The following is a 55,747-nucleotide window of genomic DNA, read 5'->3' on the forward strand; positions in this document are numbered from 1 at the left end:
GAGGCGTTCTTGTTCGGCTCCGTCGGGCAGCCCAACTACGCCGCGGCCAAGGCGGGCATCGCGGCGCTGACCATCGCCACAGCGCGGGGCCTCGGCCGCTACGGCGTCCGCGCCAACGCGATCTGCCCCCGCGCCCGGACCGCCATGACGGAGGGCGTCTTCGGTGACGCCCCCGACGGTGCCGTCGACCCGCTGTCCGTCGACCACGTCGCGCGCTTCGTGCGCTTCCTCGCCGGGCCGGAGGCCGCGAAGGTCAACGGGCAGGTCTTCGTCGTGCACGGCGGCATGGTCGCGCTGATGGCACCGCCGAGCCTGGAGGCCCGGTTCGACGCCGAGGGCGGCCAATGGGACGACGCCGGACTCGCCGCCGCCGTCGGCGACTACTTCGCGGACCGCGACGACCGCATGTTCGTCGCAGCACAGCTGGAGGGCTGATCATGACGAGCACGACCGGAAGACTCAGTGGGAAGCGGGCGCTCGTCACGGGCGCCGCGCGCGGACAGGGCGCCGCCGTCGCGCGACGGTTCGTCGCGGAGGGCGCGCAGGTGCTGCTCGGCGACGTGCTGGACGAGCAGGGCGAGGCGCTCGCGGCCGAACTCGGAGACGCCGCGGTGTACCGGCACCTCGACGTGACCAGCGAGGACGATTGGGCCGCCGCGGTCGCCGAGGTGCAGGAGCGCTTCGGCGGGCTCGACGTGCTGGTCAACAACGCTGGCGTGCTCTTCTTCTCGGCGCTCGAGCAGACCTCCCTCGCCGATTACGAGCGCGTGATCCGGATCAACCAGTTCGGCTGCTTCCTCGGCATGCGCGCCGCCGTCGAGCCGATGAAGGCCGCGGGCGGCGGGTCGATCGTCAACACCTCGTCGGTCGAGGGCCTGGGCGGGATGCCCTACCTGACCGCGTACACCGCCAGCAAGTTCGCGATCCGCGGCATGACCAAGTCCGCCGCGATGGAGCTGGGGCAGTACGGCATCCGCGTCAATTCGGTGCACCCGGGCATGATCGACACCGCGATGGTGGCGGACGCGCTGGGCGGCAACGAGCCGCCCACGGACTGGCTCAAGCAGCGCCTGCCGATCGGGCGGCAGGGCAGCGCCGACGAGATCGCCGCGATGGTGCTCTTCGTCGCCTCCGACGAGGCGAGCTACAGCACCGGCGCCGAGTTCGTCGCCGACGGCGGCGCCACCGCGACGCACGCGCTGAAGCTGTAGATGCCCGGCACGGAAGCGATCCGGCGGGTGGTGGAGGCGTCCCCCGCCGCGGTCGCCGCGCACGACAAGGACGCCTGGATCGCGCTGTTCGCACCCGGCGGCGCCGTCCACGACCCGGTGGGTCCGCCGCCGCAGACGAACCCGGCCGCGATCGCGCGGTTCTACGACATGTTCATCGCGCCCAACCGGATCGTCTTCGACGTCGAGCACGACCTGATATTCCCGGGTGAGGGGACAGGCCTCATGATCCGCGACCTGACCGTGCACACGACGATGAGCACGGGCGTCACGCTGCACATCCCGATGCACTTGCGCTACAACGTGACCGACGGTCCCGGCGGCGCCGCCATCACCGGGCTGTACGCGCACTGGGAGCTGCGAGGCATGATCGCGGCGCTCCTGCTCTCCGGCCCCCGCGGGCTCGCAGCGGGCGCGCTCCTCGGGCCCCGGCTCTTCCGCACCCTCGGTGCCCGCGCCGCGCTCGGCTTCCTCGGCGGGGTCCGCGGCGTCGGCGGCACGGGCCGGCGCCGGGCCGCGGACCTCCTGCACCTGCGCGGGCTGCAGGTGGGCAAGGTCCTCGCCTCGGGCCGGACCGTCACCGCCACGGTGTACGACGGTGACCGCCGCGGCCTCGCCGTCGTCGACTTCGCCGGTCCGGAGCCGGCGGTGACCGCCTTGTTCGGGTGATCGAGAATTCAGATCTCCACGGTTTCAGCGAACTCGCTGAAGGTTTCAGCGTTCCCGCGTCTTGTGGACTTTACGATGTTCCTGAACGTGGAGATGTATTCAGTGACTGTGTCGCGTCGTCGGATGCCGCCTTCATTGAATATGGGATCCAAGATAGATGAAGCGATCGGAAGAAGAGAATCCACGAGTGGTGCCCAGTTCTCCACTGCCTTGAGAGGGGTTGTCCGTTTTCCAAAACTAGCAGCGAACGAATCGGGCACGGCCTTATCTAGGTAGATCTCGAGACCGTTTGCAATCGCCGCGACAAGTAGGTAGATCGATCCGCGCTTGCGAAGAAAATCGAGCGCCTCTCTGTCGTCCTGGGTTAGGTCGGCTTCATCCTTGGAGGTGAGATTGGCTTTCGCTTGAGTAGCTGCTCTTAGGAGTGAATAGCAGAACACGATGTGGCTGGCGCTAGTGTGATCTGAGAAGAATTGATCGTATATGTCATTCTTTTCCCAGATGTCGCTCAGAGCGTGGTACGCCACGGTGGGATTCTGGTGAAACGCTGCTAGTGATTGAGCGGCAGTGTCGGATGGGATCAAGTTGGACGGCCGCCGCGCACGATCTCCTTCTCCTCCTCGACGTGCACCGAAGTAGGTAACGTCGGGGATATGTTGAAATTCTTCTCGAAGTCTCTTCTGCGTGCGATCGCCGCTCCGAAAGTCTGAAGGTTTGATCTGATTCTGACTGTTGTTGTAGCGAATAATATGCTCAATGAGATCGTTGTCCGACGCCTGGACGAATCGTATCATTACCCGCGCGTTGGCTAGTTCGTCACGTGGGACGCGGCCGAGAGAGCCTGTGGTCTGGGCGCCATTGACGATGGCTATTCCCGACAGACGCACCTTTTTTGAACGCTTTTTTGCATCGAAGCGATGTACAAGCGCCGTAACCCCGTTGTTGAATGCCCAGAATCGACCCGGCTCCGCGCGGGCAGTGCTTTCAATCCCGTAGTTGATGTTCTGAGAGGACTTACGGCGAGGCATGTAGCCTCGAACGTTCGCAGAGAAGAGTCTATCGCCGTATGTCTCGTACATTTCATGAAGCCAGCTTGCGGGAACCGATGTGCACAAAGCCGACCAGTCTTCGCCGGATTCTTCGAACCAACTTGGTGTAGGAACTTCGATCTCATCAGTCACAAGTATCGGAGTTCTTGTGCTGGAGTACCACTCGTCGAGTGTCGCTCTCCCGATCTCTACAGATCGAATGTCGATCGCACGATTCGACGCCACCAGGGCCTTTGCTGTCGCTGTCGCTCGTTCGAGCTCATCCTGGGCATTCTTTGATTCAGTCAAATTGTGGCAGTACCAGAGCTCGATTGAATCTACTTCCTCTTCGAGGATGGCCGAATGCAATTCCTCCGCTGCGGCACGAAGGCTGGTTCCAAGGTCGTCAGGACGCTCATTTCCCAGAATCCAGGAGGCTGCCGAGTTGAGGTCCGCAGCCTTGTTGGAGGGTGGGTATTGTTTTTGCGTATTCGAAGCAATATATGATTGTCCGATTATTGCCGTGCGGGATGCTGAGTCCACATAGACTACGTCGCACTTGCGGTCCTTGCTCCCGTCTGTAATGGAGGTGGCTGCGACAGCGACGATATCCTGAATCTGGAATCGCAGCTCGAGTGCGAACAAGATTAGGTGGTTGGGTGTGAATTGCGCTAGGTCGTCGCGAGTGTCCAATACCTGAAGTGCATCGGAATCCATGTTGTTTCCCCCTCTGTCTCAATGCGGAGAAAAAGATACTCTATCGGCGGCCGGGGGTAGACTGTTTCGACGGAATTTGACGGTTCAAACTATGTTCGCTGTGGGGGTGAGGAGAGTCGACGGATCTTGCGGAGGTGGTGGAGACTCGGGAGAGGATGAGGGCGGCGGCGCGGACGGCGGGACCGACGCGCTCCGGGCGCATGCGATTGCTCCAGCCCGCCACGGAGATCGCGGCGACGGGGGCACCGTCGGAGTCGAGGATGGGGCAGGCCACGCAGACGGTGCCGTTGCCGGACTCCTCCCGCTCGTAGGCCACGCCCTCGTCGCGCACCCGCTGCAGTTGGCGGCGCAGGATCGCGGGGGAGGTGATGGTGCGGGTGCTCAGCCGTGGCAGGCCCGTGGCGATGACGCCGTCGACGACGGCATCGTCGGAGAACGCGAGGATGGCCTTGCCCACGCCGGTGGCGTGCGCCGGCATCCGGCCTCCGACTCGAGACGGCAGGTCCGGCGCATCCGGGCCGGGCAGGACCTCGAAGTAGACCACCTCGGTGCCCTCGAGTCGCGCGAGGTGGACGGTGTTGCGGGTGGCGGACCGCAGGTCGGCGAGCACCGGCCGCGCCGCGTCGACGAGATCGCGGTGCCCCGTGGCGAGCTGGCCGATCTCGAACAGCCGCAACCCCAGTCGCAGGTCGGTCCCGGACCGCTCGAGCAGGCCGGCGGCCACGAGATGTCCGGCGAGGCGGTGCACCGTCGATTTGGGGAGCGCGGTGCGCCGCGCCAGCTCGGACACGCCGAGCCCGCCGTCCCCGGGCCGGTAGGCCGAGAGCAGCGCGGAGATCCGGTCGACGGTGGCGCCGTCGTTCCGCTCAGCGGGACACATGCGCCCAGTGTGCCAGCCCGGCTCCGCGGCCGGGAGGGCTATCCGCGATCGACGATCGGCCCGACGAACCGGACGAGGAGCTCGTGCTCGTACGCGGCGCTGGCGCCGGGGTGCGCGAGGAGGCCGACGATGACGCGGACGACCCAGTCGAAGACCTGCGGGTCGGCGAGCTCGGGGAGGTCCGTGGCGACGCGCGAGCGCGCCGCCGCCGCGGCGAGCGCCCCGGCGTTCTCGGCGAGGACCGGGCCCACCGCGAAGTCCTCCGAGGCGAACCAGGCGAGCAGCTCGGGACGGTCCCGCACGTAGGCCACCGCCGACTCGATCACGGCGACGAGGCGCTCCGGGGCGGATCCTCGCGGCGACTCCGTCGAAGCGAGGTGGTCGAGGGCCCTGGACATCTCGCGCAGCACGTACGCGGACCGCAGCAGCTCGCGGTTCGCGAAGTACCGGTAGAGCGTGGCGCGGGAGCAGCCCGCGGCCCGCGCGATGTCATCCATGCCCACCGCGGCGACACCGTGCTCGGCGAACAGGCCGGCCGCCGCGTCGAGGATGCGCTCCGCCGCGCCGGACCGGGCGGCCGCGGCCCAGCTGTTCGGCGTGGCGGAGGTCATGGCGGTCATCCTACGGAGATCGGCACCGTCGTCGGGCGGCGCACGTAGGCGCCGGGCGCCCAGCGGACCCCGTCGAGGTCGACCGCGAACTCCGGGATGCGGGTCAGCAGCTCCTCGAGGGCGACCCGTGACTGCATGCGCGCGGCCGCGGCCCCCAGACAGTGGTGCGGACCCTGCGCGAAGGTGAGGATGTTGCGCGGATTCCGCCGGACGTCGAGTTCGTCGGCGTTCTCGCCGAAGACCCGCTCGTCGCGGTTGGCGGCGCCGTAGAGCAGCAGCACCCGCCGGTCGGCGGGGATCGTCGTGCCGTCGACGTCCACCGGCCGGGTGGTCGTGCGACCGAGCCCCTGCACCGGCGAGGTGAGCCGCAGGAACTCCTCGACCGCGGCGGGGATCAGCGCGGGATCCCCCGCCAGGAGGCGCCGCTGATCCGGATTGCGCTGCAAGAGCTGGACGGCTCCGCCGAGCAGGCCCGTGGTGGTGTCGTTGCCGCCGGCCACCATCGTGAAGGTGAAGCCGAGGATCGAGACCACGCCCGCCGGGTCGCCGTCGGCGCCGACGCCGGCCGCGACCAGGTGCGAGACGACGTCGTCCTCGGGCTCGGTGCGCCGCCGCTCGATGAGCGCCGCGAAGTAGGCCATCAGCTCGCCGACCGCGTCGGCGGCGGAGGAGACGGCCGAGGCGAGGTCGCCACCTCCGGAGTTCGCGGCGACGATGCTCTCGGTCCAGCCGTCGAAGCGCCCGCGGTCCGCGGCGGGGACACCGAGGTAGTGCGCGACGACCATGGACGGGAGCGGCTTGAACAGCTCGTGCACGACGTCGCCGCCGCCCTGCGCCCGCAGGCGCTCGATCCGATCCACGACGAAGGCGCGGACGTCAGGCTCGATCGCGGCGACCTGCCGCGGCGTGAAACCGCGCGCGACGAGGCGTCGGAACGCGGTGTGCACCGGCGGATCCTGCATCACCATCGGCGGGTTCTCCTGCAGGCCGATCTTCTCGAGCTCGCCGTAGTGCAACGTCAGGCCCTGTGCCGACGAGAAATCGCCGGGCTCGCGGAGTGCGCGCCACACGTCGGCGTGCCGGGGCAGGACGTAGTACTCGAGATCCTCCCCGTCGAGCGGGTCGGCCCGGTGCACCGCACCCGTGGCGCGCAGGTCGCGGTACAGGGGGAACGGGTCCGCCCAGGTGTCGGCGGAGCGGGGAGCGAAGGCGGCTGCGGGCATGGGATGCTCCTGAACGAGACAAAATAGATCGAACGTCTCGAATGTAAGACTATTGGATCCAAACGTCAATGGGGCCGGCCGTCGAAGGTGGTGTCCCGCTCAGCGGAACGCGAGCGTGGACGGGGCCACACAGCGCGGCCGACGATGGCGGCATGACGGAGAAAGTAACCGCGGCCATCGTCGGCCCTGGGAACATCGGTACGGACCTGCTGGCCAAACTGCGACGGAGCGAGCACGTCGACGTGCGCTACATGGTGGGCGTCGACCCGGAATCGGACGGCCTCAAGCGGGCCGCCGAGCTCGGGCTGGAGACCTCGGCCGAGGGGGTGGACTGGCTGCTCGCGCGACCGGAGCCGCCGCAGCTGGTCTTCGAGGCGACCGCGGCGAAGGCGCACCGCGCCAACGCGCCCCGGTACGCGGAGGCGGGCATCGTCGCCGTCGACCTGACGCCCGCGGCCGTCGGGCCGCTGGCCTGCCCGGTCGTGAACCTCGAGGCCCAACTGGACGCGCCCAACGTCAACATGATCACGTGCGGCGGGCAGGCGACGATCCCGATCGTGCACGCCGTCAGCCGTGTCACCCCGGTGAGCTACGCGGAGATCGTGGCATCGGTGTCGTCGCGCTCCGCGGGTCCCGGCACGCGCGCCAACATCGACGAGTTCACCGAGACCACCGCCCGCGCCATCGAGGAGGTCGGCGGCGCGTCCAAGGGCAAGGCGATCATCATCATCAATCCGGTCGAGCCGCCGATGATCATGCGCGACACCGTGTTCTGCGCCATCGACCCCGATGCCGACCGTGAGGCCATCACCGCCTCGATCGAGAAGATGGTGGCCGACGTGCAGGTCTACGTGCCGGGCTACACGCTCAAGGCGCCGCCGCAGTACGACGAGCCCCGGCCCGGGTGGGAGGGCAAGGCGCGCGTCGCGGTCTTCCTCGAGGTCGCGGGCAACGGCGACTACCTGCCCACGTACGCGGGCAATCTCGACATCATGACCGCCGCCGCCGCGCGCGCGGGCGAGCTGCTCGCGCAGCGGATCCTGACAGGAGCGAACGCATGACCGGCATCAACGGCGACCTCTGGAGCGACCCGAACCGGGACGTGCGCATCGTCGACACGTCGCTGCGCGACGGCAGCCACGCCATGGCCCACCAGTTCGCCGAGCAGAACGTGCGCGACACGGTGCGCGCGCTCGACGACGCGGGCGTCTCGCTCATCGAGGTGACCCACGGCGACGGCCTCGGTGGCAGCACCTTCAACTACGGCTTCTCCCTGGTCGACGAGCGCAAGCTCATCGCCGCAGCGGTCGACGAGGCGCAGCAGGCGAAGATCGCCGTGCTCATGCTCCCCGGCCTCGGCACCGTCGAGGACATCCGCGTCGCGGCCGACCTCGGCGCGGGTGCGCTGCGCATCGCGACCCACTGCACCGAGGCCGACGTCTCCATCCAGCACTTCGGTGCCGCACGGGATCTGGGCCTGGAGACCGTCGGCTTCCTGATGCTCTCGCACATGTCCACGCCCGAGGCGCTGGCGAAGCAGGCGCGGATCATGGCCGATGCCGGCTGCCAGTGCGTCTACGTCGTCGATTCGGCCGGCGCCCTCATCCTCGAGGACGCGGGCGATCGCGTCGCCGCGCTCGTCGCAGAGCTCGGCGAGGACGCGCAGGTGGGCTACCACGGCCACCAGAACCTGAGCTTCGGCGTGGCGAACTCGGTGCTCGCCTACCGTGCCGGGGCGAAGCAGATCGACGGTTCCCTGCTCGCGCTCGGTGCGGGCGCGGGCAATTCGCCGACGGAGATCCTCTCCGCCACCTTCGAACGCCTCGGCATCCGCACGGGCACCGACAAGGACGCGCTGATGGCCGCCGCGGAGGACGTGGTGAAGCCGTACATCACCCGGCTGCCGGTGATGGATCGCAGCTCCATCGTGCAGGGCTACGCGGGCGTGTACTCCAGCTTCCTACTGCACGCGGAGCGCGCGGCCGAGCGCTACGGCGTCCCGGCGTACGAGATCCTCTATGAGTGCGGCCGCCGCGGCTACGTGGGCGGCCAGGAGGACATGATCATCGCCATCGCCGTGGAGATGTCCGCAGCGCAGAAGGTCTGACGGGCGGTCCGACGGTGCCCGGGCGGCACCGTCGGGCGTGGCGTCAGTTCTCGATGCGGATGGCCTGCGTGGGGCATTGGGACGCCGCGTACTCGATGTCCTCGCGGTCGGCGTCGGTGAGGCCCTCGTCGGTGGCCTCGGCGAAGCCCTCGTCGTTGACCTCGAAGACGTCGGGGCGGATGCCCTCGCAGACACCGAAGCCGGTGCAGGCGTCGCCGATGATGATCTTCATGGTGTTCTCCGTTCGGGGTCGGTCAGGGGGCGAGGACGGCCGTCACGGAGCCCAGGGGGCCCATGTCGGCGACGACGATGTCTCCGGCGCGCACCGGCTCGGCGCGCGTCATGGAGCCGGGCAGCACGACGTGGCCGGGCTCGAGCGTGGTGCCGAGCGGGCCGACGGTGTTCGCGAGCCAGACCAGCGCGTTGATCGGCGAGCCGAGCACCGCGCCGCCCGCGCCCGTGCCCACCTGTTCGCCGCTGATCCGGAAGGTGCAGCCGACGGTGCGCAGGTCGACGTCGGCGAGGCGGGTGGGCCGGCTGCCCAGGATCACCCCGCCCGACGAGGCGTTGTCGGCGACCGTGTCGACGATCGAGATGTTCCAGTCCTTGATCCGCGAGTCCACCACCTCCAGTGCGGGGACCACGAAGTCGACGGCGCGGATGGCATCGGCCACGGTGACGCCCGGGCCGCGGAGCTCGCGGCCGAGGACGAACGCGATCTCCGGTTCGATGCGCGGCTGCATCCAGGACGAGGTGTCGATCGGCATCTGCTCCAGATGGAACATGGACGCGGTGAGGTGCCCGAAATCGGGCTCGTAGACGTTCATCTGCCGCTGCATCGCGAGCGAGGCGAGCCCGACCTTGTGGCCCTTCACGGCGTCACCCGAGGCCTCCCAGCGGCGCACCTGCTCCTGCTGGATCCGGTAGGCGTCGGTGATCGTGGCGTCGGGGAACATGCCGATGATCGGGTCGATCGGCGCGCACGCGGCGTAAGCGCCGAGCAGCGCGTCGGCGGCGGCGGAGACAGCGGAATCGTCCATGCTCGAATACTAGAACAGGTTTCAGTCCTGCGGTAGGGAACGGCTCAGGACCGGGGGAGGCCGAGAAGCTGCTCCGCGGCGACGTTCCGCAGGATCTGCGAGGTCCCGCCCGCGATGGACAGGCACCGGGTGAGCAGGAACTCGTACCGCGCATCGGCCGGGTCCTCCGGGCCGGCGACGGCACCGTCGGGCCCGAGGCGCCGCAGGCACGCCTCCGCGACGGCCTGCCGGTGCTGCACGCCGACCAGCTTGCGCACGCTGGACGCCGCACCCGGGTCCTGCCCGCCGACACTCGCGATGACGGCGCGCAGGTCGAGGAGGGTGCAGGAGGCCGCCTCAGCGACGAGACCGCCGAGTTCCGCCAGATCGGGTTCCGGGCCGGGGTCGGCGAGCAGGGACTCCAGTCGCGCGCCGAGACCGGAGCCGCTCATCGCCACCCGCTCGTTGGCGAGGGTGGTGCGGGCCAAGCGCCAGCCGCCGTTCACCGCGCCCACGACGCAGTCGTCGGGGACGAAGACGTCCTCGAGGAAGACCTCGTTGAACCGGACGTCGCCGGTGATCTCGCGGAGCGGGCGCACGTCGATGCCGTCGGAGAGCATGTCGACGAGGAAGTACGTGATGCCCTTGTGCTTCGGCGCGTCCGCGTCGGTGCGCGCCAGGCAGATGGCCCAGTCCGCCTCGTGCGCGAGCGAGGTCCACACCTTCTGGCCGGTGAGCGACCATCCGCCCTCGACGCGCGTCGCCTTCGTACGCAGCGACGCGAGATCGGACCCGGCCTCGGGTTCGCTGAACAGCTGGCACCAGCGGATCTCGCCGAGCAGGGTGGGCCACACGAAGCGCTCGGCCTGCTCCGGCGTGCCGTGCTCCAGGATCGTGGGGGCGGCCCACGCGCCGATCACGAGCGTCGGCCGCTCGACTCCCGCGGCCTCCAGCGCACCGTCGAGCACCAGCTGCTCCGCGGGGCCCGCGCCCCGCCCGTACGGCGGATCCCAGTGCGGCACCAGGAGACCGGAGTCCGCGAGCGCCCGCCGCTGCTCGTCGGCCTGCATCCCGGCGATCCGCTCGGCCTCCGCGGCCGCGGCGCTGTGATCGCCCTCGACCTCGTAGTCCAGCCCACGACGCACCCCTGCCAGTGCGAGTTCAGCCGCGCGCGTGCGCCATCCGGGGGTGTCGCCGAGCAGCAGGCGCAGTGCCGTGGCGCGGCGCAGGTAGAGGTGCGCGTCGTGCTCGAAGGTGAAGCCGATGCCGCCCAGCACCTGGATCGCGTCCTTCGCGTTCGCCACGGCGGCGTCGAGCGCACCGGCCGCGGCGACGGCGGCCGCCAGGTGATGCTCCCCGCCGGCCCCGACGGACCGGGCCGCGTCCCAGGCCAGCGCCGCGGACTGCTCGGCGCGGCACAGCATGTCGGCGACGATCTGCTTGATCGCCTGGAAGGAGCCGATCGGCTTGCCGAACTGCACGCGCACCTTGGAGTACTCGGCGGCGGTGCGCAGGGTCCACGCGGCGACGCCGGCGGCCTCGGCCGCGGCGAAGGTCGCGAGCGCGGCACGGGCGTCGTCGCCGGTCAGCCCGGGGATCTCGGTCGCCGCGTCGAAGTCGGGGGTCTCCAGGTGGATCCGGGCGAGCGGCCGGGAGGTGTCGAGGCCGGGCAGCGGTTCGACGGTGACACCGGGATGCCCGGGCGGGAGCAGATGCCAGGCGCCCGACGGCGACTCGAGCAGCAGATGCGACTGCGGGGTGGCATCCGGGGCGAGCGCGCCGTCACCGTCGACGGCGATCGCTGCCCGCGCCTCGCCGGCGGCGAGATCCGCGCGTACGGCGGCGAGCCGGTCCGTTCCGCCCAGGTACCGCTCCAGGAGGACGCCCACGGCGACGGTGCCCGCCACGGGGCCGGGGGCGAGAACGGTGGTGGCGGCCTCGACGGCGGCCGCGGCGTCGTCGGCGGTGCCGCCGAACCCGCCGAGGTCCTCGCTCAGCGTGATGCCGAAGACGCCGATGTCCGCCAGTCCGCGCCAGGCCTTTTCGACCGCGCCGGCGTCGCCGGAGCGGACCGCGTCGACGGGGTGCGCGCGCTCGGCCCAGTCGCGGATCGACTCGGCGAGGGCGGTCTGGACATCGGTGATCGCGAGGGCCACGGTTCTCCTTCGGCCCGCGTCAGCGGGGCTGCGCGGGGGTGCTGGACGGTGCGGTGCTGCTGGACGGAGCCGTGGGCTTCGAGCTCGACGCCGCGCTGGAAGGCTTGGCGGAGGGCTTCGCCGACGACGGGCTCGCGGGGCGGGTGTCGGACGGCGCCAGACGCAGGGTGACGGCCCCGGAGCGGCCGCGGACCGAGGCCAGCGCGGTATCGAGCAGCTGCCCGCCGTTGATGGTGGACAGCGGGTCGGCGATCGCCCGGACGGACGGGAGCATCAGCTCGGACAGGTACTGCACGCTCGGCGCGGCACCGTCCTCGAAGCCCTGGATCACCTTGAACAGCTCCAGCATGCCGTCCTTGATGACGTTCGGATATTCGCCCTTGCTGATGTACGAGACGGAGTAGGGCGCCATCTCGCCGTAGCCCTTGCCGAAGGTGCGCAGCGGCTGGTCGAGGCTGAGCAGCAGCGCGCCGACGTCGCCGGCGCGGGGCGTGATCGAATTGAAGGACTGCAGGAGATCGCTGATGTCGGGCAGCTGGCGCAGGATCGACGTGGCGGTGAGCACCGCGCCGGCGTCGATGGTCGGCACCGTCTGCTCGCCGTCCGGCAGCGCGTCGTCTGCGCGGGCGAGGAGGCGCTGCACCGTCGCGGGATCGAGCTGCTTCATCAGGCGGGACAGGGAGCTCGACAGCGCGCCGACGGTGGAGTCGGCGGTGTCGACGACGCCCTCGAGGCGGGCGCCGTCGGGGACCGCGGCACCGTCGCCCTGGGCGATGGTCAGGTAGGTCTCGCCGAGACCTGAGAGGTTCTGCACGCGGACCTTGGCGCCCTGGGTGATCCGGGTGTCCTTGGCGTAACCGACCTCGACCTCGACCCGGTCGGCGTCGACGGTGAGCCCGCGCACCTTGCCGACCTCGACGCCGCGGTCGAGGACGCGTGAGCCCTCCTGCAGGCCGTTGGCGTCGGTGAGGCGGATGTACGCGACCCGCTCGTCGGACGGCGAGAACCATTGCACGCCCTGGTTGCCCAGGAGCAGCATGGACACCACGACCAGTGCGATGAGGCCGAGGGTGGAGGCGAGTCCGGAGCGGGTCATCGTGCCTGTCCGATCAGTCGCAGCACCTTGAGTGCGCCGGGGGAGACGTCCTGCCCGGCAGTGTTGGTCACCGAGTCGATCTTCACCACCGGCTTCTTCAGGAAGGGGGCGAGGTTCTTGTTCACCAGGATCGAGCCGCCGTGGATTGCCGAGCCCAGCGAGACCATGTCGGCGGTGAGCAGCTCGAAGAGGTCGGACGACGAGTTCATCAGCGGGATCAGCCAGGAACCCTGCTGCAGCATGCCGCCGACGGCCGGCAGCAGCACGCCGATGTTCGACATGAGCTTGCCCTGGTTCGACCAGTACTTGAGGTGGTACGGCGAGAGCGTGTCCTTGAAATTCTTCTCCTGCTTGGCGATCCGGTCGGCCATCTCGGTCGCGGAGTCGAGCAGGCGGTTCACCTCCGCCGTACTGGCGCCGATGCCGGTGACATCGCGGTTCAGCTGCGCGGAGAGCAGGTCGAACTGCGGGCGGTCCTTGGGCAGCGCGGTGTTCAGCCGCGTGATCGTCTTGCTGACGTCCTGCACCGATCCGCTGCCGAAGTAGTCGGCGAGGATGGTGAGCGTGCTCTCCACCGACCGCGGCGGGCTCGTCTGGCTCAGCGGCAGGACCGAACCGGCGCGCAGCGGTGCCGCGGTGCCGGTGGACTTCTCCGCCGTCTCCAGCCGGACGTAGGCCTCGCCGAGGAGGGTGTCCTGCAGCACGGACGCGTGGATGTCCGAGGGGAGCGAGACGGTCTTGTCGACGCGGATGGTGACCGTCGCGGCGTCCTCGCCGAGGGCCACGGCCTTCACCCGGCCGACGGTCAGGCCGCCGAGCGAGATCCGGGCGCCGATGGGCAGGTTCAGCACGTCGGCGAATTGCAGCTTCACCTCGTACTGGTCGCCGTCGCCGAGCGGATTGCGCATGTCCATGTTGGCCGGGCTCACGCCGCAGCCGGCGAGGACGACGGCCGCGCCGATCACGATCGCGGCGGAGACCCTGCGCGGGAGCCAGCGCACGGCACTGCGGGTGCGGGACATCAGCGGCCTCCCTGGAACGGCAGTTGCGCGAGGTCGACGGTGGCGGTCTGGGCCTTGCCCGCGACCACCGTGCAGGCGCCCGGCGCCTGCGCGTTGATCTGCGCGCACAGGGCGTTCGGGTCACGGGTGGCGACGGTGGTGACGGGCACGCCCGCGACGGCGGTGGGCGCCTCGTCGCCGCGCGGGAGGTACGGCGCGATCTGCGAGCCGAAGACCGGCAGCATCCGCGCGAGCGCGTCGTTCGACCTGACGCCGCTCGCGGCCAGCTTCACCGCGTCTGCCGCCATCGTGCCGCCGGGACGCAGGATGTGGCCGTAGCGGCGCATCATGTCGTCGCCGACGAGGAAGAACACGGGCAGCGTCTGGAAGATCTCGGACACCGCCGGGAAGGTGATCTTGCCGTACTGGTCGAGGACGTTCCCCACGTGCTGCAGGGTGAGCAGCAGCTCGCCCCACTGCTGGTCCATGCTCTGCATCAGCGGACGGACGTTGCTGACGACGGTGGTCACGTCGCCGAGGAAGCCGGCCGGATCACTGAGTACGGTCGAGAGGTTCGTGAGCGAGCGCGCCGCCTGCGGCGGCACCGACGGACCGACCTCGGTGTCGAGGCGCGTGAGGAGCCTGCCGAGGTCGGCGGAGGCGCCGCCCTCGGTGACGGAGTCGACCAGGCGGGTCGCGGCGGAGGTGGTCTCGGAGATCGACTTCGGCGTCGCCGAGTTCTCGCGGGTGATGCACGTGCCCGGGTTGAGGGTGGCTCCCGAGGAGTAGTTGCCGACCAGCTCGAGGGAGCGGTCCGCGAGGATCGACGTCGAGCGCGTCACCGCCTTCACGGAGGCGGGCAGCGTGCGGCCGGAGACGTCGAAGGTGACCTTCACGCCGTCGCCGGAGGGCTCCACCTTCCGGACGGAGCCGATCTTGACGCCCATCTGGGTCACGTCGTTGTCCGGGTACAGGCCGATGCCGTCGGCGAGGTACGCGCACTGGGTGCTGGCGGCGGCCGCGGCCGTGCCGATGCCGGCGGGCACCAGCGGTGCCACCAGCGCCGCGGCGGCGGCGAGCAGGGTGATCCTCGTCGTGCGCATCAGCAGCTCACCGTCGCCGTCGGGAAGCAGAGGCGGCTGGCGAGCACGGTATCGGCCGGCATGGGCTTGCCCTGCTTCTCCAGGCTCTTCTGCATGGTGTCGATCGCCTTCTGCAGTTCGCCGATCATGGCCGGGATGGTCACGTTGGTCGTCTTCAGCGCGGTCTCCATCTTCGCGAAGGCGTCGCCGAGGGTGTCGCGGTACTTCCAGTACAGATCGAGGAAGGGCTTGATCTTCCCGAACATCCCGGCGAGGCCCTGGTAGGCGATCCCGAAGTTGGTGGCGGTCTGATCGAGCGTGACGATCGCCAGCGACGCCTTGTGGATCATGTTCATGATCGTCTCGCGCTGCTCGGCGAATCCGGTCGCGTACTGGGTGCTGACGTTGATGATGCGGCCGATCTGGTCGCGCTGTTCCGTCAGCTGGCCGAGGAGCGAGTTCACGCCCTCCACGATGTTGTCCACCGAGCCGGGGTTCGCATCGAGCCCGGTGCTCAGCGCCTTGATCGAGGAGGCGAGCTGGGTGCGGTCGACGGGCTCGAGCTTCTCCGGGGTGTCCTGCAGGAGGTCGCCGATGCTGTACGGCAGGCTCACCCGGTTCCGCGGGATCGGCTTGTCGCCTAGGGCGGCCCGTCCGGCCGACGACACCGCCACGTAGAAGCCGCCCGCGACGGTCAGCATGCGGACCGCGACGGAGGTCTGATCGCCGACGAAGACCGAATCGTCGATGCGTGTGGTCACCTGCACGTCGTCCTTGCGGAGTTCGACCGAGGAGACCGAGCCGATGCGCACGCCCGAGGCGCGCACCTCCACGCCCGGCTTGATGAGCGCGGCGTCCTGCGTGACGAAGGTCAGTTCCTTCTGGCCCGGCGGGCGCAGGTAGACGAAGGCCAGCACGGCCGTGATGAGCAGCGCCACCGCGACGGCGATCGCGCCGAGCTTGGTGCTGCGGTTGATGAGTCCGCGCCAGGGCGGGCGTCCGGTGAAGATCATTTCAGGCACACCGTCACATTCGTTCCGCCGGTCAGCACGGTGACCTTGTTCGGCAGCGGCGCCGAACCCTTCGAGCAGGGCGCGGGCGGCGCGCCGAGCAGTGCCGCGACGCCGGTGAACAGGCCGGGCAGCCGGCCCATCGCCTGCACCGCGGCGCCCGGGTCCTGGAAGGCGGTGCGCATGAGCTTCTCCACGTCGAGGTCCTTGGACAGGCCGAGGGCGGTGAGCACCCGGTTGGTCGCGGCGCCGAAGCCCGGACCGTAGGTGGCGGTGCGGCGGAACTCGTCGAGGTTCTCGAGCACCTTCGTCAGCAGCAGGTCGAAGTTGAGGATGAACTCCACGACCTGTGGCGAGTAGTCGTTGATCATGTTGGCGACGCGGGTGACGTTGTCGATGAGCGTCTTGATGACGGTCTGCCGGTCGGCGAGGTTCGCCGTGATCCGGTCGATCGCCCCGAAGGTCTGCGCGGCCGTGGTGTCGTCGCCCTGCAACAGCCCCAACAGGTTCCGCGTCAGCTCGTTGACGTCCTCGGGGCTCAGGGTGCGGAGCACGGGCGCGAGCCCGTTGAACAGGGTCGTGATGTCGAACGACGGGGTGGTGCGCGACATCGGGATCGACGTCGTGGGCGCGCCGCCCGCGGAGCTGCCGGGCTGGATCTCGATGAACCGCTCACCGGTGAGGTTGCGGTACTTCACCGCGAGCCGCGTGGTCGACGTGACGGGGTGGTCGTCCTGCGCCGAGAAGCCGATGACGGCCTCGTTGCCGTTCCCGTCCGCGGTGCCGCGGACCTCGACCGCCGTGACCTTCCCGATCAGCACGCCGCGCAGCCGGACGTCGCTACCCACCCGCAGGCCGGAGGCGTCGGAGAGGTGCGCCTCGTAGTCGCGGGTCTCGCCCCCCGCCGGGTTGCGCAGGGCGGCGAAGATGCCCACCGCGATGACGAGCGTGATGATCAGGGCGATCGCGAGGGTGATGGTGGCGCGAGTGTTCTTGGCGCGCATGTCATCGCCCCCCTTCGAGAACCGAGGCGGCGCCCGGGAGTCGATCGGCGATGACGTTCATGCGCAGTGCGGTGCCCTCCGGGACGGTGATGAAGGCGCTGTTGACGCCGGTGATCAGCGGGACGATCTGGCGCGGGACGCTGACGGTGCGCATCACCTTGGTGGTGCTGTCCATGATGACCCGCAGCATGACGGTGCCCGGCGTGAACTCGGTCTCGTGCGAGCCGAACATGTCGGCCAGCGGCGTGAAGAAGCCGGTACCGAGTAGCGTGGTCGTCTTGTCGATCTTGTCGTAGTTGTTGACCGTGTAGTCGAGCGTGCCCGCGACCTCGCCGCCCCGCATCTGCGGCACGAACCAGCCCTCGAAGGCCCCCTCGACCAGGCCCGGCGCACCGTCGAGCGTGGTGCGGACGGTGCGCAGCGTGGTCCCGATCGGCACCTTCACCGACCGCGCGTTCTGCTGCTCGACGGAGAACGCCACCTGGAGCAGCGGCGTGATCGCCTGGGTGTACTGGGTGGCCTTGCGGGTCACCTCGATCAGCTTGGGCGTCATGACGCCCGACACCGACACCGCGCTGCGCGTGAGCAGGTCGGAGATCGTGTCGTTGCTCGAGCGCGGGCGCAGCGTGCTGCCCGAGCGGAGGTCGGCGCCGCCCTGCCCGGGCACCAGCGCCATCTCGGTGACGCCGAAGTAGTTGCCGGGCTGGTACCGCACCGACAGCGCGTCGGTGAGGCCGCGCAGACTCCCGCGGTCGAGGCGGACCGCCACGCGGGCCTGGCCCGCGCGCGGGATGACCACGGACTCGACCTCGCCGACGGGGACGCCGCGCAGCGTGACCCGGGTGCCGGTCTTGACGCCGGGCCCGACGTCGGCGGATTCGACGGTGAGCGCGAGGCGCGGGTCGGACGCGGGGAACCGGGAGGCGACGACACCGGCGACGGCCGCGATCAGGATCACGGCGATCGCCGCGACGCCGACGGTGAAGAAGACGCGTTGTTGGCGACCGGGTGTGCCGCCGAGCAGTTCGTACATCGGTCTCCCCCTAACCCTTGAAGATGATCGTGGGGGTGATGCCCCAGAACATGATGGTCAGGATGAAGTCGAGCGTGAGCACCGTGACCAGGCTGGCGCGCACGGCGCGGCCGCTGGCGAGGCCGACACCCTCCGGGCCGCCCTTGGCGAAGAACCCGTAGTAGCAGTGGATGATCGTGACGGCGGCGCAGAAGACCACGGCCTTGAGCGTCGACAGTGCGATGTCGCCCGGGCTGAGGAACTGCTCGAAGTAGTGGTTGTAGGTGCCCAGCGCCTGGCCGTGGAAGACGACGACGATCAGCTTGCAGGTGAGGAAGGCGAGCAGCAGCGTGAGCATGTACGCCGGGATCACCACGACGATGCCGGCGATGAGGCGGGTGCTGACCACGTAGGGGATCGAGCGGATGCCGAGTGCCTCGACGGCGTCGATCTCCTCCGCGATCCGCATCGAGCCGATCTGCGCGGTCATGCGGCAGCCCGCCTGCGCGGCGAAGCCGATGCCGGCGGAGATCGGGATCATCTCGCGGATGTTGGCGAGGCCGCCGATGACGCCGGTGAGCGGGCCGAAACCGATGAGGTTGAGGCCCGCGTAGGCCTCGATGGCGACGGCGGCGCCGCTCGCCGCGCCCAGGATGACCATCATGACGACGACGCCACCGTCGACCACGACGGACCCGCGGCCCCATGCCAGCTGCTTGAGGACGCGCGAGGTCTCGCCGCGGTACTTCATCAGCGCGACCGGCACGAGGTAGATGGACTGGGCCACGAAGACCACGGCTTCGCCGATCCGGGCGATCAGGCTCGCGGGCTTCGAGTTCAGGGCGGAACTCTTCTTCGGCTTCGCGGGCGCGGGGGGATTCGTGGTGGTCATCAGGCCACCTGACTCGGGAAGAACATCGTCTGCAGCTGGGTGAGGCCGAGGAAGGACAGGAAGATCAGGGTGATCGACAGCACCACCGAGGAGTTCACGCCGTCGGCGACGCCGCGCGGGCCGCCGGAGGCCTCGAGGCCGCGCAGGCCGGCGACGAGGCCGACGATCATCGCGCCGGTCTCCGCCTTGAGGACCGCGAAGGCCAGGTCCGACGGTGCCGAGAAGGCGCCGAAGGAGGACCAGAAGCCGCCGGAGCTGAGCCCGAACTGCCACACCGAGACGGTGAGGGCCACGATCATGGCCACCGCCACGATCGCGACGAGCAGCATCGGCGCGATGATCATCAACGCGAGCATGCGGGGAGCGATGAGGCGGGCGATCGGGTCGACGCCCATGACCTGCATGGCCTGCAGCTCCTCGCGGACCGTCCGGGATCCGAGGTCGGCGGCGATGGCCGAGGCGCAGACGCCGCCGAGCAGCACGCCCGTGGCCAGTGGTGCGCCCTGCCGGATGATGCCGATGCCCGACGCGGCGCCGACCAGGGAGTTCGCGCCGACGGTGTCGACCAGCGCGCCGACCTGAACGGAGACGACCGCGCCGAACGGGATCGCCACCAGGATGGCCGGCAGCGTGGTGACCCGCAGCAGCGTGACCGCCTGCGTGATCGTCTCGCCGACCGCGAAGTTCCGCTTCAGGATCCCGCGGACCGTCCAGGAGATGATCTCGCCGGCGAGCACCACCGACCGTCCGATCGTGGACAGGCTCTTGGTGACGATCGCGGCCAACCGGTACAACCGGTACAGCGCCGCGGCCCTCACGCCGGGCCTCCGAATACCACCATCGGGTGTCCTCTCCTCATTTTCGAGAGGAGCGTATCAACTGCCGGGGCAAAACTAGTACGTGTTTCAGTTTTTCCCTGGAGTACCCGATGTGACCTGCGCTGTTGTCAGTCCTTGATGAGGAGGTCAACGGCCACGGAGAGCCGCTTCTGCACCTCGGTGGCCGACGCGCGGTGCGTCACCCAGGCGACCAGGTTCGCCATCCACACATCGGCGATGAGGTGGAACGTATCGCGCTGGCGCTCGTCGGGGTCCTCCACGCCGAGGGCGTGCGCGAACATGCCCTCGAGGAGGCGGCCGACGCGTTCGACCTCGGCCGCGGCCGTGGCGTCGGCGAACATGAAGGCCCGCACCATCGCCTCGGTGAGCAAGGGGGCCCGCTGCAGCGCCTCGGTGTTGCGGTCGAGCACGAACATCAGGCGCTCCGCCGCGGTGTCACCCGGGATCTGCGCCTTCCCGATCCGCTCGCCCGCGCGCTCGAACTGGCTGACCAGGCCGGCGACCAGCAGGTGCACCTTCGACGGGAAGTACCGGTACAGGGTGCCCAGCGCCACGTCGGCCTTCTTCGCCACCGCGCGCATCTGCACCGCGTCGTAGCCGCCCTTGCGGGCGAGCGCCAGCGTGGCGTCGATGATGCGCTTACGCCGCTCGCGCTGCCCCGCGGTGTCGAGGTCCTCCCTCGACGGGGTGGGCGCGGGCGCAGTGGCGGTGGCGGCGGGGGTGCCTTCGGGCGGCATGGGTGGTCACCTCGGAATCTCTTCGGCCGCCGGCAGGTGTCCGGACGGTCGGGTCGCATTTGATGTCGCGACAATTGAAACAGGTTTTCGTGCCGGACCAGTGCGTTCTGGTCCGGTTCGGTCGAAGATCACACGATCGGCGGCCTCAGGAGCCGGCTTCGCGCCGCGCGTAGGCCGCCTCGACCCCCGCCTTGCCGGGCTCCCACCACGCCCGGTTCTCCCGGTACCAGTCGACGGTGGCGCGCAGGCCGGCGTCGAGGTCGGCGTGCGCCGGTGCCCAGCCCAGCTCGCGGCGGAGCCTGCTCGAATCGATGGCGTAGCGCAGGTCGTGTCCGGGCCGGTCGGGGACGGTGTCGAAGTCGTCGGCCGGGCGGCCCATGATCGCGAGCAGGGTGCGGAGGACCTCGCGGTTGGACCGCTCGCCGTCGGCACCGATGAGGTATGTCTCGCCGATCGCGCCCCGGTCGAGGATCGCCCACACCGCGTCGTTGTGGTCGTCGACGTGGATCCAGTCGCGCACGTTGGCGCCCGCGCCGTAGAGCTTCGGCCTCTCGCCCGCGAGGATGTTCGTGATCTGCCGCGGGATGAACTTCTCGACGTGCTGGTAGGGGCCGTAGTTGTTGGAGCAGTTGGAGATCGTCGCGCGCACGCCGAAGCTGCGGACCCACGCCCGCACCAGGTGATCCGACGAGGCCTTGGACGCCGAGTACGGGCTCGACGGCCGGTAGGGGGTGTCCTCGGTGAACCGCTCGGCCGTGTCCAACGGCAGGTCGCCGAAGACCTCGTCGGTCGAGATGTGGTGCAGCCGGACGTCGTGCCGGCGCGCCGCGTCGAGGAGCACGGCCGTGCCACGGATGTTGGTGTCCAGGAAGGGCCACGGATCGCTCAGCGAGTTGTCGTTGTGCGTGTCCGCAGCGAAGTTCACCACCGCGTCGGCGCCCGCGACCACCTCGTCGACCACGGCGGGGTCGACGATCGAGCCCTTGACGAAGTCGATCCGCTCGCGCAGGTCGTCGAGCGAGGACTCGTTCGCGGCGTAGGTCAGCGCGTCGAGCACGGTGATCCGCACGTCCGGGCGGGTCGCGACGGTGCGCCGGACGAAGTTCGCGCCGATGAAGCCGGCGCCGCCGGTGACCACGATGTGCATGGGACCAGGTTAGTGGGGTTGCAAGGGCGCGTCGAACCAGCGGAGGAGTCGCAGGGACGAATCGGCCTCCGCGGCCGCGAGCGCCGCCCACGCGCGCGCGGCGCTGTCGCGGGCCCGCGCCCCGATCCAGTTCGGCGGCAGCAGCTCCGGCGGCAGCAGGGGATCGGGCTCGTGCGCGCGGGTGAATTCGGCGACGAGGCCGACCGTCAGCGCGAGCCGTTCGGCGTGCGTCGCGTCGGGGGTCCGCTCGAGGGCCTCGGTCGCCCGGTCCGCGAGCCGACGGTGTCCGTCGGCCAGCTCGTCGAGGGGCCACAGGCGGGCCGCGGCGGCGGCGCCGCGCGCGCCACCCACGTCGAGGTCGGTGCTGCTCAGGGTGGTGAGGTAGGTCGCGGCGCCGGCTTCGCGGGCGGTCTCCCGCAGCGCTTCCTCCCAGGCGTGGGCGGAGGCGTACAGGCCGCCCTGCACGGGCGCGCCGCCGAGGGCGACGATGGCGTCGCGGAGCGCGCCGCGTGCCTCCCGTTCCGCCTCGGGCACGGCGAAGCCGGCCAGGTGCCAGACGCCGTCCCACGGCGCCTCCCCGCGGTCCTGCGCGTACATCAGCCTGACGTGCTCGCGGTCGGGCTCGATGCCGGCCCGGGTGGCGTCGGTCGCGGTGAGGACGGCACCGCGGCCCCGCCCGGCGACGGTGAACCGGCCCTCCGCCACGAGCCGCTTGATCGCGAGGCGCACCTGTTGATCGCCCATCCCGAGCGCGTCGGCGACCGCGTACAGCTCGCCCGCGTCGATCGTCGCGTCCTCGCGGAGCATCGCCTCGATGAGCGCGCGCGTCGAGATCAGTCCGTCAGCCATCCGGCCTCCTCCTCGACGATCACGCGCGTGCCCGGAAACGCTACCGCGAGGTCGGCGAACAGCCGCGGACCGTCGAGCACGGCGTCGGGCGGGTGCACCCCGGGGCGGCGCACGCCGGGCAGTTGCCCCGTCGCCAGTGCCGCCGGGACCCCGGTGACGGCGGCCATGTCGTGCAGCAGCGCACCGTCGGTCTCGAGGCGCGCGCAGACCCGGACGGGGCGCCCGTCGACGGTGCCGTCCGCGGCGGCGAAGAAGGCCGGCAGGTCGCCGGGGCCGGGGCGGGTGAAGGCCCCGGGGAGCGAGCGGAGCGCCCGCGGCCACGACGGCGGCTCCAGCATGCCCGCGGCATCGTCGGGCGCGAGCCGCCCGGCGTCGATGTCGCGCCGGAGCACGTCGAGGTAGGCGGCCGTGGCGGGCCGGAGCAGCATGAGACAGGCCGATTCGCCCGACGGTGCCGCCGTCCGGTGCAGCGTGACGGGCTCGGGATGGCCGACGGTCCAGCCGGTTCCGCGCCGCCCGCGCGGGAGTCGCAGGGCGATCGGGTAGTCCGTCCCGGTCTCGATCGCGGCGCGCAGGACGTCCGCGCCGAACCGGTAGAAGGGTCCGACGGTGGTGAGCACGGCGTCGACGCCCGCGAACGCGGCGCGCAGCGCCGGCCCGTCGGTGACGTCGATCCTGCGGGCGGTGGCCCCGGGGAGTCCCGCCGCCACCCACGTGGCCGCGCCCCCGTCGAGGTCGCCCACGACGAGCGCCTCGACGCCGGGCAGGCCCGCCAGGGTCCGGGCGGCGCGGGCCCCCATCGCGCCGGCGCCCAGGACGGCGACCCTCATCGCGCGGCCTCCTGCCGGGACGCGAAGTCGGTGAGCGCGTCGAGGTAGCCGGGCGCGTAGATCTCGCGAGGTGCGATGACCGCCCGGGCGATGACCCGGGGATCGTCCGGGCGGTACTCGATGTCGTCGCGGGTGAGGCTGTGCGTGGCGCCCGGGAAGGTGCGCTCGGTGAGCAGCCCGGGACGCATCCGCGCGGCGTAGACGCGCGCGGTCTCCGCGGTGTCCACATTGCGGTCCGCGCTGCCGAGGAGCAGGAGGGTGGGCACGGCGATGCGCCCCAGGTCGGGCGTGACGTCCGCGCGGAAGTTGCGCAGCACGAAGCCGTAGCGCTCCTCGGTCATCGGCTTCTCGTCCACCTTCGCCGCGAGGTACTCCTGGTAGGTGGCGCCGCGCTCGAGCAGCGCGATGTTCGCGGTGCGGCGGGCGAAGGCGCGCTGCTTCTCCTCGTCGGAGGCGTCGCGCAGGTCCGACCGGAGGTTGTACTCGCCCTGGCGGAGCCAGTTGATCGCCGCGCCGACGAGGACGAGGAAGCGCAGGTCCGGGCGGCGTGCCGCCAGGGGCGGGAGGACCCAGCCGCCCTGGCTGACGCCCCACGCGCCCATGCGGCCGGTGTCGATCTCGGGCCGGGTGCGGGCCCAGTCGAGGGCCGCGGCGACCTCGGCGCCGCGGTCGGCGAGCGACTGGTCGAGCCAGTTCCCGGGGGCGCCGCCGACGCCGGCCTTGTTCCACGACAGGGTGGCGTAGCCGGCGCGGGCGAAGGCCTCCCAGATCGGGCGGTAGGCGTCGTCCCGGGAGGCGTTCGCCGGACCGTCGCCGTGCACGAAGACGACGAGGCCGTGGCGGCCCGGACTCCCCTTCGGGGTGGTGAGCACGCCGTCGAGACGGCCGCCGGTGTGCGCGTCGGGAACGGTTCCGCCCGCCGCGACCGCGTCGGTGACGGGGACGCTCACCGAGTGCTCGTCGAAGGCGAAGGTGTTCGCCACCGCGATCCGGACGCCCAGGGGCGCCACGAGGGCGGCGACGAGTGCGACGGCCGCGAGGGCCCAGGTCTTCTTACTCATGAAACTATCGTAGCAACAACGACCGTTTGCGAAAAGAAAGTTATGTGATCCGATAGAGTCGCAGCATGCGAGGGATCATCCTGGCCGGCGGCACGGGCAGCCGACTCCACCCGATCACCGTCGGTGTCAGCAAGCAGCTGCTCCCCGTCTACGACAAGCCGATGATCTACTACCCGCTCTCCACGTTGATGCTCGCCGGCATCCGTGAGGTGCTGGTCGTGACCACGCCGGGGGACGCCGACCAGTTCCGGCGGCTCCTCGGCGACGGCTCGCAGTTCGGCGTGCGGATCGAGTACGTGGTGCAGCCCCGCCCCGAGGGCCTGGCGCAGGCCTTCGTCCTCGGCGCGGACTTCATCGGCGACCAGACGGTCTCGCTGATCCTGGGCGACAACATCTTCTACGGCCCGGGGCTCGGTACGCAGCTGCGCCGGTTCGACGGGATCGACGGCGGCGCGGTCTTCGCGTACCGGGTCGCCGACCCGCGCGCGTACGGTGTCATCGAATTCGACGGTGCCGGACGGGCCGTCGGCTTCGAGGAGAAGCCGGAGCATCCCCGGTCCCCGTACGCGGTACCCGGCCTGTACTTCTACGACCCGTCGGTGGTCGAGGTCGCGCGGAACCTGAAGCCCTCGGCGCGCGGCGAACTCGAGATCACCGACGTCAACCGGCACTACCTGAACGAGGGGCGGCTGACGGTCGAGGTGCTGCCGCGGGGCACCGCCTGGCTCGACACCGGGACCTTCGACGCCCTCGCGGATGCCACCGGCTACGTGCGCGCCGTGGAACAGCGGCAGGGCACCAAGATCGGCGCTCCCGAGGAGGTGGCGTGGCGGAGCGGCTTCATCGACGACGCCCAGTTGCGCGACCGCGCGGACCGGCTCGCCAAGTCCGGCTACGGGGCCTACCTGCACGGACTGCTGGAGGAGGGCCGGTGAACGTCACCCCGCTGCCCATCGCCGGCGCCTTCGTCCTGGACCCGATCGTCCGGCCGGACACGCGCGGCGAGTTCTTCGAGCTGTTCAAGGCGTCCGCGTTCCGCGAGGCCACCGGGCACGAGCTCGTGGTGGCGCAGACCAACGTCTCGGTGAACCGGGTGGGCGCCGTGCGCGGCATCCACTACGCGGACGTCCCCCCGGGGCAGGCGAAGCTGGTGGCCTGCCTGCACGGCGCGATCCTCGACGTCGTCGTGGACCTGCGGGTCGGCTCGCCCACCTTCGGCGCCGTCGAGACGGTGCGCCTCGACTCCGACGGACACCGCACCGTCTACCTCGCGGAGGGGCTGGGGCACGGCTTCTGCGCCCTCACCGACGGCGCGGTCGTCGCGTATCACGTCTCGTCTGAGTACAACCCGTCCGCCGAGCACGGCGTGGACCCGCTGGACCGGGAGCTCGCGATCGCCTGGCCCGACGACGTGCCGCCGATCATGTCCGAGAAGGACACGGCCGCACCGTCGTTGGCGGAGGCGCTCGCCGCGGGCGCGCTGCCCCGCTGGCACGGCTGACAGATCACGCTCCCGACGATCGGTTCTCGCGGGCGCGTCGCTCCAGGACGGTCCGCTCGCCGGCGTTGCGCGTGCGGCGAGCGGCCTCGTCGAACTGCGCGGCGGCCTCCGGGTGCCGATCCGCGCGCTCCAGTAGATCGCCGCGGACGCTCGGCACGAGCGGCGCGTCGCCGAGGGCGGCCGGATCGACGGCCTCGAGCACCGTGAGTCCGGCGTCGGCGCCGAACGCCCGGCCGTGCGCCACAGCGCGATTGACCTCCACCACCGGCCCCGGGGCGGCGTGCGAGAGCGCGTCGTACAGGCGGGCGATCCGCGTCCAGTCCGTGTCCGCGGGCGTCGCGGCACGCGCGTGCTGCGCGGCGATCGCGGCCTGCAGGTGGTAGCGGCCCACCGGGACGCCGCGGGCGGCGAGCTCCTCGGCCCGGCGCAGGGCGGCCAGGCCCCGTCGGATCAGGAGCCGGTCCCAGCGGCCCCGGTCCTGATCGTCCAGGAGGACGGGCGCGCCGCCGGCGTCCGTGCGGGCGTCGATGCGGGAGCCCTGGAGCTCGACGAGCGCCTGCAGGCCGTGCACCTCGGGCTCGTCGGGCGCGAGCTCGGCGAGCATGCGGGCGAGCCGGATGCCCTCGCGGGCGAGGTCGGGACGCATCCAGTCGTCGCCGGCGGCGGCGGAGTAGCCCTCGGTGAAGATCAGATAGATCACGGCCATGACATCGTCGAGGCGGCGCGTGCGCTCCTCGCCGGTGGGCAGCTCGAACTCCGCGCGGGCGGTGCTGAGCGTCTTCTTCGCGCGGGAGATGCGCTGCCCCATGGTCTTCTCGGGGACCAGGAAGCCGCGCGCGATCTCAGCGGTGGTGAGCCCTCCGACCACGCGGAGGGTCAAAGCCGCCCGCGACTCCGCGGTGAGCGCGGGATGGCAGGACAGGAAGATCAGGCGCAGCGCGTCGTCCTCGATGAAGTCGACCTGCGCGTCGAGGTCGGGCATACCGTCGTCCTCCCGCAGGCCGCGGCCGATCTCCTCGGTCTTGCGGCGCAGGGTCTCGGCGCGGCGGATCGAGTCGACGCCGCGGCGCTTCGCGGTGGTCATGAGCCACGCGGCCGGGTTGTTCGGGACACCCGTCTGCGGCCACTGCTCCAACGCGGCGACCAGCGCGTCCTGCGCGAGGTCCTCCGCCAGCTGGATGCTGCGGGTCATGCGGGTGAGCGCGCCGACGAGGCGCGTGGATTCGGCCCGCCAGGTGGCGGTGATCGCTTCGGCGGTGGTCCCGGCTGGCACTCGACCAGCGTAGGCGGGACCACCGCCGTCGCGTCAGCCCTCGGCCGGGGTGGGCGGCTCGTCGGCGATCTGCCGGAGCGTGGAGACCATGTTCAGCTCGGGCCAGTGGGTGGCGTGCAGCTGCGCGAACTCCTCCGACGCGACGATCGCCTCCTCGAGGGTGTCGTACTGCAGCAACGACCAGCCGCCCACGATCTCCTTCGACTCGGCGTACGGGCCGTCGACCCGGGTGATCTCGCCCTTGCGGACGACGAAGTTGACGGCGTCCTCCGTGCCGTACAGGCCGCCCCCGTCGAGGAAGTGGCCCTTGGCCGCCTGCTCGCCGATGTAGACGTCCATCGCGTCGAAGAGTGCCTTGGGCGGCGTGCCGACCTCGGGTCCCTCGGCCATCCGTACGAATCCCATGAAACGAGGCATATCGATCAGTCCTTCTCTGTGGTGGTGAGCGTGTCTCGTACAGACGTCGAACGGGACGCCCCGGTTTCGACATCGTCCCCACGAAGAGTTTCCGCCGCCTCGCGGCCCGGCGGGCGGGATCGGGTCAGAGCGCGCTGAGCACGGGGAGCGGCGGCAGCGCCGTCTCGTAGAGCCAGGTGCGCCACAGGTCGCGCAGCGGCTCGGGACTGTACTTCGCAACCAGCGAGACGAAGTCCTCGGTCGCGACCGACTGGTGCGCGTACTCCGAGGTCCACTCGTGGAGCATCGTGAAGAACGCCGGGTCGCCGAGCGCGACCCGCACCGCGTGCACCGTCATCGCGCCGCGCTTGTAGACGCGGTCGTCGAACATCAGATCCGGGCCCGGGTCGCCGACCACGATGTCGGTCCGCGAGGCCGCGAGCTTCGCGTAGTAGCGCGCCGCCATCTGCTGGGTGGTCGCCTCGCCGCACTCCTGCGCCCACAGCCACTCGGAGTAGCAGGCGAAGCCCTCGTGCAGCCAGATGTCCTTCCAGCGGGTCAGCGTCAGCGAGTTGCCGAACCACTGATGCGCCAGCTCGTGCGCGACGAGCCGCTCGGCGTGCCGCGTACCGTCGCAATGGTTGGCCCCGAAGATCGAGACCGTCTGTGCCTCGACGGGGATCTCCAGCGTGTCGTCGGTGACGACCACCGTGTACTCGGGGAACGGGTACGGACCGAACCAGCGGGTGAAGGCGCGCATGATGCGCTCCTGGTTGGCGAAGCTGCGCTGGAAGTCGGAGGTGAGGCGCGCCGGGACGGCGGCCCGGATGGGCACCGGCTTCTCGGCGACCTTGAGCAGGTCGTAGGTGCCGATCTGGATGGTCGCGAGGTACGACGCCATCGGCGCGGCCTGCTCGTAGACCCAGGTGGTGTGCGCCGCCGAGACCTTGCGGGAGACGAGCCGGCCGTTGGAGACCACACGGTACGGCGAATCGGTGGTGATCGCGATGCGGTACGAGGCCTTGGAGGCCGGGTGGTCGTCGCAGGGGAACCACGACGGTGCGCCGCTCGGCTGCGAGGCGACGATGACCCCCTCGGACAGCTCCTCCCAGCCGACCTCGCCCCACGTCGACCGGATCGGCTTCGGCGTGCCCGCGTACCGGATGGAGATCGTCATCGCGGCGCCGGCGGGGACCTCGGTCGCGAGCGTGAGCTCCAGCTTGCCGCCGCGCTGCGAGTACCGCTGCGGACGGCGCCCGTTGATCGCGATCTTGGAGGCGGTCAGCGCGTCGGAGAGGTCGATCGCCAACCGCTTGAGCGGCTCGTTCGCCGTCGCGGTGATCTCCGCCTTGCCGTCCAGGCGGTTGCTCTCGACCTTGTAGGTCAGCTCGATGTCGTACCGCGAGACCCGGTAGCCGGGATTGCCGTGGCCGGGGATGTACGGGTCCACCGCGCGCGCGTGCTGCGGATTCGGTGCGGCCACGAGTTTCGGCCTGGCCGACTTGCGCACCACGGATCCACTTCCTTCTCGCTCGGGGGTCGGGTGATCACCTTACCGGCGACCACGACCGGCCGCCGTGAGGCGGGCCGAAATCACGTTCGCTCGGCGTCATCGGCCGGTGCGGGCCGGATCTTCGGCGGGGAGTGGAAGACGAACACGGCGCCGAGCAGGAGCGCCGCGATGACGACGAAGCCTGCGATCATCGCCGTCCCGAATCCCGGCGACGCGGCGAACGCCCACTCGTGGGGCGGCGGTCCGCCATCGCCTCCGCTCGCGGTCCGATAGCGCCAGCCGGCGTCGCCGATCAACGCGAGGGCGACCGCGACGGTCGACACCGCGAGCGGAGTCAGTGCGGTCACCGCTCGAGTAGCGACGCGTCGCCTGGTCCGGGCGTCGTCGGACGGGCCCCGTCCTGTGCGGCCGAGACGGACGACAGTCGTGAGACAGAGGAGTAGCCCGACGCCGAAGCAGGCGAAGACGATCCATCCGGTGATCACGAGCGAACCCGGGGAGTCGGTCATCTCCGTCCGGCGGACGAAGGGGTCCGTGAAGACGACGGGTGCGAGCAGCGCGAGCGCGGCGCTGGTCGTCGCGATGACGAAGATCCACGGGGGCACCAGCTCGGTCGGCGCGAGACGGGGAACGGGGTGGCGCGGGCAGCGAAGGGTGGGGATCGCGAGGGCGATCAGGAAGAACAGCGGAGAGCAGAGGAATGCCACGCCGAGAACATCGTCGACGAGCTGGTCCACCGGTGCGGGGGTGAACAGGGTGAGCACGTCGAGCGGGAGGAAGCCGAGGAAGGCGATCGAGGTCAGAACGGTCGCGGTGCCGAGGTTCCCCCGGATCGCCTCGCGGAACGATCGTCCCCGCATCGCAGCACCTCGCTGATCCTGAATACAAGAATCAGTATAGCGTCCGAGGTGGTGTGTCCAAGGTCAGCCCAGCTTCTTGCGCAGCGTCACCGTCGCCACGCCGCCGTGCGGCGCGGGCTCGGGATCGGCGACGACGTAGCCCGCGCGCTCATAGGTCCGGATGTTGCGTTCGCTCCCGGCGCCGGTGAACATGATGAACTCCTCGGTGCCCCGCGGGGCGAGGGACTCCATGAGGGCGATAAGCTCGGTGCCCAGGCCGCGGCCCGCCAGGTCGGGCGCCACCATGATGCGCCCGATGTGCCAGCGGTGGTTCGGCTCCGCCCGGCCGCGGACCGCGCCGATGAGCCGGCCGTCGAGTCGCATCACGAAGGTCGCCCACTGGGACGCCCACAGCAGGATGTCGTCGTGGGTCTCCGTCAGCGGCGGGATGTCGAGACTGTCGTTCGCGATCGCCTCCTGCACCCAGCAGCAGCGCTGCAGGACGAGCAGTTCGGCGACGTCGCTCGGCTGGAACGGGGTGATCTCGAGCCCGTCGCTCACGGGGGACCTTTCGTCGGGGGTGTCGGTGCCAACCCTAGTGGGCGCGGTCGGTGCTCCCTGCCCGGAATGCAGCGATGACGGCATCGAGGGCGGCCTGCGGCGGGGCGTCGAGCCCGCGGGCCGCGTCCGCGTAGTGCGCCGCGGCCGCGCGCAGGGCCTCGGCGTCGTAGGCGGGCGCCACGTCGGGCGAGGGCAGCGCGATCACGCGGGTGCCGCCGCCCCGGCGGCTCTCGATGAGGCCGGTCGCCTCGAGTTCCCGGTAGGCGTGCGCGGCGGTGCCGACCGCGATGCCCAGGTCGCGCGCCAGCTGGCGCAGCGGCGGCAGCTTCGCCCCGACGGGGAGCGCGCCCGCGGCGATGTGCCCGGTGATCTGCCGGCGGATCTGCTCGAACGCCGGGGTGGGGTCGGACTCGTCGACGCCGATGCGGGGCGCTGTCACTGTGCGGTGGCCTCGTCGCCGGACTCGTCCCGCGTGGACCGTGCCGCGGCGGCGAGGGCGCGGGGAGCCGGCGGGCGGGCGAAGATCACCAGCGCGACGACGATGCCGAGCATCAGCAGGGCGCTGATGGCGTCGGTGACGTACGGGACGGTCGTCGAGTTCAACCACGCGGGCCATCCTTCGACCGCCTCGCCGCCGGCGCGCACGTGATCGACGTAGGCCATCGCCGCGTTGCGGGGGATCTCGAGGGCGTCGATGATCACGAAGACCGCCGGGATGTAGAGCAGGCACAGGGCGCGGACCGAGGTGCCGCTGCGCCCCCAGCTGTCACTACCGGTGAGCGGGTCGATGTCCGGTCGACGGGCGGCGGCGAGGATCACAGAGAGGGTGAGGGCAGCCGCGACGAGGAAAGTGCCGTAGGAGATCCAGATGTCCGACGGATCCACCGAGTATTCCTGCGTGGGAGGGTTGCTCGCGCTGCCCAGGGTGTGATCGGCGCCGAGCGGGGAGAACAGGATCAACGGCGCGAGCGCGGCGGTCGCGAAGGCGGAGCCGAACGCGACGAGGAGCCAGCGGGGGAACAGCTCGCGGACGCCGCGCGGCGCGAGCGTCGCGACCCTGGGGCCTGACGGGCGGGTCGTCTTCTCGGTGAGCAGCATCGCCAACAGCGGGAACAGGAAGATCCCGGGCCACCAGAGCAGACCGAGGACCACGCTCACGGGCCGGTAGGTGGGGGAGGGGTCGGTCGGATGGAGTGCCTGGGCGATGATCCCGTAGATCGTCGCCACGACCACGGCCGCAACGGGAACGAGGAAGGCGATCTTCAGCCGGGAGCGCATCGTCGCCCGGTAGGCCCGGTAGCTCTCCGACTCCGGCGCGGAGTCGTCCGGTGTCAAGGTGCGTGTGATGACGTAGGTGATGGTCACGATCGTCGCGACGACCGTCAGGCCGATGAACGGAAGAATCAGCATCCGAACTCCTTGTGTCAGTGAACTGACACAAGACTAGATCGGCTCCCTATCTTGTGTCAATCGACTGGTTCAAGTCCCGGTCGCGGCAGCAGTGGCCCGCCCCCAACAGAGAACTCCTCTCGCCCCGCGGACGTGCGGGGCGAGCGGAGTTCTCGGCGGCGGACCGTCGGGTCAGTCGCGCTTGCGCTTTCCCTCGTTGAAGATCCACGGCGAGATGGGGTTGCCCTGCCACTTGGTGTTGGCGGGCACCGAGTCGCCGCGCATGACGAGAGACGCCGGGCCGACGGTGGCACCATCGCCCACGGACGACGCCGGGAGCGCGACGCAGTGCGGGCCCAGCGTGGCGCCCTTGCCGAGCACCACGGTGTCCATCGCCATGATCCGGTCGTGGAAGAGGTGCGTCTGCACGACGCAGCCGCGCGAGACGGTGGCGGCGTCGCCGAGGGTCACGAGATCGGCCTCGGGCAACCAGTACGTCTCGCACCAGACGCCGCGGCCGATCTTCGCGCCGAGCATCCGCAGCCACAGGTTGAGGATCGGGGTTCCGGTGGCGGCGTGGGCGAACCACGGCGCGGCGACGCACTCGACGAAGGCGTCGGAGAGCTCGTTGCGCCAGACGAAGGAGGACCACAGCGGGTGCTCCTCGCGGCCGATCCGCCCGACCACCAACCACTTCGCGGCCGCGGCGACGCAGCACGCGATCGCGCCGGCGACGAGCAGCGTCACGCCCGACAGCAGCGCCGCGAGCCACCAGCCCACGTTGATCACGAAGTAGTTCAACGCGACCAGCGTCGCCAGGCCCAGGCCGAAGCTGACGAAGACGGCCAGCAGGCGCGCCGTCTCGACCGACCCGCGCGCGACGCGCAGCGCGAACGACGGGTTGTAGGTGAACGTCGAGTCCGTGTTGCCGGCGGTGCGGCGCAGGCGGACCGGGGGAGAGCCGAGCCAGGAGCTGCCGCTCTTCGCCTTCGACGGGGTCGCGCTCAGCACGGCCACGAGGCCGTCCTTCGGGACGCGGCGGCCCGGCCCCGTCATCCCCGAGTTGCCGAGGAAGGCGCGCTTGCCGATCTTCGCCTCGTCGATGCGCATCCAGCCGCCGCCGAGCTCGTAGCTGCCGACCATGGTGTCGTCGGCGAGGAAGGAACCCTCGCCGATCGTCGTGAACTTGGGGATCACCATCGCGGTGGAGATCTCGGCGTCCTTGCCCACCTTGGTGCCCAGCATGCGGAACCAGATGGGGGTCAGCAGCGAGGCGTACAGCGGGAAGAGGAAGGTGCGAGCGGCGTCCATGAGCCGCTCGGTCGCCCAGACCTGCCAGCCGACGCGGCTGCGCACCGCGTGGTAGCCCGGCTTGAGGCCGACCGCGAGCAGCCGGACGGCGATGAGGGTGAGCAGGGCGTACACCGCGAGCGAGACGATCACCGCGATGGGCAGCGCCGGAAGGGCGTGCAGCGCCGCCTCCTTGAGGTTCGAATCGTCGCGGACGATCCACCCGAGGAGCGCGAGCCCCGCACCGATCGCGACCATCGGCAGGCCGGCCAGGAGCACCGAGCTGACGCCGTAGACGAACACCCAATAGGGTTTGCGCGGCGGATGCTCCGCGGGCCACGGGTGCTCGGCCTTGCCGATCTTCTCCGCGGGGGAGCCGGCCCAGTGCTGCTTCGCCTTGACCTTGCCGAACACGGCGGAGCCGGGGCCGACCTCGGCGCGCTTGCCGATCTTCGCGCCGGGCAGCAGCGTGGAGCGCGCTCCGATCGAGGCCTCCTCGCCGATGCTGATCGCGCCGATGTGCAGCTCGTCGCCGTCGAGGTAGTGGCCCGCGAGGTCGACCTCGGGCTCGACGGAGGCGTGGTCGCCCAGCTCGAGCATGCCCGTGACCGGGGGCAGCGCGTGCAGGTCGACGCCGCGGCCGATGGTGGCGCCGAGGGCGCGGGCGTAGTAGATCATCCACGGTGCGCCGGAGAGGTTCTCGGCGCCGGACGCCGCGGTGAACCGCTCCGCGATCCACAGCCGCAGGTGCTCGGGGCCGCCGCGACGGTAGACGCCGGGCTGCAGCCCGCCGAGCAGCAGGCGGCAGGCGGCCACCGACAGCACCATGCGCCCGATCGGGGTGATGAACACCAGGAACAGCGCGAGGACGACCCACCAGTTCAGCGTGGGCAGCAGCGTCGAGCCGGTGGCCCAGGCGAAGACGTTGTTGGCGATCGCCATCCACGTCAGCCACTGCAGGCCCGTGAGGGTGGTGAGCGGCACCGACAGCAGGATCTGCGCGACGCCCGTCGAGCGCGGCGTCGGCCGCACGTCGCGCGGCTCGGCGACCTCGGCCGGCCGCAGCGAATCGAGGTACGACGCGAGCGATCCGAGGCGCGGGTGGTCGTAGAGATCGGCGACGGTGACCGACGGGTACTGCTCGCGCAGCGCCGTGACCAGCTGGGCAGCGCTGAGCGAGCCGCCGCCCTCGGCGAAGAAGTCGGCGTCCTCGCTGGTGATCGACGCGCCGAGGATGCCGGACCAGCGCTCGGCGACCCAGGCCGCGGTGCCCTCGAGATCGCCGGTATTGGTGTCGTCGGAACCGGGCAGCGGCCACGGGAGCGCGTTGCGGTCGACCTTGCCCGACGTGCGCGTCGGCAACTCGTCCATCAGCGCGAGCCGGGGGACCAGCGCGGCCGGCAGCTGCTCGGCGAGCAGCTCGCGTGCGGCCTTGAGGTCGAAATCGGGGTCGGTGGAGGCGAGGTAGCCGACGAGCATCGAGGTGCCAGCCGAGTTCTTCCGCACGGCCGCGGCCGCGCCGGAGACGCCGGGGAGGTTCTGCAGGGCGTTGTCGACCTCGCCGAGCTCGATGCGGCGTCCGCCGACCTTGACCTGGTCGTCGGCGCGGCCCTCGAAGAGCAGGCCCTCGGGTTCCAGACGCACCAGGTCGCCGGAGCGGTAGGCACGCTCCCAGCCGAGGGTGTCCATCGGCGCGTACTTCTCTGCGTCCTTCGCCGGGTCGAGGTAGCGGGCCAGGCCCACGCCGCCGATCACCAGCTCGCCGGACTCGCCGACGGCCACGGGCAGCGACGTGGCGGGGTCGACCACCGCGAGGTCCCAGCCCTCCAGCGGCAGTCCGATCCGGACGGGGCCCTGCCCGTTGAGCGGCGCGGCGCACGCGACGACGGTGGCCTCGGTGGGGCCGTAAGTGTTCCACACCTCGCGGCCGTCGACGGCGAGTCGCTGCGCCAGCTCGGGCGGGCAGGCCTCGCCGCCGAAGATCAGCAGGCGCACGGCCTCGAGGGCCTCGGCCGGCCACATGGCGGCCAGGGTCGGCACCGTCGACACCACGGAGATGTCGCGCGAGACGAGCCAGGGCCCGAGGTCCATGCCGGACCGCACCAGCGAGCGCGGCGCGGGCACGAGGCAGGCGCCGTGGCGCCAGGCGAGCCACATCTCCTCGCAGGAGGCGTCGAAGGCGACGGACAGGCCGGCGAGGACGCGGTCCCCGGGGCGCAGCGGCTCGTCCTGCAGGAACAGGCGCGCCTCGGCGTCGACGAAGGCCGCGGAGTTGCGGTTCGTGACGGCCACGCCCTTCGGGGTGCCGGTGGATCCGGAGGTGAAGATGATCCAGGAGTCGTCGTAGGGCACGGGCAGGCGGTTGCCGGGCTCGACGGTGCCGGCCTCGATCGCCTCCGCCCGCTCCTTGGTCGACGGTGCGCGCCACAGCCCGTCGCCGGTGAAGATCGCGGCGGCGTGCGCCTCGCCGAACACGAGGTCGGCCCGCTCCTGCGGGTCGTCGGCGTCGACGGGCACGTACGCGGCGCCCGCGGCGAGCGTGGAGAGGATCGCGACGTAGAGCGAGCGGTGCCCGGACGGCATCCGGATGCCGACGCGGTCGCCGGCCTGCACGCCGCTGCGGCCGAGGAAGGCGGCGCCCTCGAGCACCTCCTCCCAGAGCTCGGAGTAGGTGAGGACCGCGTCGCCGTCGTCGATGGCGGGCACCTCGGGGTAGGCGTCGACGGTCGCCCGGAGGATGTCGATCAGGGTCCGCGGCTCGGGCGCCTGGGCGGACAACAGGTACTGCGGGGGGATCTCGTTCGGGACCACGATGGCCGACTTCCTCCGGTTATGCAGACGGGCACGACAGAGAACACAGAACTTCGCGTTGATTGTGTCAGGTCACAGGAATGCCGCAGCACCGACCGGCGGGGCTATCCTGGAGGCATAGATTACTGGCCAGTAACAAGGAGTGTTCGACATGGCCGTCATCGCCCATCGTGGCCGCAGTGTGCGCGCCCTGATCGTGCTGTGGTTCGTCCGGATCGTGATGAAGACGGTCTTCCGCGTCTTCCCGATGAGCGACCGGACCCTGCCGCTCCTGCGCGCCGCGGAGCCCTACCTCAGCCGTGTGCCGCAGTCGGTGCGCGGCGTCCGGATCGAGAAGATCACCCTCGGTGGCGTGCCCACCGAGCGGATCCTGCCCGACGGTGACGCCGACCCGCACCCGCGCGCGGCCCTCGTCTACTACCACGGCGGCGCCTTCATCGGCTGCAACCTGGACACCCACCGTCGGATCGCGGTGCTGCTGGCCCGCGGCCTGCGGGTGCCGGTCTACAACGTCGAGTACCGGCAGTACCCCGACGGCGGCGTCGGCACCTCCGTCGCCGACGGTTTCGCCGCGTACCGCGAGCTGCTGGACTCGGGTGACTTCGACCGGATCCTCGTGGCGGGCGACTCGGCCGGCGGCTTCGTTTGCGCGAAGGTGATCCAGTACGCCGCCGAGGCCGGGATCCAGGGGCCGACGGCCTTCGCGGGCTTCTCCCCGTTTCTCGACATCAGCGCGACGCTGCCGCGCTCCTCGCGCCACGACGCGATGCTGCCGCTCGGCAAGATCCGCAAGCTGCGCACGGTGCTGGGCCGCGGCCCGGAGGACCTGCGCGGCCCGGAGGACATGACGACCGACGCCACCGCCCGCTACTTCCCGCCGAGCATCCTGTTCGCCGCGACCCGCGAGGCGCTCGAGCTGGACTCGCTGGAGCTGCACGCCGCGCTCGACCGCGCCGGCGTCGAGAACGAGGTGCACGTCTACGACGGCCAGGTGCACGCCTTCGTCGTCAGCGCCGGCCTGACCCCCGAGTCGTGGGCCGCGTACAAGACGGCCGTCGCCTTCCTCTCCGAGCACCTCACCGAGGCCGAAGCCGAGCGCAGCGCAGCGGCCTGACCGAGTCCGGCGAAACATCGCGCACCAGGGGTTGCTCATCGTAAACTCGCCGCATGGGGATGCGATGGACGGTCCGGGCGCTCGCTGCTACGACGGCCGCGGTCGCCTGCGCGAGCACGGTCACGGCGCTCGGCACCGCGGGAACCGCCTGCGCGTGCAGTTGTGCGCCGCCGCGGGTGATGCCGAATCCCGTCGTGATCGAGGGCGTCGTCCGGTCCGGCCGCGAGGTCCCGCGTGATAGGGAACAGTGGGCCGACGGCCTCGTCTACACCGTCGCGGTGACCCGGATCCTCGGGAACACCGGGGCGCCGGCCCCACGCACCGTCACCGTCGGGGTCCCCGCACGGCTCGGCGCGTCCTGCGGCCTGAACTACCGCGACGGAGCGAAGGTCCGGCTACTGGTCACCAAGAGCCGCACCGGCGCCGCGTCGTGGTCGACCGACCTCTGCACGAACCTCGCCGTCTCCAAGGTCGACGTGGCCCGGTTGCCCGTCGCCGTGCCGGCGTGATGCGCGCCGCCTCGGCCCCTCGGCCCCTCGGCGGCGGAGGCGAGCAGTCCGAGGGCGAACGCCGCGGTGCACAGCGCGGCGAGGTAGGCGATGGCACCGTCGGGCGACCAGGGCGGCGCGAAGATCAGCTCCTGCCCGCTCGCGTACACGGCGTTGTGGAAGGGCATGTACCGCTGGGCGTTTGCCGCGCCGGGGACCAGCGCGATACCGGGCTCGATGATCTCCGCCCACCCGACAACGGCGACCAGGGCCGCGACCGGGTGCCGGAGCAGGAGCGCGACGCCGATCGCCGCGCCGCACAACAGGAACGCCGTGACTCCGCCGACCACGACCATCCGCGCGCCCGCGCCGCTCACCAGCCGCACGTCGCCGTAGACGCGGGGGAAGACGAGGGGCAGTGCGGCGAGCGCGATCGCGGTGAGGCCCGAGGTCGCGGCCGCGGCGAAGCCGCCGAAGACCAGCCACCGGGCCGCGGCGCCCACTGCCGGGTTCGGGACCAGGAAGCGGTCCCATTCCCGGCGCGCCGAGCCCGCCGCCGCGTACGCCGTCACCGCGCAGCACGCCACCGGCGTCAGCGACAGCACCCAGTAGGCGGCGTTCGTCGTCGCCACCGCCGTCACCTGGACGGACGACGCGAGCCGGGCGACGTGCTCGGACAGCGCCGCCACCGCGAGCGTCACCGCGGCCGGCGCCGCGATCGCGAGGGCCAGGAGCACTGCGCCCGCTCCGCGCAGTCCGCCGGCGCGCACCGCCTCCGCGCGGACGGCCCGGGCGAGGGCCGTCACGCCGCCGCGCCGATCGCGCGCAGGTATTCGGCCTCGAGGGAGGCGCCGTCGGCGAAGTCCGACGGGACGTGTTCGCGGACGATCCGCCCGCCCGCGAGCACCGCGAGCCGGTCGCCGGTGCGCAGCGCCTCGTCGAGGTGATGCGTCGCGACGAGGACGCTCGCGCCGCGGGCGGCGAGGTCGGCGAGCACGCCGCGGAACCACAGCGCCGCGTCGATGTCGAGGCCGTTGAGCGGCTCGTCGAAGATGACGGTGCCCGCGTCGGGGAGCAGGGCCGCGGCGACCGCGACGCGTTGCCGCCACCCGAGGGAGAGGGTGCCGATCCGGGTCCCGGCCACCCCGTCGAGGCCGGCGTCGCCGATCACGGCGTCCACGCGCGACCGCGGGCAGCCCGAGCCCGCGGCGACCCAGCGCAGGTGGCGGCGCACGGTGTGCCCGGGGTCGGCCGTGTCCGGGCCCAGGTGCAGGCCGATGTCACCGCCCGGGTCGACGGTGCCGGCACTGGGCCGGACCAGCCCGGCGACGGCGCGGAGCAGCGTCGACTTGCCTGCGCCGTTGCGTCCCAGCAGGTAGGTCACGGCACCGTCGGGGATGGTGAGCGTGACGCCCCGCAGGACCGGGCGTCGGGAGCGGTGCACCCGCAGGTCCTGGACCGAGATCATCAGGCGTTGCAGAAGATGGGCAGGCCGACGGCCTTGACGCCCTCGCACATCGAGCTCGAGGCGAGTTTCCAGTTGCCGCCCTCGCGGACGAAGTCGACCTTCATCCGGACGGTGGGGATGCCGACCGAGCTCGCCGTCAGGTTGCCGGTGACCCGGTTGCCGTTGCGGGCCAGCGGGCCCGTCACTTCGCTGGAGCCGCGCGGCGCGCGGAACAGGCCCAGGGTGTAGACGGTGCGGGGCACGACGACCGAGGACATGCCGCCCTCGACGTTGGCGGCCTTGTCGGCGTCGCTGGCGGGCGTGGTCACGATGAATTGCACCAGGTCGTTCAGCTCGGCCGCGGTGGGGCTCTCCGAGGTGACGCGGAATCCGGCGCCGGGAGCGGCGAGGGCGGGCGCGGCGGGCGCGAGCGCGCTGAGGGCCACGAGCGTGGCGGTGGCGACGGTGCGCGGGCGGATGGTCGGCATCGGTTCCTCTCTCACCGGGCGACGGTCGCCCGGATAAAAAGGAGTCTGACTCATTCAAATAATTTAGGCAAGGCTCGCCTTGTGGAGATGTCGATCACACGGTGCGAGCCGCCATCGGGGCCAGGCGGACGCCGATCGCGCAGTCGCCGTGGGGATCCGGCTGCACACGCACCGCGTACTGCGAGCCCAGCGAGGGCGAGGCGATCGCCAGGGCCTGCTCGACGGCGCCGCGGACCACGCCGCGCGCGACCTCGGGTGAGCCGCTCGCCAGGCTCTGCAGCGGGCATGCGCAGATCCGCAGTGTGTGCGTGCCGAACGCGCTGGTCGTGGACTCGATCTCGAAGCCGAGGGCGCGCAGGATCGCACCCGCGACGGCCGCGGGGTCCGGCAGGCCGTCGGACGGCGCGGCCACGGCGCGCGACGAGGCCCACAGCCGGCCGGCATCGGCCGCCGCCCGCTCGCGCAGCTCGGGCGTGGGCCCGAGTTGCGCGAGGAGCAGTCCGAGCAGCTCGCCCGTGGGTGCCTGCGGGCGCGCGGTGTAGGTCACCCGCGGCCGGCCGACGGTGCGCCGCTTGTCCGGCGCGGTATCGACCAGGCCGGACTCCACCAGGTTGGTCAGGTGGAACCGGGCCGTGCTCACGTGGACGTCCAGTGCCTCCGCGACCTCCGGGGCGGTCAGCGGACCCCGTGTGCGCACGAGCGCCAACACCCCGTCGCGTCCCGCCGACTCCATGCGCATGACCTCCCGGACCGTCTCGCCCGGGGCCCGGGCGCTCACCCCACCAGTATGAGGGTGACGTCGGCGTCGGTGACGGCGGTGAGGGAGTGCGGGACGCGCTCGTCGATCTGGACCGCCCGCCCGGACTCGAGAGCGACCATGTCGCCGTCGATCTCGACGGTGACGGTGCCGCGTTGCCCGAGGAGCACGATCGGCCGGGGCGCACTGTGCCCGGGCATGCTCTGGCCTGCGGAGAAGGTGATCTGGATGATGCGTGCGGCGTCGGTGCGCTGCCGCAGCCTCACGTCGGGGGCGTCGCCGGCCTTCGGGGTTCCCGTCGCCAGCCCGTCGACCTCGGCCCAGCTCGCGCTCACGCCTCCGCCCGCTTCACGGCGACGATCTCGATCGCGGCCAGGTTGGCCTTGTGCCGGGTGAACACCGTGCGCATCGCGAGAATGCGCTTGCGTGCCGCACCGTCGCGCAGGACGTTGCCCACGAACCGCAGGGTCCGTACGACGCCCTCGTCGGCGATCACGCGCCGGGGCTCGAGGAGTGCCATCGGCGCGAACCGGACGACCTCGACATCGAATCCGGAGCGGTCGAGCGTCGCCCGCCACTCGTCCTCGGTGAGCGGCCGCGCGTTCACCTTGATCGAACGCGCGAGGGCCTTGCGGATCTCCGTCTTGGTCTCGTCCGGCAACGTGTCGGGGTGCAGCGCGAGCTCGTGGATCGCGTAGCGGCCGCCGGGGCGGAGTACGCGGTGCGCCTCGTCGGCGATCTCCTTCTTCCCGCGCTCGGTCTGCATCGTCAGCATCGCTTCGCCGATCACGACGTCGGCGCTGCCCGCATCCAGGCCGGTGGCCTGGGCCTCCGCGACGACGACGCGCCCTTCGGCGCCCACCGCAGCGCCGGTCCAGTCCGCGGCGGCCGGGTCGGATTCGACACCGACGTACGACGCGGGGGAGCGGCCCACGATCTCGGCGGCGGTCTTGCCCAGGCCCGGGGCCAGCTCGACCACGTCGGCGCCCCGCAGGCCCGCGTCGGTGAGCAGGTCCTCGGTCATCCTCCGCCCGCCGGGCCGGAGCACCCGTTTGCCGAGGCGCGCGAGCAGCCAGTGGCCGGGCAGGTCCTCGGTCCTGCGGGCGTGCAGCGGGAGTTCGTTGGTGGGTTCGGGCATCGCGCTCCGCCTCTCTCGGTATTTACCGGAGAGTATTGCACTAAATAGGCGAGCCTTGCCAATACTGTCTCAGCGGCGCCGGTCAATCTCCGCGACGACGGCGGTCTGTCCGCGCGCGACGGCGTGCTGGCGCGCGGTGACGCCCTGCCGGTCCGCGAGGTCCGGGCGGGCCCCGGCGTCGAGGACGAGGCGGACAGTCTCGACGTGGTTCGCGTCGCCGTTGCCCAGGATCACCGCCTCCAGCAGGCAGGTCCAGCCCGAGTTGTTGACGTGGTCCACGTCGACCCCGGCGGCGATGAGCAGCTTCACGTTCTCGACGTGCCCGTGCTCGCACGCCGGGATCAGCGCCGTCCCGCGGTAGCGGTTGAGGCTGCGCACGTCCGCGCCGTGCCGCAGCGTCGACGCGAGGATCTCGGTCATCCCCTCCGCTCCGGCGTAGAGGTACGCGGAGTCCTGGATGTCGTCCTTGACGTTCGGGTCCGCGCCCGGGTCGAGCAGGGCCAGCGCGATCTGCGTGTGCCCGGCCTTCGTCGCCGCCACCACCGCCGTGCGGGCGCGGGTGATGCGCACCTCGAGGTCGGCGCCGTCGGCGATGGCGGCGCGGGTCGCCGCGAGGTCCCCGTCGGTGACGGCACGGACCAGCGCCCGGGTCGCCTCCGGGGTCGGGGCGGGGCGCACCGTCGACGACGGGGCGGCGGCCGAGCCCGACGGGGCCGCCGACGTGCTCGAGGGAGCCGGCGGGAGCTGTTCGACCGAGCAACCGGCGAGCAGCACCGCGGCGCCGACCGCGGCGAGGCGCCTCACGACGCGATCCCGGCCGCCCGGGCGTGCAGGGTGCGCAGCTCGTCGGCGAGGGAGGGCTCCGGGCCGGAGACGGGCACCGTCGGCGCGACGGCGTGGATCGGCAGCGGCGCGACGGGGGACGGGGCGACGCCCCATTCCGCGTGCCAGGCGACCAGCTGCTCCGTGCTCCCGGCGTAGACGATCCGGCCCAGGCCGACCCAGGCGTGCGCGGCGCTGCACATCGCGCAGTGCTCGCCCGACGTGTAGGTCACCGCCGCGGCGCGCTCCGCCGGGGTGAGGTGTTCGGCCGCCCAGCGGGCGATCTCGAACTCGGGGTGCCGCGTCGCGTCGCCGCCCGAGACCCGGTTGCGGTCCTCGAAGACGATCGCGCCCTCGTGGACGAGGAGCGAGCCGAAGGGCTCGTCGGCGTCGTCGAGGGCGGTGCGGGCGAGGTCGACGCAGCGGCGCAGGTACGGCAGATCGGCGGCGCTGGGCGCTGTGACGGTCATCGCTCGACCGTAGCCCGCAGCGCCGGACTTGACCCTCCCCTCGGGGGGAGACCCCATACTCGACCCGTGACCACACCGGGCCTCATGTCGATCGGGATGTTCTCGCGCGCAACCCTGCTCTCCGTCAAGCAGCTGCGGCGCTATCACGAGCAGGGCGTGCTGGTGCCCGCCGCGATCGACCCCACGACGGGCTACCGGCACTACGACGCGGCGCAGGTGCACGATGCCGCGGTGCTCACCCGGCTCCGCGACCTCGACGTGCCGCTCGCGGCCGTCGCGCGGGTGCTGGAGGCGCGCGACCCCGACGTGACCCGCGAGATCCTCGCCGAGCACGAGGCGACGCTGCGCGAGCGTCGCGCCGATCTGGAACGGGCCATCGTCGCGCTGCAGGATGCGACGGCCCCGGTCGCGCACACGCCGACCCACCTGCGCGAGTTCGAGGCGATCGACGTGCTGGAGATCGCGGGCACCGTCGAGCACGCGCGCCTCCCCGAGTTCCTCGACGCCGCCTACTCCGAGCTCGAGGCATGCGCGGCGGCGTCGGGCCTGACGGTGACCGGGCCCTCGCTCGCCGAGTACCCGTCGCAGGTCGCCGAGGTGGAGCAGGTGGCGGCGCTGATACCCGTCTCCGGCCCCGGCGCCGTGACCGGGCGGGTGCGCAACCGCCGGCTCGGCCGCGCGCTCTGCGCCGTCGCCGTGCACCACGGCTCGTACTCGACGTTCGACGAGACCTACGGCCAGCTCGGCGCGTGGGTGGCCCGCAACGCCACCGACGCGGGCGGCGCCGTCATCGAGCGCTACCTCGTGGACCCCTGCGCGGCCGCGACCCCCGCGGACCTGCGCACCGAGATCTGGTGGCCCGTCGAGGCCACCGCGACGAAGGAGAACTGACATGGCCCTCACACTGCAGATGATCAACGTCGACTGCGCCGACGTCGCCGGACAAGCGAGCTTCTGGTCGCAGGTGCTCGGCGTGCCCGTCGACGAGAACGACGGCAACGCCTTCATGCGCACCATCGGCTACGCGAATCCCGCTCTGCCGCGGATGATGTTCCTCGCGGTGCCCGAGGGCAAGACCGCGAAGAACCGCCTGCACCTGGACCTCGTGGCGGACGACCGCGCGGCGGAGGTCGCCCGCGTCGAGGCGCTCGGCGCGACGACGGTGCGCGAGCACGACGAGTGGGGCATCCAGTGGACGGTGCTGCAGGACCCCGAGGGCAACGAGTTCTGCATCGCCTACGCCGGCGGGCACTGAGCCCCGCGGAGGCCCCGTCTCAGGCCGCCTGGTCGGCGAACTGGGTGCGGTAGAGCTCCGCGTAGCGCCCGCCGCGCGCGAGCAGCGAGTCGTGTGTCCCGCGCTCGACGATGCGTCCGGCCTCCAGCACCAGGATCTGGTCGGCCGCGCGGATCGTGGAGAGACGGTGCGCGATCACGAGCGAGGTGCGGTCGGCCAGAGCCTCCGCCAGCGCGGCCTGCACGGCGGCCTCGGACGTCGAATCCAGGTGCGCCGTGGCCTCGTCGAGAATGACGACCGAGGGCTGCGCGAGCAGCAGCCGCGCGATGGTGAGGCGCTGGCGCTCGCCGCCGGAGAGGCGGTAGCCGCGCTCGCCGACGACGGTGTCCAGGCCGTCGGGCAGGTGCTCGACCAACTCCACGAGGCGGGCGCGGCGTAGCGCGTCCCGGACGTCGGCCTCGGTCGCGTCCGGGTTCGCGAGTAGCAGGTTCGCGCGGATGGTGTCGTGGAAGAGATGGCCGTCCTGCGTCACCAGGCCGACGGCGGAGTGCAGGCTCCGGGCCGTGATCTCGCGCAGGTCCACGCCGTTCAGGCTGATCGCGCCCGCGTCCGGATCGTAGAGACGGGTGGCGAGCTGCGCGATCGTCGACTTGCCGGCGCCGGAGCTGCCGACCAGCGCGACCATCGAGCCCGGCGCCGCGGTGAACTCGATCCCGTGCAGCACCGTCTCGCCGCCGCGGGTGTCGAGCTGCGCGACCTCCTCCAGCGACGCCAGCGAGACCTTCTCCGCCGAGGGGTAGGCGAAGTCGACGCCGTCGAACCGGAGCTCGGTGGGGCCCTTGGCGATGTCGCGCGCGTCCGGCGCATCGCGCACCATCGGCTCCAGGTCCAGCACCTCGAAGACCCGCTCGAACGAGACCAGGGCGGTCATCACCTCGACCCGGGCGTTCGCGAGCGCGGTGAGCGGCACGTAGAGGCGGGTGAGCAGCAGCGCGAGGGACACCACCGCTCCCGCCTGCAGGTCGCCGCGGATCGCGTAGAAGCCGCCGAGGCCGTAGACGAGCGCCAGGGCCAGCGAGCTGACCAGCGTCAGGATCGTCACGAAGGTCATGCGCCACATCGCCGTGCTCACGCCGATGTCGCGGACCGCCGCGGCGCGGGTCGCGAAGGCGTGCGATTCGATCGCGGGGCGTCCGTACAGCTTCACCAGGGTGGCGCCGGGCGCGGAGAAGCGCTCGGTCATCTGATCACTCATGGAGGCGTTGTGCCGGGCCGCCCGGCGCGACATGCCGGCGATCCTGCGGCCCATGCTGCGCGACGGGATGATGAAGACCGGCAGCAGCACCAGCGCGAGCAGCGTGATCTGCCAGGAGATGCTGAGCATCACGCCCAGCGTGAGCGCCAGCGTCACGACGTTGGTCACGACGCCGGCGAGGGTGTCGGAGAAGGCGCGCTGCGCGCCGAGCACGTCGTTGTTGAGGCGGCTGACCAGCGCGCCCGTGCGGGTGCGGGTGAAGAAGGCCACCGGCATCGTCTGGACGTGGTCGAAGACCGCGGTGCGCAGCTGGTAGATCAGGCCCTCGCCGATGCGGGAGGAGAACCAGCGGGAGAGCAGGTCCACCCCGGCTCCCACGATCGCGATGGCGGCGATGAGGAGCGCGATCTGGACGACGGTGCTGGTCGGTCCGCCGCCGACGATCCGGTCGACCACCCTGCCGGCGAGGAGGGGAGTCGCGACCGCGAGCAGCGCGGAGAAGACCGACAGGGCGAGGAACGCGGCGAGCCGCCAGCGGTGCGGGCGGGCGAACGGGCCCATGCGGCGCATCGTCTCGATGGGGCGGCGCGTGGGGGCGTCCAGCGACCGATTCCCTTGATACAGCGTGCTCCACGCGACGGATTCCATGCTCATGCATTGAAGCCTAGGACCTCAAGTTACGTTGATGTCCAGTCCGTTCGCCCTGGGCGAAGAGCAGGCCCTCGTCGAAGGTCGCCGGACGGTGGAGACTGGGCCCATGGGGAGCCTCGTCTGGGATCAGCACGCCTGCCTGCCGCTCGTCGTGAGCACCGGGGTCGAACCGCTCACCCGGCTCGCGTCGCCCGCCCCGACGTTCGTCTCCGTCAACGCGGGGTACCGGCCGCAGTCGTTCGCCGATTCGACGGCGCTGCTCACCTCCTTCCGCGCCTCGATCGCGGCGCATCCCGGTCTGCGCACGGTCGGCACCGTCGATGAGCTGCGGGCCGCGACCGCGTCGGGGCAGGTGGCAGTCGCCTTCGACCTCGAGGACGCCAATCCGCTCGACGGCGACCTCGACAACCTCACCCGGCTCGCCGAGCTGGGAGTGCGCACCGTCGCCCCGACCTACAACCACGCGAACCGGGCCGGCTCGGGCTGCCTCGACGCGACCGACGCGGGGCTCACCCGCTGGGGCCGGGACCTGGTGGCCCGCATGAACGAGGTGGGCGTCGTCCCCGACGGCTCGCACTGCGGCCGCCGGACGGGCCTCGACATCGCGGCGTCGTCGTCGGGTCCCGTCGTGTACAGCCACTCGTGCATGGCCGCGGTGTGGGAGCACCCGCGCAACATCACCGACGACCAGGCCCGCGCGTGTGCCGAGACGGGCGGCGTCGTCGGCGTCACCGGCGTCGGGATCTTCCTGGGGCCGAACACGCCGACACTCGAGGCGATGGCCCGCCACCTGGAGTACGCGGTCGAGCTCGTGGGGATCGAGCACGTCGCGGTGAGCTCCGATCACTCCTTCGACGCCGACGACTTCCTCGCGGAGATCGCGGCCAATCCCGACGTCTTCGACGAGTCGTACACGCGCTGGGGTCCGATCCGGTGGATGCCGCCGGAGGACTTCGTGCGGCTCGGGTCCTTCCTCGCGGGCCGGGGGTGGTCGTCGTCGGACATCGCGGCGGTGACGGGCGGCAACTTCCTGCGCGTCGCGGAGCGGGTCTGGGCGCGCCGATGACGCCCAGCGCTTGACAACCCTCGATCTTTACTTGAGTCTCAGTAGTCACAACAGTCACGTCAGCCCCACGGGCTCGTGGCCGACGACTGAAGGAGACCCGAGGATGCCCGTGTGGATCGACGGCGGCCCCCGGCGATCGCGGCGCAGCCGTGCCGCCCGTGCCGCGCTCCTCGCGGCGGTGCCCGTCCTGGCCATCGGCGGGGTTCTGGCGGGGACGGGCGCGCTGCCCGAGACGACACTCGTCGACGCCCCGGGCGACGTCGCGCCGGGTGCATCCGGCGGGCACGGCCGCGGCATGAGCCAGCTCGGCGCGCTCACCTACGCCAAACAGGGATGGGACGCGCAGCGGATCCTGGCCTACTACTACCCGGGCACCACGCTCGGCACCGTTCACACGGGGCTCCCGGTCACCGTCCGGCTCAGCGAGCGGAATCGCGTCGACGTGCTGGCGCCGGCGGGCGCCCTCGTCGGGGGTAAGCAGGTCGCGCCGGGCCAGGCGGTCAGCATCGACGGGACCACCGCCACGATCCGGCAGGGCTGCGGCGGGCAGGTGCTCGGCACCGTCGAGGCCGCGGACCGCACGATCAGCCCGCTGACCGCCGACCAGGGCATCGCCCCCGACCAGGTGCTGCGGTTCTGCGGCGACAACGCCCGGTACCGCGGGCGACTCGTCGCCCGCGACGGCGCCGTGCTCAACGTGGTCGGCATCGAGGACTACGTGCGCAGCGTGGTCCCCGTCGAGAACTCGCCCGGCTGGGCCGATCAGGGCGGCGTCGCCGCGCTGCAGGCGCAGGCCATCGCGGCGCGCTCCTACGTCCTGGTCCGCGGCGCGGAGCGCGGCGAGACCTTCGACGACACCCAGGCCTCCCAGGTGTACGGCGGCGTCGACAAGGAGGACCCGCGCACCGACGCCGTCATCGTCAGCACGTACGGCCTCGTCATGGCCAAGGACGGCCGCGTCTTCGAGACCGAGTACGGCGCCTCCCGCGCCGACGACCCCGCCTCCCGGTAGCCGGACGAACGTCGCTGCGGTCGGCGAAGTCCCAGGTCGCCGCACACAGTGACGGTGTCCGATCGGACGCAGTAGTGTGAGTCGCATGGCGAAGTTGCAGCTGGGGTACAAGGCATCGGCGGAGCAGTTCGGGCCCCGCGAATTGGTGGAGATCGCGGTCGCGGCGGAGGTCGCGGGCATGGATTCGGTCGCGGTGAGCGATCACTTCCAGCCCTGGCGCGTGAACGGCGGCCACGCCCCGTTCTCCCTCGCCTGGATGGCCGCCGTCGGCGAGCGCACCGAGCGCGTGAAGATCGGCACGTCGGTCATGACGCCCACCTTCCGCTACAACCCCGCGGTCATCGCGCAGGCTTTCGCGAGCATGGCGTGCATGTACCCCGACCGCATCTTCCTCGGCGCCGGTACGGGTGAGGCGCTCAACGAGTACGCCACCGGCTTCCAGGGCGAGTGGCCCGAGTTCAAGGAGCGCTTCGCGCGGCTGCGGGAGTCCGTGCGGCTCATGCGCGAGCTGTGGTCCGGCGAGATCACGAACTTCGAGGGCGACTACTACCACACCAAGGACGCCGTCCTCTTCGACATTCCGGACAAGCCCGTGCCGGTCTACATCGCCGCCGGCGGCCCCGTCGTGGCCAAGTACGCGGGCCGCGTGGGCGACGGGATGATCTGCACCTCCGGCAAGGGTATGGAGCTCTACACCGACAAGCTCATCCCCGCCGCCAAGGAGGGCTCGGACCTCGCCGGCCGCGACTTCGACGCGCTGGACAAGATGATCGAGATCAAGATCAGCTACGACCCGGATCCCGAACTGGCGCTGGAGAACACGCGCTTCTGGGCGCCGCTCTCGCTCACCGCCGAGCAGAAGCACTCGGTGAACTCGAGCGCCGAGATGGAGCGCCTCGCCGACGAGCTGCCCATCGAGCAGGTCGCCAAGCGGTGGATCGTCGCCTCCGACCCCGACGAGGCGGTCGCGGCCGTGAAGCAGTACGTCGACGCGGGGCTCAACCACCTCGTCTTCCATGCGCCCGGCCACGACCAGCGCCGGTTCCTGGACAACTTCCAGCGCGATCTCGAGCCCCGCCTGCGTTCGCTCGGCTGAGCCGCGGCTGCGATAGTAAATCCCATGGCCGCGGATCGAGCACCGAAGACGACCAGCATCTACATCGCCTCCCCCGAGGGGGACACCGGCAAGTCCACCATCGCGCTGGGCGCGATGAACCTCCTCACGTCCACCGGGTGGACGATCGGCGTGTTCCGGCCGATCCCCCGCTCGACGGGCGAGCAGCGCGACTACATCCTGGAGCTGCTCATCGAGCAGGCCACGGCCGAGCTGGACTACGAGGAGTGCGTCGGCGTCAGCTACGAGCAGGTGCACGAGGACCCGGACGCCGCGATCGCCGAGATCGTGAGCCGGTTCCACGCCGTCGCCGACAAGTGCGACTTCGTGCTGGTCCTCGGCTCCGACTACACGGACGTGACCACGCCGACGGAGCTCTCCTTCAACGCGCGGATCGCCGCCAACCTGGGCTCGTCGATCCTGCTCGCGGTCAAGGCGCTCGACCGCACGCCGGAGCAGGTGGTCGCCGTCGCCGAGCAGTCGATGGCCGAGATCAAGGCCAATCACGCGCACACCGCGTCGATCATCGCGAACCGGTGCGCGCCGGAGCAGCTCGAAGCGGTGTGCGAGGCGCTCAAGGCCGACACCGGCCTGCCCGTCTGGGTGCTGCCCGAGGAGCCCGTGCTCACCGCGCCCACCATGGGCGAGCTGATGGAGGCCATGGGCGGCCGGCTGCTCTGGGGCGACCCCGAGCTGCTCTCCCGCGAGGCGATGTCCGTGCTGGTCGCGGGCATGACCGCCGAGCACAGCCTGGAGCGGATCACCGAGGGCGTCGCCGTGGTCGCCGCGGGCGACCGGTCGGAGGTGCTGCTCGCCATGGTGACCGCGCACCGGGCCAACGGCTTCCCGTCGCTGGCCGGGATCATCCTCAACGGCGGGTACATGCCGCACCCGATGACCGCGGCTCTGGTCGACGGCCTCAAGCCCAACGTGCCGATCATCTCCGTCGAGCACGGCACGTACGAGACCGCCCGGCTCGCGGCGACGACCCGCGGCCGCGTCGGCCCCGGCTCCGAGCGCAAGGTGGACCTCGCGATCGCGCTCACCGAGAAGTACGTGGTCTCGGACGCGCTGCTGGAGGCGCTGCAGGTCTCCAACCCGGGCGTCGTGACCCCGCAGATGTTCGAGTACAGCCTCATCGCCCGGGCCCGCGCCGACCGCAAGCGGATCGTGCTGCCCGAGGGCGGCGACGACCGCATCCTGCGCGCCGCCGGCCGGCTGCTGCAGCGCGAGGTGGCCGACCTGACCATCCTCGGCCAGGAGTCCCGGGTGCGGGCCCGTGCCGCCGAGCTGGGCGTCGATCTCGGGAACACCGACGTGATCGACCCCAAACGCGCGACCGACCTCGTCGACAAGTTCGCGCAGGCCTACTACGAGCTGCGCAAGCACAAGGGCATGACGCTCGAGCGCGCCGCCGAGACAGTGGTGGACGTCAGCTACTTCGGCACGATGATGGTGCACCTCGGCATGGCCGACGGCATGGTCTCCGGCGCCGCGCACACGACCGCGCACACCATCCGGCCGTCCTTCGAGATCATCAAGACCAAGCCGGGCGTCTCGACGGTGTCGTCGATCTTCCTGATGTGCCTGGCGGACAAGGTTCTCGCCTACGGCGACTGCGCCGTGGTGCCCGATCCGACCGAGACGCAGCTGGCCGACATCGCGATCTCGTCGGCGCAGACCGCCGCCCAGTTCGGGATCGACCCGCGGATCGCGATGCTGTCCTACTCGACAGGCGAGTCCGGCACCGGCGCCGACGTCGACAAGGTGCGCGCCGCCACCGCCTTCGTCCGCGAGCGCGCCCCGGAACTGTTGGTGGAGGGCCCGATCCAGTACGACGCGGCCGTCGACCCCGGCGTCGCGGCGTCGAAGATGCCCGACTCCGCCGTCGCGGGCAGGGCGACGGTGCTCGTCTTCCCCGACCTCAACACGGGCAACAACACCTACAAAGCCGTGCAGCGTTCCGCCGGCGCCATCGCGATCGGCCCCGTGCTGCAGGGCCTCAACGCCCCGATCAACGACCTCTCGCGCGGCGCGCTGGTCGAGGACATCGTCAACACCGTCGCCATCACCGCGATCCAGGCCCAGGCCTTCGCCGCGGACCGGAGCGCCCGATGAGCGCCGTCGCGGGGACGGTCCTGGTCCTCAACTCCGGCTCGTCGTCGCTGAAGTACCAACTGCTGCACCCGGACACGGGCGAGGTGGTGCACGGCGGCATCGTCGAGCGGATCGGCGAGAGCGAGGTGCCCGACCACAAGGCCGCGCTGCGCCGGGTCTTCGAGGAGTTCACCGCGCGCGGCCTCGACCTCGCCGACGGTGCCGGTACCCCGGCGGGCATCGCCGCCGTCGGCCACCGGGTGGTGCACGGCGGCCGGTCCTTCCACTCGCCCACGCTCATCGACGACCACGTGCTCGCCGAGATCCGCAGGCTCAGTTCGCTGGCGCCCCTGCACAACCCGGCGAACGCGCAGGGCATCGAGGTGGCGCGCGAGTTACTGCCCGGCGTGAAGCAGGTGGCGGTCTTCGACACCGCCTTCTTCTACGACCTCCCGCCCGCGGCGGCCACCTACGCGATCGACCGCGAGCTCGCGGCCGAGCACGCGTTGCGCCGCTACGGATTCCACGGCACCTCGCACGAGTACGTCTCGCAGCAGGCCGCGGCGTTCCTGGGCCGCCCGAACGCCGAGGTGGACCAGATCGTGCTGCACCTGGGCAACGGCGCCTCCGCCTCGGCCGTCCGCGGCGGCCGCGCCGTCGACACGTCGATGGGCCTGACCCCGCTCGAGGGCCTCGTCATGGGCACCCGCAGCGGCGACGTCGACCCGGGCCTGGTGCTGCACCTCGGGCGCAACATCGGCATGAGCATCGACGAGATCGACGACCTGCTCAACCGCCGCTCGGGGCTCAAGGGCCTCGCCGGGGAGAACGACTTCCGCGCGCTGGGCACCCTCATCGAGCAGGGCGACGAGCACGCGAAACTCGCCTACGACGTGTACATCCACCGCCTCCGCCGGTACATCGGCGCCTACCTCGTCGACCTCGGCGGGGCCGACGCCATCACCTTCACCGCCGGGGTCGGCGAGAACGCCGCGCAGGTCCGCGCCGACGCCCTCGCGGGGCTGGAGCGGTTCGGCATCGTCGTCGATCCCGCGCGCAACGCCGGCCGCATCACCGAGCCCACCCGGATCTCGCCGGACGAGGCACCCGTGGCCGTGCTCGTGATCCCGACCAACGAGGAACTCGCGATCGCCCGCGAAGCAGCGGCACTCTGATGCCCCTCGGGCGCGCGGTGGGGATCGAGGGCGACGGGGCCGACTACGGCTCGCCGCTCCTCGGCACCCGCACCGACGGCGCCCGTCGGCGCAGGACCCGCACCGTCGCGCTGATCGCCGCCAGTACCTCCGTCGCGACGCTCCTCGGCGGCGGGTTCGCGGCCATGCTGATCGTGGTGGGCATCCCCGAGCCCTCCGTGCAGCGGCCCGAGCTGCACACCGTCAACACCGTGGCGGTGCCGTCGTACATCGCGGCGGGCCTCGTCGTGGGCCACCTGTACACCTTCTGGCTGGTCTACCGCTCGCTGCGATGGACCGGCGGCGACGACCCGCCGACGCAGCAGGAGGCCGCCGACGCCCTGGCCCTGCCGCGCCGGCTCTACTGGTTCGAGATGGTGGCGTGGCTGTGCGCCGCGATCCTGTTCGGCTGGCTTTACGGCCGCGTCGACCCGGACCTGGTGCCGAAGGTCTCCCTGGTGGTGCTCGGCGCCGGTCTGATGACCTCGGGCGTGGTGCGGGTCCTGACGGAGTTCAGCATGCGTCCGGTAACGGCGATCGCGCTCCAGGTCACCCGGCCCGAGCCGCGGCACCAGAGTCTGCAGGGCCGGTCGCTGCGGCTGTGGCTGCTGGGTTCCGGGCTGCCCTTCCTCGGCGTCATCACCGTGGCGCTGTTCGCGCTCTTCGAGCCGGCCGCCACCGTACGCGGCATCGCGGTGAGCATGTGCGCCCTCGCCGCCGGCGGCTTCTTCTCCGGCATGACCTTCAACCTGCTCTCGTCGTCGCGCACATCCGCGCCCGTGAAGAGCGTGACCACCGGCATGCGCCGGGTGTCCGAGGGCCGGTACGACACCGAGGTCGTGGTCTACGACGGCACCTCGCTGGGCGATCTGCAATCGGGCTTCAACGCCATGGCCGCGGGGCTCCGCGAGCGGGAGCGGGTGCGCGACCTCTACGCCCGGCAGGTCGGCGAGCAGGTCGCCCGCGCCACCATCGAGAGCGAACCCGAGCTGGGCGGCGTCGAGCAGACCGTCGCGGTGATCTTCATCGACCTCGTCGGCTCCACGGCGCTGGCCGCCGAGCGCCCCGCGGCCCAGGTCGTCCAGATCCTCAACCGGTTCTGCGGCGTAGTCGTCGCGGAGGTGAACAGCCGCGGCGGACTGGTCAACAAGTTCGAGGGCGACGCGGTGCTCGCGATCTTCGGCGCGCCCGCCCCGCTGACCGACCCCGCCGGCGCCGCGCTCTCGGCGTCGCGGGCGATGATGCGGCGCCTCGCCCTGGAGGTGCCGGAGGTCCGCGCCGGCTGCGGCGTGACCTTCGGCGTCGTCGTCGCCGGCTACGTCGGCGCGGCGGATCGGTTCGAGTACACCGTGATCGGCGACCCGGTCAACGAGGCCGCCCGGCTGTCGACCTACGCCAAGGCGGACCCGACGGTGCCGTGGGCCTCGGCCCCGGCGGTCGAGACCGCCGACCCGGGGGAGTGCGCGCGGTGGCGGCCCGGGCCCATCGACGTGCTGCGGGGGCGTACCCAGGAGACCCGGATGTACGTCGCGAAGCGCTGACGCGGCTCGTCGGGTCGCTGACCCGCCCGACGGTGGCGGTCAGGCGAAGGCGGGGAGCCGCCCGGCGGTGGTGGTCAGGCGAAGGAGGGGAGCCGCGGCGGCAGCTGCTGCAGCACCCACTCGATGGTCACCGGGTTCGGCATCGACATCGCGTTGCCGATGGTGCGGTCGATGGTGGTGACCCGGTTCTCGCGGCTGACGGCGAGGGCGCGGAAGGCGGTGTCCTCCTCGACCTTGGTGCCGTAGTCCAGGTAGACGAGCGCGTCGAGGTCGAGGACGCTCACCCGCTCCGCGGAGATCTCGGCGAAGAACTTCCCGGCCGGGACCAGCGAGGAGACGGTCTCGGGCAGTGCGAAGCCGAGCATGGTGAGCACCTGGCCGCGGCCGTCGGTGGTGGCGTACGCGTAGAAGCCCCCGTCGGACTTGGGCAGGACGGTGGCCGCCGTCTTCCCCTGATACTGCGGGTGCTGCTCCTGCGTGCGGCGCATCGTCTCCTGCGTCTTGGTGACCAGCGCGTCGCCCTGCGCGGCGCGACCGACGCCGCCGGCGATGGCGCGGACCTGGTCCTCCCAGGGCACGCCCCACGCGGCGAACTGCGCGGGCCGCCGGATCACGGGCGCGATCGCCTCGAGCCGGGAGAACGTGGCGTCGTCGAAACCGGAGTTCACGGCGACGATCACGTCGGGCTTCGAGGCGGCGAGCGTCTCGATGGCCTTGGTGTCCATCTGCGTGCCGGTGCCCAGCAGCATCTGCGGGTTCTTGCCCTGCAGCAGCGGCTTCGCCCACTCACCGACCGGTTCCTTGGCGTCCTGCGCCCACGGCGCGACGATCACGGGCACCACGCCGAGCGCGAGGAGCGTGTCCACGTCGCCCAGGCCCAGCGAGGCGACCCGCTGGGGCGCGGCCGGCGCCTCGCTCGTCGAGCTCGGGTCGACCCCCGACCCGCACGCCGCGAGGGCGAGCGAGAGCAGGACCGCGAGCATTGCCGAGACCAGACGCATACCGCCCCTTCCTTGGAATGAAGGGCAGCCTATCATTACGGTTGTGACCCTATCTGCGACTGAGGAGGCCCCCGCCGGGGGCACGCCCGCGCGACCGGAGGCGACCTCCGGCGCCGCCCGGCGCAAGCGCCGTCTGTTCGGGCTGATCCTGCTGCTCGTGCTGCTGGTGGTGACGGTGATCGCCTCGCTGGCGATCGGTTCCCGGAGCCTCGCGCCGTCGCTCGTGTGGGACGGCCTGTGGCACCGCTACACCACGGGGCCGAACCCCGCGGACCCCGAGCTGAACCAGGCGGCGATCATCATCCAGACGCTGCGCGTGCCCCGCACCCTGCTGGCGCTCATCGCCGGCGCGGCGCTGGCGCTCGCGGGCGCGCTGATCCAGGGGCACACCCGCAACCCGGTCGCCGATCCCGGCTTCCTCGGTCTCACGCAGGGCGCCGCCTTCGCCGTCGTCTGCGCGACGTTCCTCGGTGGCCTCACCCAGCCGATCCAGTACGTGTGGTTCGCCTTCCTCGGCACCGCGCTCACCGCGATCCTCGTCTTCGGGCTCTCCAGCCTGGGGCGCGGCGTCGGCTCGCCGCTGACCCTGGTGCTGGCCGGCATGGGCGTCGCGATGTTCCTCAGCTCGATGACCTCGGCGATCGCGCTCAGCGACAACGCCTCGCTCGATACCCTCCGGTTCTGGAACGCCGGCGCCGTGGTCGGCCGCGGCTACGACGTCATCCTCGTGGTCGTGCCGTTCATCGCCGTCGGGCTGCTCCTCGCCCTGGCCAACGGCCCTGCGGTCAACCTGCTGAACATGGGCGACGACGTCGCGAAGGGCCTGGGCCTGAACATCGGCCTGGCGCGCACCGTCGGCATCGCCGCCGTGACCCTGCTCGTCGGCGGCGCGACCGCCGCCTGCGGCAGCATCTCCTTCCTCGGGCTGATGGTGCCGCACATCGTGCGCTACTTCACCGGCCCCGACTACCGCTGGCTGCTGCCCTACTCGGCGCTGATGGGCGCCTGGCTGCTGCTGGCGGCCGACATCGTGGGCCGCGTGGTCGCCCGGCCGGGCGAGCTCGAGGTCGGCATCGTCGTGGCGCTC

At 71.4% G+C, this 55,747-nt stretch carries 55 protein-coding genes (2 of these 55 cut by a window edge); 17 read left to right on the forward strand and 38 right to left on the reverse strand.

Annotated elements, in window-relative coordinates:
• The 3 genes in view from ACLQ3K_RS07675 to ACLQ3K_RS07685 are tightly spaced (at most 2 nt apart) and all read left to right on the forward strand, a layout consistent with a single transcriptional unit that may run on beyond the window.
• Positions 1-435, forward strand: the 3' end of a protein-coding gene (locus tag ACLQ3K_RS07675) for a 3-oxoacyl-ACP reductase (protein ID WP_425998304.1). 456 nt of this gene lie to the left of the window's left edge; only the last 435 of its 891 coding nucleotides appear in the window; its start codon lies beyond the left edge, outside the window; the stop codon is at positions 433-435.
• A gap of 2 nt (positions 436-437) precedes the next feature.
• Positions 438-1,211 (forward strand): glucose 1-dehydrogenase, encoded by a 774-nt coding sequence (locus ACLQ3K_RS07680; protein WP_425998306.1) that lies wholly within the window; start codon positions 438-440, stop codon positions 1,209-1,211.
• Positions 1,212-1,898: a nuclear transport factor 2 family protein gene (locus tag ACLQ3K_RS07685; protein WP_425998308.1), complete on the forward strand. Its 687-nt coding sequence runs from the start codon at positions 1,212-1,214 to the stop codon at positions 1,896-1,898.
• A gap of 8 nt (positions 1,899-1,906) precedes the next feature.
• Here ACLQ3K_RS07685 and ACLQ3K_RS07690 read toward each other — a convergent pair whose 3' ends face one another.
• From ACLQ3K_RS07690 to ACLQ3K_RS07705, 4 genes are read right to left on the reverse strand one after another with little or no spacing between them, the layout of a single operon-like run.
• A complete protein-coding gene (locus ACLQ3K_RS07690; RefSeq protein ID WP_425998310.1) occupies positions 1,907-3,643 on the reverse strand; it encodes an AIPR family protein in 1,737 nt (578 codons plus the stop codon).
• Positions 3,644-3,683: 40 nt separating this feature from the next.
• On the reverse strand, positions 3,684-4,523 hold the full coding sequence (locus ACLQ3K_RS07695) for an IclR family transcriptional regulator (protein ID WP_425998312.1): 840 nt from the start codon (positions 4,521-4,523) through the stop codon (positions 3,684-3,686).
• A 38-nt stretch (positions 4,524-4,561) separates the two neighbouring features.
• On the reverse strand, positions 4,562-5,134 hold the full coding sequence (locus ACLQ3K_RS07700) for a TetR/AcrR family transcriptional regulator (RefSeq protein WP_425998314.1): 573 nt from the start codon (positions 5,132-5,134) through the stop codon (positions 4,562-4,564).
• A 5-nt stretch (positions 5,135-5,139) separates the two neighbouring features.
• Entirely contained in the window at positions 5,140-6,357 is a 1,218-nt protein-coding gene (locus ACLQ3K_RS07705; RefSeq protein WP_425998316.1) for a cytochrome P450, read from the reverse strand.
• Positions 6,358-6,509: 152 nt separating this feature from the next.
• On the opposite strand from ACLQ3K_RS07705, the gene ACLQ3K_RS07710 reads away from it, so the two are divergent.
• Together ACLQ3K_RS07710 and dmpG are read left to right on the forward strand one after the other, a co-directional pair.
• Positions 6,510-7,418, forward strand: a complete 909-nt coding sequence (locus tag ACLQ3K_RS07710) for an acetaldehyde dehydrogenase (acetylating) (RefSeq protein ID WP_425998318.1) — start codon at positions 6,510-6,512, stop codon at positions 7,416-7,418.
• Positions 7,415-8,464: a 4-hydroxy-2-oxovalerate aldolase gene (gene dmpG, locus ACLQ3K_RS07715; protein WP_425998320.1), complete on the forward strand. Its 1,050-nt coding sequence runs from the start codon at positions 7,415-7,417 to the stop codon at positions 8,462-8,464. Before ACLQ3K_RS07710 ends, dmpG begins: the two co-directional genes overlap by 4 nt.
• Positions 8,465-8,507: 43 nt before the next feature.
• Here dmpG and ACLQ3K_RS07720 read toward each other — a convergent pair whose 3' ends face one another.
• The 16 genes from ACLQ3K_RS07720 to ACLQ3K_RS07795 all read right to left on the reverse strand — a co-directional run bounded on the left by ACLQ3K_RS07720 (position 8,508) and on the right by ACLQ3K_RS07795 (position 24,199).
• Positions 8,508-8,696, reverse strand: a complete 189-nt coding sequence (locus ACLQ3K_RS07720) for a ferredoxin (protein WP_013128373.1) — start codon at positions 8,694-8,696, stop codon at positions 8,508-8,510.
• 22 nt (positions 8,697-8,718) lie between these two features.
• A complete protein-coding gene (locus tag ACLQ3K_RS07725; RefSeq protein ID WP_224645331.1) occupies positions 8,719-9,504 on the reverse strand; it encodes a 2-keto-4-pentenoate hydratase in 786 nt (261 codons plus the stop codon).
• A 44-nt stretch (positions 9,505-9,548) separates the two neighbouring features.
• Entirely contained in the window at positions 9,549-11,639 is a 2,091-nt protein-coding gene (locus ACLQ3K_RS07730) for an acyl-CoA dehydrogenase family protein (protein ID WP_425998323.1), read from the reverse strand.
• Positions 11,640-11,658: 19 nt separating this feature from the next.
• Positions 11,659-12,735 carry an MlaD family protein gene (locus ACLQ3K_RS07735; RefSeq protein ID WP_425998325.1) on the reverse strand — a complete coding sequence of 359 codons (1,077 nt, stop codon included), beginning with the start codon at positions 12,733-12,735 and terminating at the stop codon, positions 11,659-11,661.
• On the reverse strand, positions 12,732-13,757 hold the full coding sequence (locus tag ACLQ3K_RS07740; RefSeq protein ID WP_425998327.1) for an MlaD family protein: 1,026 nt from the start codon (positions 13,755-13,757) through the stop codon (positions 12,732-12,734). The genes ACLQ3K_RS07735 and ACLQ3K_RS07740 overlap by 4 nt, the downstream gene beginning before the upstream one ends.
• Positions 13,757-14,839 carry an MlaD family protein gene (locus ACLQ3K_RS07745; RefSeq protein ID WP_425998329.1) on the reverse strand — a complete coding sequence of 361 codons (1,083 nt, stop codon included), beginning with the start codon at positions 14,837-14,839 and terminating at the stop codon, positions 13,757-13,759. Before ACLQ3K_RS07745 ends, ACLQ3K_RS07740 begins: the two co-directional genes overlap by 1 nt.
• Positions 14,839-15,831: an MlaD family protein gene (locus tag ACLQ3K_RS07750; protein WP_425998965.1), complete on the reverse strand. Its 993-nt coding sequence runs from the start codon at positions 15,829-15,831 to the stop codon at positions 14,839-14,841. The genes ACLQ3K_RS07745 and ACLQ3K_RS07750 overlap by 1 nt, the downstream gene beginning before the upstream one ends.
• Entirely contained in the window at positions 15,828-16,832 is a 1,005-nt protein-coding gene (locus ACLQ3K_RS07755; RefSeq protein WP_425998332.1) for an MlaD family protein, read from the reverse strand. Before ACLQ3K_RS07755 ends, ACLQ3K_RS07750 begins: the two co-directional genes overlap by 4 nt.
• 1 nt (position 16,833) lies before the next feature.
• Positions 16,834-17,865, reverse strand: a complete 1,032-nt coding sequence (locus ACLQ3K_RS07760) for an MlaD family protein (RefSeq protein WP_425998334.1) — start codon at positions 17,863-17,865, stop codon at positions 16,834-16,836.
• A 10-nt stretch (positions 17,866-17,875) separates the two neighbouring features.
• Positions 17,876-18,736 carry an MlaE family ABC transporter permease gene (locus tag ACLQ3K_RS07765; protein ID WP_425998336.1) on the reverse strand — a complete coding sequence of 287 codons (861 nt, stop codon included), beginning with the start codon at positions 18,734-18,736 and terminating at the stop codon, positions 17,876-17,878.
• Positions 18,736-19,554, reverse strand: a complete 819-nt coding sequence (locus tag ACLQ3K_RS07770; RefSeq protein ID WP_425998338.1) for an MlaE family ABC transporter permease — start codon at positions 19,552-19,554, stop codon at positions 18,736-18,738. Before ACLQ3K_RS07770 ends, ACLQ3K_RS07765 begins: the two co-directional genes overlap by 1 nt.
• 128 nt (positions 19,555-19,682) lie before the next feature.
• Positions 19,683-20,312 carry a cholesterol catabolism transcriptional regulator KstR gene (gene kstR, locus ACLQ3K_RS07775; RefSeq protein WP_425998340.1) on the reverse strand — a complete coding sequence of 210 codons (630 nt, stop codon included), beginning with the start codon at positions 20,310-20,312 and terminating at the stop codon, positions 19,683-19,685.
• Between the two features lie 145 nt (positions 20,313-20,457).
• On the reverse strand, positions 20,458-21,459 hold the full coding sequence (gene rfbB, locus ACLQ3K_RS07780) for a dTDP-glucose 4,6-dehydratase (protein ID WP_425998342.1): 1,002 nt from the start codon (positions 21,457-21,459) through the stop codon (positions 20,458-20,460).
• Positions 21,460-21,468: 9 nt separating this feature from the next.
• Complete coding sequence (locus ACLQ3K_RS07785; protein WP_425998344.1) at positions 21,469-22,308, reverse strand: PaaX family transcriptional regulator C-terminal domain-containing protein; 840 nt, start codon at positions 22,306-22,308, stop codon at positions 21,469-21,471.
• Positions 22,293-23,138 carry a saccharopine dehydrogenase NADP-binding domain-containing protein gene (locus tag ACLQ3K_RS07790; RefSeq protein ID WP_425998346.1) on the reverse strand — a complete coding sequence of 282 codons (846 nt, stop codon included), beginning with the start codon at positions 23,136-23,138 and terminating at the stop codon, positions 22,293-22,295. The genes ACLQ3K_RS07785 and ACLQ3K_RS07790 overlap by 16 nt, the downstream gene beginning before the upstream one ends.
• On the reverse strand, positions 23,135-24,199 hold the full coding sequence (locus ACLQ3K_RS07795; RefSeq protein ID WP_425998348.1) for an alpha/beta hydrolase family protein: 1,065 nt from the start codon (positions 24,197-24,199) through the stop codon (positions 23,135-23,137). Before ACLQ3K_RS07795 ends, ACLQ3K_RS07790 begins: the two co-directional genes overlap by 4 nt.
• 65 nt (positions 24,200-24,264) lie before the next feature.
• Here ACLQ3K_RS07795 and rfbA point away from each other — a divergent pair, with 65 nt between their 5' ends.
• Together rfbA and ACLQ3K_RS07805 are read left to right on the forward strand one after the other, a co-directional pair.
• A complete protein-coding gene (gene rfbA / locus ACLQ3K_RS07800; protein WP_425998350.1) occupies positions 24,265-25,134 on the forward strand; it encodes a glucose-1-phosphate thymidylyltransferase RfbA in 870 nt (289 codons plus the stop codon).
• Positions 25,131-25,700, forward strand: a complete 570-nt coding sequence (locus ACLQ3K_RS07805; RefSeq protein ID WP_425998352.1) for a dTDP-4-dehydrorhamnose 3,5-epimerase family protein — start codon at positions 25,131-25,133, stop codon at positions 25,698-25,700. The genes rfbA and ACLQ3K_RS07805 overlap by 4 nt, the downstream gene beginning before the upstream one ends.
• Positions 25,701-25,704: 4 nt before the next feature.
• Here ACLQ3K_RS07805 and ACLQ3K_RS07810 read toward each other — a convergent pair whose 3' ends face one another.
• The 8 genes from ACLQ3K_RS07810 to ACLQ3K_RS07845 all read right to left on the reverse strand — a co-directional run bounded on the left by ACLQ3K_RS07810 (position 25,705) and on the right by ACLQ3K_RS07845 (position 35,772).
• Complete coding sequence (locus tag ACLQ3K_RS07810) at positions 25,705-26,973, reverse strand: RNA polymerase sigma factor (protein WP_425998354.1); 1,269 nt, start codon at positions 26,971-26,973, stop codon at positions 25,705-25,707.
• A 33-nt stretch (positions 26,974-27,006) separates the two neighbouring features.
• On the reverse strand, positions 27,007-27,378 hold the full coding sequence (locus ACLQ3K_RS07815) for a YciI family protein (protein ID WP_425998356.1): 372 nt from the start codon (positions 27,376-27,378) through the stop codon (positions 27,007-27,009).
• 136 nt (positions 27,379-27,514) lie between these two features.
• Complete coding sequence (locus tag ACLQ3K_RS07820; protein WP_425998967.1) at positions 27,515-28,879, reverse strand: M1 family metallopeptidase; 1,365 nt, start codon at positions 28,877-28,879, stop codon at positions 27,515-27,517.
• A gap of 83 nt (positions 28,880-28,962) precedes the next feature.
• Entirely contained in the window at positions 28,963-29,742 is a 780-nt protein-coding gene (locus tag ACLQ3K_RS07825; protein WP_425998358.1) for a hypothetical protein, read from the reverse strand.
• Positions 29,743-29,805: 63 nt separating this feature from the next.
• The gene (locus ACLQ3K_RS07830) at positions 29,806-30,282 is read right to left on the reverse strand and encodes a GNAT family N-acetyltransferase (RefSeq protein WP_425998360.1); all 477 of its coding nucleotides are present in this window, start codon (positions 30,280-30,282) and stop codon (positions 29,806-29,808) included.
• A gap of 34 nt (positions 30,283-30,316) precedes the next feature.
• Positions 30,317-30,721 (reverse strand): GntR family transcriptional regulator, encoded by a 405-nt coding sequence (locus ACLQ3K_RS07835; protein ID WP_425998362.1) that lies wholly within the window; start codon positions 30,719-30,721, stop codon positions 30,317-30,319.
• On the reverse strand, positions 30,718-31,692 hold the full coding sequence (locus ACLQ3K_RS07840) for a hypothetical protein (protein WP_425998364.1): 975 nt from the start codon (positions 31,690-31,692) through the stop codon (positions 30,718-30,720). Before ACLQ3K_RS07840 ends, ACLQ3K_RS07835 begins: the two co-directional genes overlap by 4 nt.
• A gap of 171 nt (positions 31,693-31,863) precedes the next feature.
• The gene (locus ACLQ3K_RS07845) at positions 31,864-35,772 is read right to left on the reverse strand and encodes a Pls/PosA family non-ribosomal peptide synthetase (RefSeq protein WP_425998366.1); all 3,909 of its coding nucleotides are present in this window, start codon (positions 35,770-35,772) and stop codon (positions 31,864-31,866) included.
• 151 nt (positions 35,773-35,923) lie between these two features.
• Between ACLQ3K_RS07845 and ACLQ3K_RS07850 the strand changes: the two genes are divergently transcribed.
• Entirely contained in the window at positions 35,924-36,886 is a 963-nt protein-coding gene (locus tag ACLQ3K_RS07850) for an alpha/beta hydrolase (RefSeq protein ID WP_224645308.1), read from the forward strand.
• Positions 36,887-37,256: 370 nt separating this feature from the next.
• Here the strand turns inward: ACLQ3K_RS07850 and ACLQ3K_RS07855 are convergent, their stop codons facing one another.
• The 8 genes from ACLQ3K_RS07855 to ACLQ3K_RS07890 form a co-directional block, all read right to left on the reverse strand.
• On the reverse strand, positions 37,257-38,180 hold the full coding sequence (locus ACLQ3K_RS07855) for an ABC transporter permease (RefSeq protein WP_425998368.1): 924 nt from the start codon (positions 38,178-38,180) through the stop codon (positions 37,257-37,259).
• Positions 38,177-38,842 (reverse strand): ABC transporter ATP-binding protein, encoded by a 666-nt coding sequence (locus ACLQ3K_RS07860; RefSeq protein ID WP_224645305.1) that lies wholly within the window; start codon positions 38,840-38,842, stop codon positions 38,177-38,179. The genes ACLQ3K_RS07855 and ACLQ3K_RS07860 overlap by 4 nt, the downstream gene beginning before the upstream one ends.
• Positions 38,842-39,309: a hypothetical protein gene (locus ACLQ3K_RS07865; protein ID WP_224645304.1), complete on the reverse strand. Its 468-nt coding sequence runs from the start codon at positions 39,307-39,309 to the stop codon at positions 38,842-38,844. Before ACLQ3K_RS07865 ends, ACLQ3K_RS07860 begins: the two co-directional genes overlap by 1 nt.
• Positions 39,310-39,403: 94 nt before the next feature.
• Positions 39,404-40,087 carry a helix-turn-helix domain-containing protein gene (locus tag ACLQ3K_RS07870; RefSeq protein ID WP_308011415.1) on the reverse strand — a complete coding sequence of 228 codons (684 nt, stop codon included), beginning with the start codon at positions 40,085-40,087 and terminating at the stop codon, positions 39,404-39,406.
• Positions 40,084-40,401: a cupin domain-containing protein gene (locus ACLQ3K_RS07875; RefSeq protein WP_425998371.1), complete on the reverse strand. Its 318-nt coding sequence runs from the start codon at positions 40,399-40,401 to the stop codon at positions 40,084-40,086. Before ACLQ3K_RS07875 ends, ACLQ3K_RS07870 begins: the two co-directional genes overlap by 4 nt.
• Complete coding sequence (locus ACLQ3K_RS07880) at positions 40,398-41,204, reverse strand: methyltransferase domain-containing protein (protein ID WP_425998373.1); 807 nt, start codon at positions 41,202-41,204, stop codon at positions 40,398-40,400. The genes ACLQ3K_RS07875 and ACLQ3K_RS07880 overlap by 4 nt, the downstream gene beginning before the upstream one ends.
• Positions 41,205-41,273: 69 nt before the next feature.
• The gene (locus ACLQ3K_RS07885) at positions 41,274-42,008 is read right to left on the reverse strand and encodes an ankyrin repeat domain-containing protein (RefSeq protein ID WP_425998375.1); all 735 of its coding nucleotides are present in this window, start codon (positions 42,006-42,008) and stop codon (positions 41,274-41,276) included.
• A complete protein-coding gene (locus tag ACLQ3K_RS07890; RefSeq protein ID WP_224645300.1) occupies positions 42,005-42,496 on the reverse strand; it encodes a nucleoside deaminase in 492 nt (163 codons plus the stop codon). The genes ACLQ3K_RS07885 and ACLQ3K_RS07890 overlap by 4 nt, the downstream gene beginning before the upstream one ends.
• Before the next feature lie 66 nt (positions 42,497-42,562).
• Here ACLQ3K_RS07890 and ACLQ3K_RS07895 point away from each other — a divergent pair, with 66 nt between their 5' ends.
• Entirely contained in the window at positions 42,563-43,387 is an 825-nt protein-coding gene (locus ACLQ3K_RS07895; protein WP_224645299.1) for a MerR family transcriptional regulator, read from the forward strand.
• Between the two features lies 1 nt (position 43,388).
• Positions 43,389-43,751, forward strand: a complete 363-nt coding sequence (locus ACLQ3K_RS07900) for a VOC family protein (protein ID WP_224645298.1) — start codon at positions 43,389-43,391, stop codon at positions 43,749-43,751.
• 19 nt (positions 43,752-43,770) lie between these two features.
• On the opposite strand, the gene ACLQ3K_RS07905 is transcribed toward ACLQ3K_RS07900, so the two are convergent.
• Positions 43,771-45,639 (reverse strand): ABC transporter ATP-binding protein, encoded by a 1,869-nt coding sequence (locus tag ACLQ3K_RS07905; RefSeq protein WP_425998378.1) that lies wholly within the window; start codon positions 45,637-45,639, stop codon positions 43,771-43,773.
• A 103-nt stretch (positions 45,640-45,742) separates the two neighbouring features.
• On the opposite strand from ACLQ3K_RS07905, the gene ACLQ3K_RS07910 reads away from it, so the two are divergent.
• The 6 genes from ACLQ3K_RS07910 (at position 45,743) to ACLQ3K_RS07935 (ending at position 53,659) form a co-directional block, all read left to right on the forward strand.
• The gene (locus ACLQ3K_RS07910) at positions 45,743-46,702 is read left to right on the forward strand and encodes a dipeptidase (protein WP_425998380.1); all 960 of its coding nucleotides are present in this window, start codon (positions 45,743-45,745) and stop codon (positions 46,700-46,702) included.
• Positions 46,703-46,805: 103 nt separating this feature from the next.
• Positions 46,806-47,714, forward strand: a complete 909-nt coding sequence (locus ACLQ3K_RS07915; protein WP_336670951.1) for a SpoIID/LytB domain-containing protein — start codon at positions 46,806-46,808, stop codon at positions 47,712-47,714.
• 85 nt (positions 47,715-47,799) lie between these two features.
• Positions 47,800-48,810, forward strand: a complete 1,011-nt coding sequence (fgd, locus tag ACLQ3K_RS07920; RefSeq protein ID WP_425998383.1) for a glucose-6-phosphate dehydrogenase (coenzyme-F420) — start codon at positions 47,800-47,802, stop codon at positions 48,808-48,810.
• 24 nt (positions 48,811-48,834) lie between these two features.
• Positions 48,835-50,946, forward strand: coding sequence for a phosphate acetyltransferase (gene pta / locus ACLQ3K_RS07925; RefSeq protein ID WP_224645293.1), 2,112 nt, complete (start codon positions 48,835-48,837; stop codon positions 50,944-50,946).
• Entirely contained in the window at positions 50,943-52,100 is a 1,158-nt protein-coding gene (locus ACLQ3K_RS07930) for an acetate kinase (protein WP_425998385.1), read from the forward strand. The genes pta and ACLQ3K_RS07930 overlap by 4 nt, the downstream gene beginning before the upstream one ends.
• Entirely contained in the window at positions 52,100-53,659 is a 1,560-nt protein-coding gene (locus ACLQ3K_RS07935; RefSeq protein WP_425998387.1) for an adenylate/guanylate cyclase domain-containing protein, read from the forward strand. Before ACLQ3K_RS07930 ends, ACLQ3K_RS07935 begins: the two co-directional genes overlap by 1 nt.
• Before the next feature lie 74 nt (positions 53,660-53,733).
• On the opposite strand, the gene ACLQ3K_RS07940 is transcribed toward ACLQ3K_RS07935, so the two are convergent.
• Positions 53,734-54,660: an ABC transporter substrate-binding protein gene (locus ACLQ3K_RS07940; protein WP_425998389.1), complete on the reverse strand. Its 927-nt coding sequence runs from the start codon at positions 54,658-54,660 to the stop codon at positions 53,734-53,736.
• Positions 54,661-54,703: 43 nt separating this feature from the next.
• Here ACLQ3K_RS07940 and ACLQ3K_RS07945 point away from each other — a divergent pair, with 43 nt between their 5' ends.
• Positions 54,704-55,747, forward strand: the 5' portion of a protein-coding gene (locus tag ACLQ3K_RS07945) for a FecCD family ABC transporter permease (RefSeq protein WP_425998391.1). It continues 57 nt past the right edge of the window; only the first 1,044 of its 1,101 coding nucleotides appear in the window; it begins with the start codon at positions 54,704-54,706; its stop codon lies beyond the right edge, outside the window.

The sequence above is a fragment of the Tsukamurella sp. DT100 genome (genome assembly GCF_049844855.1).
Lineage (GTDB): Bacteria > Actinomycetota > Actinomycetes > Mycobacteriales > Mycobacteriaceae > Tsukamurella.

Bases quoted from the DNA above. Each gene is read 5' to 3' on its own strand.
- ACLQ3K_RS07680 (WP_425998306.1), top strand. From the start codon at position 438: ATGACGAGCACGACCGGAAGACTCAGTGGGAAGCGGGCGCTCGTCACG.
- ACLQ3K_RS07685 (WP_425998308.1), top strand. From the start codon at position 1,212: ATGCCCGGCACGGAAGCGATCCGGCGGGTGGTGGAGGCGTCCCCCGCC.
- ACLQ3K_RS07690 (WP_425998310.1), bottom strand. From the start codon at position 3,643: ATGGATTCCGATGCACTTCAGGTATTGGACACTCGCGACGACCTAGCG.
- ACLQ3K_RS07695 (WP_425998312.1), bottom strand. From the start codon at position 4,523: ATGTGTCCCGCTGAGCGGAACGACGGCGCCACCGTCGACCGGATCTCC.
- ACLQ3K_RS07700 (WP_425998314.1), bottom strand. From the start codon at position 5,134: ATGACCTCCGCCACGCCGAACAGCTGGGCCGCGGCCGCCCGGTCCGGC.
- ACLQ3K_RS07705 (WP_425998316.1), bottom strand. From the start codon at position 6,357: ATGCCCGCAGCCGCCTTCGCTCCCCGCTCCGCCGACACCTGGGCGGAC.
- ACLQ3K_RS07710 (WP_425998318.1), top strand. From the start codon at position 6,510: ATGACGGAGAAAGTAACCGCGGCCATCGTCGGCCCTGGGAACATCGGT.
- dmpG (WP_425998320.1), top strand. From the start codon at position 7,415: ATGACCGGCATCAACGGCGACCTCTGGAGCGACCCGAACCGGGACGTG.
- ACLQ3K_RS07720 (WP_013128373.1), bottom strand. From the start codon at position 8,696: ATGAAGATCATCATCGGCGACGCCTGCACCGGCTTCGGTGTCTGCGAG.
- ACLQ3K_RS07725 (WP_224645331.1), bottom strand. From the start codon at position 9,504: ATGGACGATTCCGCTGTCTCCGCCGCCGCCGACGCGCTGCTCGGCGCT.
- ACLQ3K_RS07735 (WP_425998325.1), bottom strand. From the start codon at position 12,735: ATGACCCGCTCCGGACTCGCCTCCACCCTCGGCCTCATCGCACTGGTC.
- ACLQ3K_RS07740 (WP_425998327.1), bottom strand. From the start codon at position 13,757: ATGTCCCGCACCCGCAGTGCCGTGCGCTGGCTCCCGCGCAGGGTCTCC.
- ACLQ3K_RS07745 (WP_425998329.1), bottom strand. From the start codon at position 14,839: ATGCGCACGACGAGGATCACCCTGCTCGCCGCCGCCGCGGCGCTGGTG.
- ACLQ3K_RS07750 (WP_425998965.1), bottom strand. From the start codon at position 15,831: ATGATCTTCACCGGACGCCCGCCCTGGCGCGGACTCATCAACCGCAGC.
- ACLQ3K_RS07755 (WP_425998332.1), bottom strand. From the start codon at position 16,832: ATGCGCGCCAAGAACACTCGCGCCACCATCACCCTCGCGATCGCCCTG.
- ACLQ3K_RS07760 (WP_425998334.1), bottom strand. From the start codon at position 17,865: ATGTACGAACTGCTCGGCGGCACACCCGGTCGCCAACAACGCGTCTTC.
- ACLQ3K_RS07765 (WP_425998336.1), bottom strand. From the start codon at position 18,736: ATGACCACCACGAATCCCCCCGCGCCCGCGAAGCCGAAGAAGAGTTCC.
- kstR (WP_425998340.1), bottom strand. From the start codon at position 20,312: ATGCCGCCCGAAGGCACCCCCGCCGCCACCGCCACTGCGCCCGCGCCC.
- rfbB (WP_425998342.1), bottom strand. From the start codon at position 21,459: ATGCACATCGTGGTCACCGGCGGCGCCGGCTTCATCGGCGCGAACTTC.
- ACLQ3K_RS07785 (WP_425998344.1), bottom strand. From the start codon at position 22,308: ATGGCTGACGGACTGATCTCGACGCGCGCGCTCATCGAGGCGATGCTC.
- ACLQ3K_RS07790 (WP_425998346.1), bottom strand. From the start codon at position 23,138: ATGAGGGTCGCCGTCCTGGGCGCCGGCGCGATGGGGGCCCGCGCCGCC.
- ACLQ3K_RS07795 (WP_425998348.1), bottom strand. From the start codon at position 24,199: ATGAGTAAGAAGACCTGGGCCCTCGCGGCCGTCGCACTCGTCGCCGCC.
- rfbA (WP_425998350.1), top strand. From the start codon at position 24,265: ATGCGAGGGATCATCCTGGCCGGCGGCACGGGCAGCCGACTCCACCCG.
- ACLQ3K_RS07815 (WP_425998356.1), bottom strand. From the start codon at position 27,378: ATGGGATTCGTACGGATGGCCGAGGGACCCGAGGTCGGCACGCCGCCC.
- ACLQ3K_RS07825 (WP_425998358.1), bottom strand. From the start codon at position 29,742: ATGCGGGGACGATCGTTCCGCGAGGCGATCCGGGGGAACCTCGGCACC.
- ACLQ3K_RS07840 (WP_425998364.1), bottom strand. From the start codon at position 31,692: ATGCTGATTCTTCCGTTCATCGGCCTGACGGTCGTCGCGACGATCGTG.
- ACLQ3K_RS07850 (WP_224645308.1), top strand. From the start codon at position 35,924: ATGGCCGTCATCGCCCATCGTGGCCGCAGTGTGCGCGCCCTGATCGTG.
- ACLQ3K_RS07860 (WP_224645305.1), bottom strand. From the start codon at position 38,842: ATGATCTCGGTCCAGGACCTGCGGGTGCACCGCTCCCGACGCCCGGTC.
- ACLQ3K_RS07865 (WP_224645304.1), bottom strand. From the start codon at position 39,309: ATGCCGACCATCCGCCCGCGCACCGTCGCCACCGCCACGCTCGTGGCC.
- ACLQ3K_RS07880 (WP_425998373.1), bottom strand. From the start codon at position 41,204: ATGCCCGAACCCACCAACGAACTCCCGCTGCACGCCCGCAGGACCGAG.
- ACLQ3K_RS07890 (WP_224645300.1), bottom strand. From the start codon at position 42,496: ATGACCGTCACAGCGCCCAGCGCCGCCGATCTGCCGTACCTGCGCCGC.
- ACLQ3K_RS07900 (WP_224645298.1), top strand. From the start codon at position 43,389: ATGGCCCTCACACTGCAGATGATCAACGTCGACTGCGCCGACGTCGCC.
- ACLQ3K_RS07905 (WP_425998378.1), bottom strand. From the start codon at position 45,639: ATGAGCATGGAATCCGTCGCGTGGAGCACGCTGTATCAAGGGAATCGG.
- ACLQ3K_RS07910 (WP_425998380.1), top strand. From the start codon at position 45,743: ATGGGGAGCCTCGTCTGGGATCAGCACGCCTGCCTGCCGCTCGTCGTG.
- ACLQ3K_RS07915 (WP_336670951.1), top strand. From the start codon at position 46,806: ATGCCCGTGTGGATCGACGGCGGCCCCCGGCGATCGCGGCGCAGCCGT.
- fgd (WP_425998383.1), top strand. From the start codon at position 47,800: ATGGCGAAGTTGCAGCTGGGGTACAAGGCATCGGCGGAGCAGTTCGGG.
- pta (WP_224645293.1), top strand. From the start codon at position 48,835: ATGGCCGCGGATCGAGCACCGAAGACGACCAGCATCTACATCGCCTCC.
- ACLQ3K_RS07930 (WP_425998385.1), top strand. From the start codon at position 50,943: ATGAGCGCCGTCGCGGGGACGGTCCTGGTCCTCAACTCCGGCTCGTCG.
- ACLQ3K_RS07935 (WP_425998387.1), top strand. From the start codon at position 52,100: ATGCCCCTCGGGCGCGCGGTGGGGATCGAGGGCGACGGGGCCGACTAC.
- ACLQ3K_RS07940 (WP_425998389.1), bottom strand. From the start codon at position 54,660: ATGCGTCTGGTCTCGGCAATGCTCGCGGTCCTGCTCTCGCTCGCCCTC.